The sequence below is a fragment of the Gammaproteobacteria bacterium genome, assembly GCA_017999615.1.
Taxonomy (GTDB): domain Bacteria; phylum Pseudomonadota; class Gammaproteobacteria; order JAABTG01; family JAABTG01; genus JAGNLM01.
In genome coordinates, this window is record JAGNLM010000016.1 from 1 (window position 1) to 40933 (window position 40933).

The following is a 40933-nucleotide window of genomic DNA, read 5'->3' on the forward strand; positions in this document are numbered from 1 at the left end:
GTAGGCCTCAGCGCGGCCTGCGCCCTCGCCTTCTGGATTGCCGGCATGGACCCCTTCGACGCGCTCACCCACGCGTTCTCGACCCTCTCGCTGGGTGGCTTCTCGACCCACGACGCCAGCATCGGTCACTTCCACAGTGCCCCGGTGGAGGTGGTGGCCGGAGTGTTCACGCTGATCGCCGGCGTGAACTTCGCGCTCCACTTCCTCGCCTGGCGCTCCCTCAGCGTGCGGGTCTACCTCGGCGACCCCGAGTTCCGGTTCTACGCCGCGGTCATGGGGATCCTGATTGCCCTCACCGTCGCCGTGCTCTACGGGAGCGGAACGTTCCCCTTCTGGGACGCCCTCTACCACGGCTTGTTCCAGGCACCGTCGATCATCGCCGACAATGGACTGGTCACGGCCGGCTACCCCGGCGAGTGGCCCGTCTTCCTGGTCCTCCTGCTGCTCCTCGGCAGCTTCTTCGGGGGCTGCGCGGGCTCCACCGGCGGCGCCATCAAGGCGATCCGCTTCCTGCTCCTTCACCGGCAGGGCGACCGGGAATTGAAGCTCCTGCTGCACCCGCGTGCCAGCATCGCAATCAAGCTCGGCGCCCGAGTGATCGAGCAGCGCGTCATGACCGCGGTCTGGGGTTTCTTCTTCCTGTACATCCTCGCGTTCTGCCTCTTCTCCCTCGCGCTGGTGGCCACCGGGGTGGATGGCCTCAGCGCATTCAGTTCGGTGGCAGCCTGTCTCAACAACATGGGTGTCGGCTATGGGGAGACCGCATCGAACTTCGCCACCCTGAACGACGCGGCGAAGTGGCTGCTGAGCGCCGCCATGCTCGTCGGGCGCCTGGAGGTGTTCCCGGTGCTGCTCCTCTTCCACCCCGGGTTCTGGCACCAGTAAGCCCGCCCTCCCGCACCCGTCGCGCGTGAGACGCTCCGGGTTGTGTGGGGCCAGGGGGCAGTCTCGGCCCCGCCGGAGAGTGTCCTCCGACTGCAGGATTTCCGGGCAGAGCCGATAGGGCGGTTGACATCCGCCGTCAAGTCTATACGCTATAGCATATGCTGATTATCCTCGATACCGATGTGGTGGTTGCGGCAGCCCTGAGCCCCACGGAGGCGTCCCGCTATCTGCTGCGGGAGGTGGGCCTGGGCATGCTCCCGGCAGCAGCCTCGGTGCCGCTGATGCTCGAGTACGAGGCGCTCCTCAAGGAGCCCGAGACCCTCGCCCGCACCGGGGCCAGCGCCGCCGACGTGGACGTGGTCATCGACACGCTCGCTTCCACGGTGCGCCCCGTGCCGCTCTCGGTCCTGTGGCACCCGCTGCTGCGGGACCACGACGACGACATGGTGCTCGAGGCCGCGGCGAACGCCGGGGCGACGCACCTCGTCACCTTCAATCTCAGGGACTTCGGGGACCTGCCGGCGCGGTTCGGGGTCGAGGCGTGCCTGCCCTGCGAGCTGGCGAGGAGACTGCGAGATGGGCAAGAGTAACTACGCGCTGAACGCCCCGGAGAGCATACTGGCCGCGGCGCGCCGCGCGGCGAAGCGCGACGGTGTCAGCCTGAATCAGTTCATAAACACGGCGCTCGCCGAGAAGGTCGCCGCGCTGGAGGCCGAGGAGGTCTTCACCCAGCGCGGGAGCCGTGCGGACAAGGCACGCTTCCTGGAGGTGCTCGAGCGCCTCGGCCACGAGCCGCCGCGCCCCGGGGACGAGCTCTGAGCCGCCGCGGGAGGGCGTTCGCCGGTCTCTTGTCCGGGGGTAGGTGGTGAGGAAGTCCGTCATCTCCTCGTTGCTGGCGCTCGCCGCGGTCGGCTGGCTGTTCGACTGGGGGACGCCGCTGTCCGACCGGTACACCGCCTACTACGCCGGGTGTCCGGCTGAGGTCCACCAGGGCCTGCCACCGCCGCCGCCGAGCTTTGCCGAGCCGGCCTGCGCGGGGCACTTCGGCCATGACGACTTCCGGGTCTCCCTCGCCGGCCAGTTCGTGGTGCGCCGCCCGGCCGGCTCACCCCTGAGCCCGGCCGACCGCTTCCAGTCCTGCGTCGTCTGGGACCGCAAGAACTGGTCCTGCCTGGCCGACGACGGCCGGATGTACCGCGTCGTCGACGGGGACTTCACGGCGGACCCGGCGATTCCGGAGCGCGCGTACCTCTCGAAGCCCTCCTGGTGGCTGGCACGCGCCATCTCGCTGATCGTTCGCTGAGGGGGGCCCCCGAAGATGACCTCCACCGTGCACGTCGTTTGTCCCCACTGCCAGGCGGTGAACCGGCTCCCCACGGCGCGGCTTGCCGAGCAGCCCGCCTGCGGCCAGTGCCACCGGCCGCTCTTCACGGGGCGTCCCGTGGACCTCACTGCCGCCACCTTCCGCAAGCACGTCGCCCGCAACGACATCCCGGTGCTCGTGGACTTCTGGGCTCCGTGGTGCGCTCCGTGCCGGGCGATGGCGCCGGCCTTCGTGCAGGCCGCCCAGCAGCTCGAGCCGCGCGTGCGGCTCGCCAAGGTCGACACGGAGGCCGAGCAGTCCCTCGCCATGGAGTTCGGCATTCGCAGCATTCCCACCCTGGCACTCTTCCGGGACGGCCGGGAGGTCGCCCGGCAGGCGGGGGCACTCGGTGCGGCGGACATCGTGCGCTGGCTGCGGGCAAACGGGGGATGAGAAGGGCCGCCCTCGCCCTCGGGCTCGCGTTCTGGCTCTCGAGCCCCCTCGCGGCGGGGATCCCCGCGACGCCCCTGATGACGCTCTACCGGTTCAACGCGCCGGTCGACGTGCCCTTCTACGACGTGGACGGCTTCCGCAAGGGGGAGCCCTCTTCTCCGGCCGGCACGCTGGCCCAGGGGACCTCCGTGGTCCCCTGCCTCGTGGTCCGCGACGGGCGTCCCCTGACCGACCGCCGGGGGATCCCCTACGTGGGTTTTCGCGTGGTCGTCGACTCCCGCACCGCCACGCCCGAGGCCACGGAGACGTTCCGCCGGGTCGCGGCCGAGCGGCGCGCCATGACCGTGCCCCACCATCACTGCGACGCCGGGGTGCGCCACGTGCTCGACGTGCGCAATCTCTATCCCATGGGCAAGGCGCCCCTCTTCGACACCCCGCCACCCGGCTGGAAGGGCGGGGGCCGGGACGGCTCGGCGCCCCAGGCCGGGGCGGGGGCCTGCCAGGGCCGGGGCTGCGAGCGGTGGGAGGGGGAGCGCCGAGAGCTCGACCAGATCATCCGCGCGTTCCACGATTCGCCCCGCTGCGAGGAGGCGAACCGCGCCCTGCTGGGCCGGGGCGAGGCGCTGGGCCGGGCGTGGGACCGGTTCGCGGCCGACCAGGGGCAGCGCTGGCCGCGGGCGACGCTCGAGCGTGCGGAGCAGCTCGACCACGTCATGCGGACCGCGCTCTTCGAGGGCCACCTGGACCGCGGCTGCAGCGCGTACGGCGCCTGCGAGCGAAACGTCATCGCGCTCTCCATCCGCAACCGCGCAGTGGAGTCCTGCTACGCGCGCCAGGGCTGCCGCTTCCCCGGCGACTTCCAGGGGGTCGCGACCGCGCCTTCCCAGTACAACATCTGGGACGAGCTCCTCTCCCAGATCTCTGGCCTCACCTCCTGCTATCTGCGCCCGGACCCCGCTCCCCGGGCCGAGGGGACACCGGGCAAGGAGGAGAACGGACTGCCCCTGCGGGAGCGCCTCCGGCGCATGCACGAGCAGAGCTTCGGAGACGTGGTCCGCATCCTCCTCGGCGGGGACGACGACCTGCAGGAGGTCTTCCCGGGCGCCACGCTCGGCGACCTGAAGGGGCTGCGCCACTACTACCACGCGCCGGCCATGGGCAAGTGCTTCCCAGGCCACCCCCGGGTCGAGTACGTGACCGGCGCGGTGGCGGCGAAGGGGGACACCTTCGCGCTCATCGCCAACAGCCGGGTCCACGTGGACGAGCGCGTCGAGGGCGGGTATCGCTTCCGCGAGGCCGTGGTGCGCGAAGAGGGCGGGCGCGACGTGGTGGAGGTCCTGGACCGCTACCCCGGCTTCGTCCTGGACGAGCAGCGGGTGACGCTGGCCGCCGCCTCCCGCTGCGCACCCTACGGCATCCCCAACGGGTGCCCGCTGGAGGAGGTGGGGCGCTACCGCAAGACACCGCCCTGGCTGACCTCCGGCCGCCCCATCGAGGTCACCTGCCGGATCCGGGACACCGGAGAACAGTGCAGGGACCGGGGCACGCTGCGCAACGCGAAGGTAGGCGGCACCTGCGACCTGGAGATGAGGCCGGTCACCGGCGTTCACTAGGGCTGCAGCGCGGCCCCCCCGTCAGCCCCCCCGCAGGGCCTCCACCAGCGGCATGCGGGCGGCGCGCAGCGCCGGCAGGAGGCCGCCGAGGAGTCCCATGACCAGCGCGAAGGCCAGGGCCTGACCGGCCACCCCGGGGGTGAAGACGAAGCGGAACGCCAGCTCGGAGAAGGTCTGGAAGTTGGTGGTGGAGACCCTCACCCACTGCAGGAGCGCCGCCGCGCCGAGCCCTGCCGCACCCCCCGCCAGACCGAGCATCAGGGACTCCGAGAGAAAGGCCAGCAGCACGGCCGCACGCCCGAAGCCGAGCGCCCGCAGGGTCCCGATCTCGCCGGTGCGCCCCGCCACCGCCGCGTACATCGTCACCATCGCCCCGACCGTCGCCCCGAGCGAGAAGATGACGGTGAGCGAGAGCCCGAGCACGCGCAGGAAGGTCGCCAGCATCTCCGACTGGCTCCGGTAGTAGGCCGGTTCGCGCCAGAGGTCTAGGGTGAGCCGCGGGTCCGCCTCGAGCCGCCTCTTGAGCTGGGGAAACGCCGCCGGGTCTTCCAGACGCATCAGGACTGCGGAGTACACCGGCCGGCGGAAGGCCTGCATCAGGGTGTCCACGTCGCCCCAGACCTCGGAGGCGAAACCCGTGTTCCCGGCGTCGAAGATCCCCGTCACGGTCCAGTCCCGCCCCGCGAACCGCATGCGCTCGCCGACGGCGACGCCCTCGTACTGGCGCGCGATGGCCTCGCCCACGACGACCTCGTCCGTGCCGGGCCGATGCAGGCGCCCGGCCGTGACGCGCACCCCGGGGCGTAGCGCGAGCGAGGCCGGTCCGATGCCGCGGACCACCACGTTGGTGCGGGCGCCGCTCTGCTTGGGGAGGACCACGAGCACCACGAGCTCCCGCGCCACCAGCCGCTCCCCCGTCATGCCGAAGGCGGCCTCCGGCTGGCCCTCGACGATGGCCACCTGTTCGCGGTCGAGCGCGCTCTGGACCTCGGTCTCCGAGGAGCGGCGGAGCGCAATCGCGTTGTCCGGCGAGCCCGTGTCCACCAGCGTGCGCTCGAGCCCCTCGGCCAGCATCAGCACGGCGGCGAACACGAACACCACGAGGGCCATGCCGCCGGCCGTCAGCAGCGTGGTGCCCCGGCGGGCGGCGAGGTTGCGCAGGCTGTAGAAGAGGAGCAATTCCACGCCCTACCCCACCCGCCCGAGGGCCTCGGCGATGCCCACGCGCACGGCCTGGCGCGCCGGGAGCGCGGCTGCGGCGAGCCCCACCAGGACCGCAGTCCCCAGGGCTTCGAGAACCGTGCGCGGTTCGACCGCGAAGTTCGGGAAGAGGCCGCCCACCATCGCCGCGAACCGCCCCGTGACCGGGAAGGCGAGCGCCAACCCGAGCACCCCGCCGACCAGTGTGATCAGCACCGACTCGCCCAGGATCGACAGCGCGATCCGGCCGGCCCCGAAGCCGAGCGTCTTCAGCACCGCGTACTCCGAGAGCCGCTCGCGCACCGACATCGCCATGGTGTTGCCGACGACCGCGAGGAGCGTGGCGATGACCACGAGCGCCACCACCCGGGTCGCCACCAGGATGGTCTCGCTCATGGCGACGAATCCGAGCAGGAAGGCCTGCTCGCTCTCGGTCAGCGTCTCGGCGGCGGAGCTCGCGAACAGGGAGTCGATGGCTACCGAGGCGGCAGCCGCCCCCTCGGGGCGGGCGAGGCCGATGACGTAGATGCCGACCTGATCGACGCGGCCGGGGTCCGTCTTGCGCAGCGTCTCGTTCAGGTATTCCCAGTGGAACAGGAGCAGGGTCTCGTCGGTGTTGCGGTCGCGGCCCCGGTACACCCCGCGGACAGTGACCGGCCAGTCGCCCGGGAAGACGGTGCCCTTCAGCGGGACGGTGTCGCCCACCTTCCAACCGAAGCGCTCGGAGAGCTTGCGCCCCACGATGGCGCCCCTGCGGTCGCGGAGGAACGCGGCGCGCTCCTCCTCGGACAGACGGTACTCGGGGTACAGTGCCAGGTAGCTCGCCGGCTCCATCGCCAGGTTCACGAAGAAGTTCTTGGGGTCCTGGTAGTAGCCGCCGAACCAGCTGCCGTAGGAGACGGAGGCGACGCCGTCGACCTGGCGGATGCGGTCGCGGTAATGGATGGGGAGCGGGAACAGCAGGGAGATGGCATTGCGCGTGACCAGGCGGTTGGCGGACGAAGCCGCCACGCCCGAGTACCAGGCGTCGACGACGGTCTGCAGGAGCACGAAGGCCAGGATCGCCACCGCCGTCCCCGCGACCGTCAGCACGGTGCGCAGCCGATGCCGGGCGGCGTTACGCAGAAGGATCTTCAGGAGCATCGCTCAGGACGCCCTTGTCGAGGTACTGCACCTTGCGCGCCCGGCGCCCGGCCCGCGGGTCGTGGGTGACCATCACGACGGTCTTCCCGAGCTCCGCGTTCAGGCGCGTGAGGAGGTCGAGGACCTCGCCCGCCGAGACCCGGTCCAGGTCTCCGGTCGGCTCGTCGGCGACCACGAGCAGGGGGTCGACCACGAGCGCGCGCGCGATGGCGACCCGCTGCTGCTGGCCGCCGGAGAGCTGGCGGGGGTAGTGGTCCGTGCGGTCGTCCAGCCCCACCAGGTGGAGCGCGAGCGCGGCGTGCTCGCGCCGCTCGCGGCGGGAGAGCGGGGCGAGCAGCAGGGGCAGTTCGACGTTCTCCAGCGCGCTCAGGACCGGAATCAGGTGGTAGAACTGGAACACGAAGCCGACGTGCTCGGCGCGCCAGCGGGCGAGCTCGCTCTCGCCAAGGCGAGTGATGTCGACCCCGCCCACGCGGAGGGTCCCGGCGTCAGGTTGGTCGAGCCCCGCCACCAGGTTGAGGAGCGTGCTCTTGCCCGACCCCGAGGGGCCCATGAGGGCCAGGAACTCGCCCGCGGGGATGTCCAGGTCGATTCCCGCGAGGACCGGCACCCGCTGCCCTCCCCGGCGGTAGGACTTGCTGACGCCGCGCAGCTCCACGAGGGGCGCGGTCACGGCGAGACGCCCGCCAGGGTCCTGCCCCGGCGCACCGCGGGACGCCGCTCGCGGCGCGCCGGCGGCCTCAAGGCGAGCCGTCCGCCGGGCGCACGCGCGCGCCATCGGCAAGCGCGGGCGGCGCCAGCACGACCGCGTCGCCCACCGCGAGGCCCGCGTCAACCTCCCGCAGGTCCCCGAGCGCCCGCCCGAGCCGGACCGGCGTGGAGACGGCACGGCCCTCGCGCACGACGAAGACCCGGGCCTCGCCCTCCCCACCCTCCTCCCCCAGCACGGCCGACTGGGGCACCGCGGTCAACCGCTGGCGCTCGTCCTCGCGCACCTCGCGCTCGAGGAAGGAGACCTTGGCGCTCATCTCGGGCAACACCCGCAGGTCCCGCTCCACGAAGGCCGCCTTGACCAGCACGGTCGCCTTGCTGCGGTCCGCGGTGGGGACCACCGCGTGGACGCGGCAGCGCAGACGGGCGTCGGGGAGGGCGTCGAGCTGGACCTCACAAGGTTGGCCCACCGCGACCCGGCCGATGCTGGACTCCGCCACGTCGACCTCCACCTGGATGGAGGCGGGGTCCGCGATGGTCACCACGGAGGCCCGGGCGTTCGCCGACGCCCCGAGGGGGGTGACGATGTCGCCCACGTCGGCGTTCTTGGTGAGCACCACGCCGTCGAAGGGAGCGCGGATGGCGGAGTACTCGAGCTGCACCTCGGACTCGCGCAGCGCCGCCGCCTGGCTCGCGAGGCTCGCCCTGCGGGTCTGCACGGCGGCCTCGGCGACCTTGTAGCGGGCCTCGGCGACATCGAATTCGGAGCGCGACACGAACTTGCGCTCCAGGAGCTCGCGGGTTCGCTGGAACGCGAGGCTCGCTTCCTCGCGCTCGGCCTCGGCCTGGGCGAGGTCGGCCCGGGCCACGTCCACACCCGTGCGGGCGCGGTCCCGCGCGGCGGCGAGGTCGGCGTTCTCCAGCCTGGCCACCAACTGCCCCGCGCTCACCCGGCTGCCCTCCTCCACCGTCAGCTCCACGAGCCGGCTCGTGATCTTGGCGCCAAGGGCCGCCTTGCGCTGGGGCACCACGTAGCCGCTGGCGGTCAGCACGGTGAAGGTCTGGGTCGGCCACACGGCGCTCACCCGCGCCAGCCGGACCTCGACCGCCGGGCGCAGGAGCCCCGGGCCGTAGACGAAACCGGCGCCGGCAAGCGCAAGCGCCAGCGCCAGCGCCAGGAACAGGGCGAAGACCACACCCCGCCTTCGCCGCCGGCCCGCCCCTGGCAGGCGGCGGTCGATGCGCAGCCCCGTCAGGGGAGGTGGCGCGGCCGCTTCGCGGGGGGCGTTGCGGTGTCCATCCTCAGGGGGAGTTCCTGCCGGGCGCAGAAACCCTGCGCAGCGTGATCAGGGGGACCTCCCCCGGGCAGTGGAAACGCACCGGCACCCCCGACGCCCCCGCGCCCCGGCTCGTGTAGCCCAGCATGCCGTGGTACTCCCAGGGGCCGGCGGCGGTGAAGCGGGGGGCGTGGCTGTGGGTGAAGAGCGGCCCGACCCGCGGCAGGCAGATCTGCCCCCCGTGGGTGTGCCCGCAGAGATAGAGGCGCGCCCCGTGGCCGGCGGCCTCCCGGTAGACCTCCGGGGAGTGGGCGAGGAACAGGGTGAAGGCGTTCCCGGGCACCTTGCGAAACGCCAGCGGCAGGTCATGGCAGCGATAGTAGTGCGGGTCGTCGACCCCCACCAGCCAGAGCGCGTCGCCGGCACGCCGGAGCTCCCGCGCCTCGTTCACGAGCATCGTCACGCCGGCGGCCTCGAACTCGGGCAGCATCTCGATGCAGTCGTGGTTCCCCAGCACCCCGAAGACCCCGTCCCGGGCGCGCACGTGGCCGAGCAGCTGGCGCAGGTGGCGTAGCGCCGGCGCCATCGGCCCGTACATCTCCATGCGCACGTCCCCCCCCACCAGGCAGAGGTCGACCTCGCACCCCTCGACCTGCTCGATCAGGACCTCGGTGAGCGCTGGCAGGCCGTCCAGGTGCAGGTCGGTGAGCAGCAGGACGCGGTAGCCCTCGAACGCCCCCGGCAGGTCGGGAAACTCCAGGTCCACCGGGCGGACTCTCACGGCGAGGACGTTCGCGACCCCTCGCTCGTACCAGCCGAGCAGGCGAAAGGCCCGGGCCATGACGACCCGGTAGTAGACGTAGCTCTCGAAGTTGAGCCAGGTCTGCCACCGGGCGAGCGGGGCGTGGCAGGCACGCCACTCCCGCAGGCGGGTCGTCGCCCGGACGATGCGGGGGTAGCCGGCGCCGGGCGGACGGTACAGCACGTAGTGCCAGAAGGCGGACCCTGCGAAGGAGACGGGGACGAAGAGGGCGAGCGCGAGCAGGGCCTGCCAGGGAGCGAGCTCGAGCGAGGGGTAGAGGACAGCGAGGGGCAGCGCCCCCTCGAGGAACTGGTCGAGACCCGCGCGGGGCAGACCGCTGGAATACTTCAGACGGCGCTTGAGGTAACTGGTCGCCAGATCCCCGGCCATCGCGGCGAGGCCGGCGGCCGAGCCGGCGGCGGCGCCCACACCCAGCAGTGGGCCGGCCAGGGCACCCGCCGCGACACCGGCCACGACACCGCGGGCGGTCTTGTGGGGTCCGAGGAGCGGCTGCCCGTCCCACGCCGTGGCACCCCCGTCGAGGGGCCGCCCGAAACGCTGCCCCAGCACCAAACGGGCCAGGAACGGCGTGAAGTTGACCCAGAGGAGGAACAGCACCACAGCGACGACGCCCACGGAGAGGCCTCCACGAAACGCGCTCAGGGAAAGACTAGCATCGGGGTGGCACACGGACGCGCCGAGGCAGACCGCAAGCGGCTGCGGGGCGGAACGCCTCTGCCGGGCACAAGTGTGACGGATTTCCCAGGTCTGTCGGGGCCATTGACAGGCGCCCCGGGGAGGTCGGTCAGGGCGCGTCTAACCGACTGATCGAAATGGATACACACACCCTGGCCCGGGGCTTGCACAAGGCTGCTCGGGCCCATCGAGTGGCCTGCGTCGAGCCGGCCTGACAGGCTGGCCCTGCCGCCCCGGGGAGCCCCTTCGAGGGGACCCCGACCGGCGGGCTCGGCAGACGCCCCCGGGGCAGGCGCCCCGGGGGCGCCCGGGTACCCGGGACAGGGCGGCCGACTGGCCGGGCGTCCCAAGCGGCCCGGCGGAGAACGAGACGGCGACGTCTCGCTCGGAAATCCGACCCCACAAGGCGTTACCATTCGGCATGAGCAGCTTGTTCGGTCAGGTCCTGAATCGCCGCCGGGAGCCCCGCAGTCCGGTGCGGGCACGCGTCTACATGACCCGGGGCGGCGACCGCATGCGCCGCTGCATCGCGCGGGACCTGAGCCGGGGCGGCGCCTTCATCGAGGTCGACCCCCTGGGCCTGCGGACGGGGGCGCCGATCCAGGTCGTTTTCGCCCTCGACCTGGGCGGGGTCACCAAGCTGCACCGGGTCTCCGGGATGGTCGCCCGGCTCTCCTGGGACGGCGTCGGAGTGAAGTTCTAGCTTCAGGTCTGGCGCAGGCCCTCCGAGGGCTCGATGCGCGCCGCTCGCCAGCCGGCCAGCGCCGCCGCCGAGACCGCCGCGACCAGGGTGAGCACCAGCGCCGCGGCGTAGTGCTCCGGCAGCAGCCGGCAGACCGCCTCGCCGGCCTCGACCCGGTGGGACAGCATGCGGTTGATGCTCTCCTCCACCCCGCGGTAGACCCCGCTCGCCAGCGCCCACCCGAGCACCGCCGTGAACAGCGACTGGAGCACGGGGAACCAGACGATGTCCGAGGTCCGGAAGCCCACCAGGCGCAGCACGCTCAGCTCCCGGCGCTTGCGTTCCACGTTGGCCCACAGGCTCGCGCCGAGCGAGAGGGCGAAACCGACCAGGCCGACCGCGGCGATGAGCCAGAAGACCGCCGTCAGGTTGCGGTCCATGGACTGCACGAGCTCGATGTCCTCGGCCCGGGTCCTGACCTCCACGCCCTGCGCCGCGAGCGCGTCGCGCAGCCCTGCCACCCCGTAGACGTCGCGCGCGTAGAGCCGGAAGCCCGGGAAGCTGCGGGGCCCCTCGTCGGGGGCGTCCCCCTCCCAGCCGAGCGCCTCCACGGAGCGGCCGTCGCGGAAGTCCTCGATGGCCACCATCAGCTCGATCGGTACGAAACCCCCGTCGCGGGGGAAGGCGGCCGGGCGCGCGACGGCGGTGACGGTGAGGGGCAGGTGCACCCGCTCGGTCTTGCCCTGGAAGGTGCGGGCCAGGCTGCCGTCGAGCCGTTCCCCGGCCGCCACGCCGAGCTTGCGGGCGGCGGAGTCCGAGAGCACGACCTGGCCGAGCCCCTCGGGCAGGCGGGTCTCCGCGCCGAGGAGCGGATCGCCGGGGCCTGTGGGGACCAGCTCCACCACCAGGATCCGCCCCCCCTTCTCCGCCTGCATGTCGATGCTCGCGGCGATGCTGCGGGTGCGCGGGACGAGGAAGGCCACCTCCCGCCGCCCCCGCAGGTCCTGGAACCACTCCGGTGCATAGCGCCCGCTGCCGACGCCCTGGACCTCCCGGTTGCGCGGGTCGCCGACCAGCCGGTCGACCATGCTCCCCACGATCCCCGCCTTCAGCCCGTAAAGCACCATCATCGGCGCCAGCACCGCGGCGAGCGCCAGCACGAAGTTTCCGGACATGACCCACTCGTGGCCGTAGTCCTTCAGGGCGAGCCACAGGACATCGCGCAGGCGCTTCACGCTCACCCCGTCACGACGGTCTCGGTGACCGAGCCGCCCTCCTTTTGCCGGGTGCGGTGCGAGAGCCGCCGCAGGCCCAGCTTGTCCACGTGGTTCCAATCGTGGCTCGCGACGATGACCGTGATGTGCATCTCCTCCACGAGCTCCATGAACAGCGCCATGATCTTGCGCGCCGCGATCGGGTCGAGCGGCGCCGTGGGCTCGTCGGCGATCACGATCGAGGGCCGGTGGGCCAGCGCCCGCGCGATCGCCACCCGCTGGCGCTCCCCGACCGAGAGCTTGGCCGGGAGCTTGTCCAGGTGGCGGCGGATACCGAGCGCCTCGGCGATGGACTCGACGGTGTCGTCTTCCGGCAGCCCCAGCAACCGGCGCGAGAGCCCGATGTTCTCGCGCACCGAGAGATAGGACAGCAGGCCGCCCGTCTGCATCACGTAGCCCATGCGGTGCTTGCGCAGGTCCCCGAGCTCGTTCAGCTGGCGCCTGCGCCAGATCTCGGCGATGTCGATCGGCGGCGCGCCCGGCTCCGGGCGGAAGCGGAAGGCACCGATGTCGGTGGGGCGCAGGATCATCGCCAGCAGGTCGAGGAGCGTGCTCTTGCCGCAGCCGCTCTGCCCGATGAGCGCGATCTTCTCGCCGAGCGCGATCTGCAGGCTCGGCACCACCAGCCGGAAGGCCGTCCCCGCCGACTCGCGGGTCTTCACGACCTCGCGCAGGTGATAGATGAGCACCCGATCCTGGGGGCGGGTCGGGGCGGGCTGGGCTCTGGCGGCCACGGCCCTAGGGCAACATCTCGAGGGGCACGGGGAAGACCGAGTCGCCGGTCACCGGACCGCCGCCGAGCGAGATCCACAGGTCGGTGTGGTCGTGCAGGGCCTGGTAGTACGCGATCTTGTTTTCGAGGCGGTGCAGGAATTCCAGCTGGCGTTTCGCCGGCCAGTCCTCCCAGCCCTCGAGCGAGAGGTCCATGACCTCGCCGGTGTAGGGCAGGTCCTCGATGTACTCCCGCATGTAGCCGAGGTCCGCCAGGTTGTCCGCGCCCGCCGCCTGGGTCGAGCCCCCCACCCGCGCCGGATCGCGGCTCAGGGTCGCGGCGAGGCTCTGCAGGTCGTCGATGAAGCCCCGGGGCGAGAGCAGCCCCTCCTCCGCCCGCTCGAGCACCTGCTTCAGGACCTGGTGCAGGTCCGAGAGCTGGTCGCGCGTCAACAGCACGCGCACGTCCAGGGTCGCCCGGTCGGGGTTGCGGAAGTCCCGATCGAGGAGCCACGCGTTGAATACGGTGGGCACCTGGCCTCCCTTGTCGCGCTGCAAATAGCGCATGCGCAGGGCGTAGCCGAGCTTCTCCACCTTTTCCTGCAGGGCCGCGAGCTGCGGGTCCGCAGGCGCCGCGGCCGGCGCGGCCGGGGCTGCCTGAGGGGGCGCGGGTGCCTGGGCAGGCTGGGGAGCGGCGGGGGCCGGCGCCGGGGGCGGCTGGACCGGCGCCGGGGCGGCCGCCTGCGCGGGGGCGTGCGGCTCCGGCACCTGCTCCGCGGCGGCGACCTGATGGCTGATCTGGGTGGTCAGGGTCTCGAGGACGCGCCCGTAGTCCACGACGTCGCCCGTCTTCACACCGTAGTAGAAGTCGCCGATGCCGGGGTAATCGGACAGTCGCCGGTACTGCGCGGCGGCGCTCGTGTGGTCCTTCAGCTTCTCGCCCTCGGGCGTGAGAAGGTGCAGGACCCAGAGCGACACCCCCTTGTCCAGGGCGAGCTGGCGCAGGGCGTCTGTGTCGAGGTGGGTCGAGCCGAGCGGGTCCCGGCCCGGGCGGGGTCCGGCGTCCGTGATGAGGACGACGTAGCGGCCCTGGAACCCCTCCCACTTCATCTCGTCGAGCGCCCGCTTGATCCCCGCGAAGGAGTCCTCGCGGAAGGCGCGGGTCGACACGCTGGAGGGCCTCAGGCTGTCCACGTGGGCGAAGAAGCTCTCGGCGGTCGTCCCCTGGTCCAGGTTGACGAAAGTCCTGGAGAGGTATTCCACGCCTGGCACGGCAGCCGGGTCGTCGCGGTAGGCGACCAGCCCGAGGCTGACCCGCTCGGTGAGGCCGGCCGACTTCAGTGCGTCGTAGACCTTGCGCACGACCTCCCGGGTGCGGTCGATGTACGGCCCCATGGAGAGGGTGGCGTCGATGACGAAGACGAGCCCCGCGCGGTACGCGTTCGCCTTCGGCGCCGGGGCGGCCGGCGGCGGGGCGGCCGGCAGCGGGGGCACTGCGGACGCCGGGGCGGGCACCGCGGCGGCACCCGGGACCTGCGACGCCGGGGCGCTCGAAGCCGAACGAGAGGCCAAAGCCGGAGCCGGAGCCGGCGCCTTTGCGGCAGGCTCCGGTGCGGCGGCCACCCGGGTCTCGGCCCTCGGGGTCTCCCGCAGCGGGACCGTGGTGACCTGCAGCATCAGGGCCTTCTCGCCGCCGAGGAAGACCTCCGCGTGCTCCTGGATGGGCACCAGGTAGAAGTCCTCACGCAGGTCCAGGTGCCCCCGGGGCTGGATGCCGATGACCGGCGACTCCTGGGCGATGTCCCCGCTGTCCGCCTGGCGGTAGAGGCGCTCGTAGGCTCCGAGGTCGAGCCCCGAGACCAGCGACTTGAGCGAGTCCCGGTCCCGGAACAGGAGCACCCGATCGTGGCCGACCGGGTCGCGGAACGCGACCGTGAGCGCCTGCTTCCAGTCGATGAGGTCGCTCGCCGGGATCCAGCCCCGGACCTTGCCGTGGCTGTCGCTGCCGACCTCCACCCAATCGCCCCCGTTCACCTGCCGGCGGGCATAGACGTAGAAGGCGCTGAAGGGCACCACCTCGCGGACCGCGGACGCGGCGTCCGGGTTGGCGTGCAGGCCCGCTCCGGGACGGGCGAGCGCGCGCTGGTAGAGCGTCTGCTTGCCGACCATGAGCAGCGGCTTGCGCGGCGCCGGCGCGGCGGGCGCGCTGGCCGATATCGCCAGCAGGAGGCCGAGGACAGGGATCAGGAATGCACGCGCGCTTGCCATGGGTCTCCGCTCTCCGCGAGCTACCGCCACTGCATCATCAGGCGGCGGGAGTCCTCGTCGCCCCGGGCCGCAGCCTGCTCGACCCGGCCCCGCAGGTCGGCCAGTTCCCGTTTGGCACCGGCGTCGCCAGCCCGGGCCGCCAGGTGATACCACTTGTGGGCCTGCCCCACGTCAGGCGCCTCGAGGATGCTGCTCTGCCGGGAAAAGGTCTTGGGGTCGTACATGCGCGCCAGCGCCAGGGCCGCCTGGGGGTGACCCTGGCGCGCCGCATAGAAGTGCAGCAGGTAGGCGTCCGCGAGCATGCCCACGGCCTGGAAACGCTCCGCGCGCTCGAATACCTGCTCCGGGTCGACCCTCCCTTCCCCACGCAGCTCCTCGATGATGGCGCGGGCGAGGTCGCCCCTGGCATTCTCCCCCTCCGCCGGCTCTCCCCGGGAGACGTCCCCCGCGACGACCGCCGGTTCCGTCTCCGGCGCGGCCACGGTCCGGGAGTTGGCCGAAGGCACACCCGCACCGGGCGGCGCCGAAGGGGAAAGGAAGTACCAGCCGAGCAGGGCCGCGGCCGCCAGGGCGGCGAGGACCCACAGTTCCCCCTTGCCCGCCTGACCGCAGCCCGCAGCCCGTCTCCGGCCGGATGACCGCCCGCGGTCGCTCATTCCCTCTACCCCCAATCGGCAGCTGCCCGCGAGGCGCCGCGGAAAGCGCCAAGGCACACGGGCCCGAGGGCGGCGATTGTACTACGGACGGCCGCACAGCACCGCAGGACAGCCTGGGACGCCGCGCCTCACCCAAAGACAACAACCTCGGTTTATCAGTGAGATAAAGCGCATTGTTGCAAAGTATTGTCGTACTGCTACTCTAACGTGGCGGATACCAATAACATCATCCCGGCCAGGCGGCATCGAACCGCTCGGCCCGCGGATCTGACCCCTGGGGGAGGGGCGGTCATGACCACGTTCGCTGCCGTCGTCCTCGTCTGGACCGCCGCAATCTCCGCCGTGCTGGCGTTGCTCGCGGCGGCCCACCGCCTGAGCAACAGCGACGCCACCGAGGAGTCGCCCGACGCCGGCCAGGTGAACGACAGCCCCGGCCTCTCCTGACCCGACCTCCGTGACACACCCCCAGGGCGGGACACGGACGTCCCGCCCGCTCTAGCCGTCGCGGCCCCCAGCCGCTATCTTGCAGGGGACTGGCGGCCCGAGCCGCCCCTCTGCCGCAGGAGTCGCCGCGCATGCACCGGGTCCTCGCATCGCTCCTGTTGCTCGTCTCGGCCCCGGCCATCGCCGACAACCCCTGGGGCCGCGTCCGCGACGTCCACCCCGGGATCCCCGAAGTCATCGGCGGCTACGCGGCCGGCTGTCTCGCCGGCGCTGCGAGCGTGCCCGAGGTCGGCGAGGGGTACCAGCTCATGCGCCCGAGCCGCAACCGTCACTTCGGCCATCCCCGCCTGGCCCACTTCGTGGAGCGGATGGGGGCGGAGGCGAGCCGGCGCGGGTGGGGCCGGGTGCTGGTGGGCGACCTGGCCCAGGCGCGCGGCGGCCCCATGGAGTACGGTCACCGCAGCCACCAGAGCGGGCTCGACGTGGACTTCTGGTTCCGCCTGCTCCCGCCGGGCTCGCCGCCGCTGTCCCGGGAACAGGCGGACGAGGCCCCGATGGTCTCCGTGGTCGACGAGCCGGCCGGCTCCGTCGACCCGCAGCGCTGGTCGCCGCGCTACGGGGAGCTCCTGCGGCTGGCCGCGGAGCGCCCCGAGGTGGAGCGCATCTTCGTTCACCCCATGGTGAAGCGGACCCTGTGCCAGAACGCCCGGAGTGAGCGGGAATGGCTCAGAAAGGTCCGTCCGTACTGGGGCCACGACGCGCACTTCCACGTGCGGCTGGCCTGCCCCGGGGACAGCCCCCGCTGCGTGGCGCAGGACCCGGTGCCCGAGGGGGACGGCTGCGACGAGGGTCTCGAGCGATGGGTGGAGGAGATCCGCACGGCGGCCCTGAACCCGACGCCGCGGCGGCCCTCCCCGCCCCGGGCGGCCGCGGCGATGCCTGCGGCCTGCGACGCGGTGCTCGCCGGGAGACCTGCCCCGAGCCTCGGTGTCGCGGAGCCGCGGCTCCGCCCCAGGGGTCGGTGACGCCAGGGGTAGATGACGACTAGGGGTAGATGACGACCGGGGTCCCGGGCGGCACGATCGCGGAGAGTCGAAGCACGTCCTCGTTGTTCGTGAGGGCGATGCAGCCGTCGGTCCAGTCGTAGCGCCGGGGTGGGTCCTCCCGGTCCCCGTGGATCCCCACGAAGCCGCCGAGGACCGTGTCCGACGGCGGGCAGCGCCCCGTCTCGAGCGCCGCCACGATGCGGCCGTACTCCCCGGGGGAGAGCCGGTGGTCGGCGAGGGCGCGGTGGGCGTCCTCGCTGTTGGGATAGCTCAGCCCCAGAAAGGACCGGTACTGGCTCGGCTTGACGTTGCAAACGCGGTAGACGCCCTCGGGCGTGCGCTTGTCGCCCTGCTGGACCTTGTGCCCCACGGGGTTGCGGCCCAGACGAACGGGGAAGCTCTCCGCGGGGACGCCGTGGTGCAGCAGCACGAGCTCGCGCCGCTCCTTGTACACCGCGAGGGCGAGGGGCGCGTCACGAACGCCGGTGGGGTCGCCGTACGCCTCGTCCCGGGCGTGCGACAGATGGAGCCCGCAGCCCGATAGCCCGCCGATCAGCGGCAAAACCACCAGCACACTCAGGACCCGCCAGGGCATCCGCCTCTCGCTCCTCAGGCCAACCGACCATTAGCTTAGCTGACTTATCAGCCGGTTACAATGCATTCCTCAGCAAAGGGGAAGACGCCGGGCCCGCCTGGCCGGAGAGGAGCCCCGCCTACATCGCTGGCCCCGGGGGGCCCTCGCCGCGCGCCGAGCGCACCGGACCGAAGAGATGGTCGTGCCGCTCGCGCAGGGCCTCGGCGAGCTGGTGGACGGCCATCGCGTAGTGGGTGCTGTGGTTGTAGCGGGTGATGACGTAGAAGTTCGGCAGGCCGAGCCAGTACTCGTACCCGCCGGCCGCGTCGAGCCGCAGCAGGCTGGCCTCCTCCACCCCCGCGAGCGGGCTGGCCGGGGTCACGCCCTGAACCGAAAGCTCGCCCAGGGCGTAGCGGGTCGTGTAGTCGGCCTTCAGTTGCGCCGCCTGGGGCCGGCGCGCCAGAGCCGGGACCGCGACGGCCTCCCCCATGCGCCAGCCGTGCTCCCGGAAGTAGTGGGCGACGCTGCCGATCGCGTCGGCCGACCCCCAGAGGTCACGCCGGCCGTCGCCGTCGAAGTCCACCGCGAAGCGGTGGAAGCTCGAGGGCATGAACTGCCCCAGGCCCATCGCCCCCGCGTAGGAGCCGACCGGCGCGAAGGGGTCGAGCCCCTCGTTGCGGGTCATCACCAGATAGGACTCGAGCTCCCCGGTGAAGAACTCCGAACGCCGGGGAAAATCGAAGGCCAGGGTCGCCAGCGCGTCGATCACCCGGTGCCGGCCCATGTTGCTGCCGTAGCGGGTCTCCACGCCGATGATGGCGACGACGTACTCCGGGGCGACCCCGTAGCGCAGCCGCGCGAGCTCCAGCGTGCCCTCGTGCTCCCGCCAGAACTGCACGCCGGCCCCGATGCGGTCCTCGTTGAGGAACTTCCCCCGGTAGCGCGTCCAGCTGCCCGTGGGCCTGCCGGTCGGCTGCGGCGAGGGGCGGTTGACGAAATCGAGGATCCACTGCTGACGCTCGACCCGGGAGAGGACCCGGTTCAACTCATCCCGCTGGAACCCCTCCTGACGGACCAGCCGGTCGACCATCGCCCGAGCGGCCGGGTCGTCGGCGTAGTCCCCGGCAAGGGCCTCGCCCCTCTTCGACGAGTGGGCGCGCGAGTCCAGCGAGGCGTCGCCGGGTCGGGAGGGACTCCCGCTGCAGCCGGCGAGGGCCAGAGCGAGAAGCAGGGATGAGGCGAGCGGGAAGCGGGGCATGGGCGCGCGGGCAATCTCTGGCGTGAAGCGGGTCCGGACAAGGATAACAGAGGAGCCGTGCCGCCTCCCCCACGGGACACGGGGGCCTCGGTGCGGCCTCATCAGTTATAATCTCGATCACTATTCATCCAAGAGGAACAACAATTGGCGAAAAAACAATGGGTTGAAAAGCACCGTTCGCCCCGGGCCGCCGCCGCGGGTGACCGGACCAGGCAGCATCGGGGACCATCTGCCCGCCACGTGGCGGCCCGCTCGGTCCTCGCCGTTGGCCTGCTGACGCTCGTCTCGATGCCGCTCACCCCCGGAGCGCTGGCGGCTGAGGCAACCGAGTCACGAACCCCGAAGGCCGAGGCGGCCCGGAAGGCCACTACGGTCCAGAAGGGCGTGGCCACGTACTACGCGAAGAGGTTCCACGGCCGCCTGACGGCAAGCGGCGAGCGGCTCGACCAGGGCTCGTTGACCGCAGCCCACCCCACCCTGCCCTTCGGCACGGTCGTGCGGGTGACCAATCTGCGCAACAGCCGCTCCACGGAGGTGCGGGTGGTGGACCGGGGCCCGGCGAAGGGTCCCCAGCGCAAGGGGGTGATCATCGATCTCACCCAGGCCGCCGCCCGCGAGCTGGGTTTCCGGGAGCAAGGCAAGGCCCCGGTACACCTGCAGGTCCTGGGCCGGGGCTCGCGCGACGGGGAGCCGCTGGCGCCCTGGATCGACAGCCCCGCCTGAGCGGATGGGTGTGGTGGAAGCCCCCGCGAGGGGGCTTCCACTGCGCCGGTCAGGCCGCGGCGGCCAGACCGGTCGAAGCCGGTGGCCGGCGTTCAGCTGACCTGCTGGATGCCGTCGAGGAACCAGGTCGGTTGGCGGCTCGTCGCGGGGCGGATGAAGTGCCAGACCTCCCGCACGTGCTGGCCCCGCTGCTCCGGGGCGTTCCCCTCGTCCACCTCCCGCAGGAACGCCTCGAACATCACGGATGCCTCCATCTCGTTGCCCACCTGGCGCGCCTCCATGAGGTGCGCCTCGAGGCTCAGCACCTCGGTGCGGTTCTCGCCGTGGCGGATGCCCAGCTGGTCCTGCAGCTCCGCGAACACGTCGTCCGTGGTGAGCCCGCGAAGCTCGCTGAGGTCTCCCCGGTCCCAGGCCTCCTGCAACATGTGGTAGGCGCGCTTCGCCCCGTTCAGGAAGGCCACGGTGTCGAAGCCCTCGGGGACCGCGACGGGCCCTTCCTGGGGAACGTCGGCCGCAGCACGCCAGCCTCCCGAGCGCAGCCCCTCGGCCCCGGACTGGCGCCGCACGACCGGCTCGTCGGCTCCCGTGCCCGCCGGGGTCAGTCGGCCGAAGTCCCCCCCCGACGGGGCGGCAGCGGCCGCTCGGCGCCGGAAGTGGGCGAAGAGGAAGTACGCGAGCGCCGCCAGCCCCACGAACACCGCGATGTCGAAGAGGTTCAGGTTCTCGAACGCCCCCCCGAAGAACAGGGCGCCGAGCAGACCGCCGAGGGCAAGCCCCCCCAGCATCCCCATCAGCCCGCCCCGGTTCGAGAGGGCCTGGCGCTGGGTGGCGTTCTGGGCCACGGCCCGGCTGGTGGCCGCACTCGCCGCCGGGCTCGCCGCGGAGGGCGGAGTCGAGCGCTGGTAGGGCTGACTGTAGCCGGGACGGCTGCCGAAGGACTTTCCGCCCCCCAACCGCTTCGCCTCCGCGTCCTGGACGGCGCCGAGGGTCATCACCACCGCGACGAGCGCGGTGAGCACACCTGCGAACAATCTGGACATCGATCTCCTCTCCACTTTCCCCTCCGGGCGAGCCTCCCTTCCGGGTGACGCGGCGCCGGTTGGACTACATGTGCAAACCACCGTTGACGTTGATGACCGCACCGGTGATGTAACTGCCGTACTCCGAGAGCAGGAAGTACACAGCGTGCGCGACGTCCAGGGGCTCGCCGAGCTTCTTCATGGGGACGGCGCGCAGCAGCTCCTGGCGGGTCTTCTCGTCCAGCGCGTCGGTCATGCGCGTGCGGATGAAGCCCGGGGCCACCGCGTTCACCCGGACCCCCCGCTCCCCGTACTCCTTGGCCACGCTCTTGGTGAGGCCGATGAGCCCGGCCTTGCTCGCTGCGTAGTTGGCCTGGCCGGCGTTGCCCATCACCCCCACGACGGAGGAGATGTTCACGATCGAGCCGCCGGTCTTCATCAGGTGACGCACCACCGCCCGCGTGCAAAGGAAGGCGCTCTTCAGGTTCACCTGCAGCACCCGGTCCCAGTCCTCCTCCTTCATCCGCAGCAGCAGGCGGTCGATCGTGATCCCGGCGTTGTTGACCAGGTTGTGGACCCCGCCGAAGTCCTGGACGACCCGCTCCACCGCCTCCGTCACGGCCTGCTGGCTCGTGACGTCCACGGGGTAGAAGGAGGCCCGGCGCCCCATCGCCTGCACCGCAGCGACCGCCTCGCTGCCGTCGGTGATGTCGAAGATGGCGATGTCGCCGCCCCTGGAAGCCAGGAATTCGGCGATGCTGCGCCCGATCCCCTGGGCACCCCCCGTTACGATGGTCACCGTGTCCTTCATGCGCCCCCCTGTAAGCCGCGCTCGACGATCGCGCCGACACGCCGTTCGTGTTGCCGCCATCCTAACGCCCCGGACGCCCCGGATCACGCGGGACGCTTTCCACAGGATCGACACCGGGCCGGGCCGGGCCGGGCCGGCGCCGAGCGCGGCACTCTCTGCGCGGCGGGCACAGCCCCCGGGACGAGGACCCCGGGGGTGACATGACGTCGCGGCGTGCGGTATACGTCTCCTCATGAACGGGAAACCGACTACCGGAGCCCTGGAGAACACACCCGCCGCCGTGGCCGACGCGCTCCGGGCCACCACCCTGTTCTCGGCGTTCCCGGAGGCGGACATCGAGGTGGTCACGCGCTTCTCGCAGGTGAGGGTGCTCGAGCCGGAGGAGATCCTCTTCCGCGAGGGCGAGGCCTGCAGCGCCGTCTACTGCCTCCTCAGCGGGCTCGTGAAGCTCTACGTCCTGGGTCCCAACGAGCACGAGAAGGCCATCGAGTTCGTGGAACCGGGCCGGACCTTCGCCGAGGCGGCGATGTTCTCGGGCCAGGGTTACCCGGTGAACGCCATGGCACTGGAAGACACGCGCGCCGTGGCCATCGATGCCTTTTCCCTCACGCGCCTCCTCCTCCAGCGCCCCGACCTCGCCTGGCGGATGCTGGCCGTGATGAGCCGCCGCCTGCACTTCCTGGTGGAGCAGATCCGCAGCGTGTCCCTGCGCAACGCCGAGCAACGGGTCGCGGGCTACCTGCTGGAGAATTACGACCCGGAGGACGCCACGAAGCCGGTCGCCCGCATCCCCGCGCGGCGCTCCGAGCTCGCTTCGATCCTGGGCCTCACGACCGAGACCCTCTGCCGCGTGGTGGCGAGCTTCCGGCGCCACGGCTGGATTGCCACCGTGGACCACGACATCGTCGTCGAGGAAGCCCACTCGCTGAAGGGACTCCTCAGCAAGCCCCGGCGCTGACCGCACGCGCGTCGCGCCTCCAGGCGCAGGCGGTGTGTCGCTCGGGCGGAAGCGGCGCTGCTCAGGCGGGCGCGGTGCAGACCCCTTCCCCGTAGAACATCTTCAGCTCCTCGGGCGGCAGCGCGGCCCGCGCCTGGTCGCGCAGATTGTTCACGCCGATGAAGAACTGCCGCATCATCGCGACCAGCAGGTAACGGCCCCTGGTGCTGAGCGTGAGGCGCTCGGCGTCGTCCACCTCGAACGCGCGGTTCAGCCGCATGAACGCCATCTCGAGCGGCAGGCCGCGCTCGAGGCTCACCCCGAAGTCCCGCTGGAAGGCCGCCTTGTCGAGAGAGGTCTTGAACAGCGACATCAGGAAACGGTAGCGCATCCGCTCCCCGCGGCCGAACGCCCGCCACGCGGTGACGCCGGAGGCGCCCGACCCGATGCGCCGCCCGTACTCGCCGAGCGAGAACGTGTTGACGTAGAGCCCGCCGTCGAGGAACGAGAACGATCCGGACCCGATGCCCACGTAGTCCTCGTAGTCGACGATGTACTCGTCGATCATCCCGCCACCGACGCGGGAGAAGGTCCACGCGCTCGCCGGCTCGAACGTTCCCGCGAGCATCTCGGCGATGATGCGGTAGTACCTGTGCTCACGCCCGTAGGACACGCGCCCCACGGACCGCCGGAGCGCCTCCTCCACGACCGGAGAGGCCATCAGCGGGTAGAACGTCGCCTGCTGGGCCCCGCTCGCCAGCACGAGCTCCACGTCCCTCCTCAACATTCGCTCCGTCTGCGAAGGGAAGTTGAAGATCATGTCGACGTTGAGCGATTGGAACCGCCCCTGGACGGACTGCAGGCGCTCGAAGATGTCCTCGCCGGAACCGTACTTGTCGTGCCGGTCCATCTGCTTCAGGAGCGTGTTGTCGAATGACTGCACGCCGACGCTGAAGCGGTCGACCCGCTCCACGAGGGGATCGACGATGCTCGGGGTCAGGTGATCGGGATTCGTCTCGGTAGAGACGTTGCGGATCCGGAACAACTTCTTCGCCAGGTCGATGGTCTCGCACAGCTCGTCCACCATCACGGTGGGCGTGCCGCCGCCGACGTACATCGCGGTGCAATCGAAGCCCTGGTCGGCGACGAGGCGCATCTCCTCCCGCAGCCGCTTGAAATAGGCGACGGTGCAGTTTTCCTGGAACAGAAAGCGGTTGAAGGAACAGTAGGGGCAGAGGCGCGTGCAGAAGGGGATGTGCACATAGAGCAGATACTCGCGCCCCTGCACCGGCGCCGGCAGCCGGGGCTCCTCGTAGGGCTGCAGCCTGAGGGAGCGGTCTCCGGCCCGGCGAAGCACTGCACTGAGCAGGCGTTCCGAGAGCACGTTACACCTGCCGGGCCGCAGGCGGCCTCAGGCCGCCTGGGCCGGAATCCCCTGGCCGACGCGCGCGATTCGGTTGCGCTCGTCCACGTAGACGAGGCGGGGCTTGAAGCCGGTCAGCTCGGACTCGTCCACGCCCGCGTAGGCGCAGATGATGACCACATCGCCCGCGGACGCCTTGTGCGCCGCGGCACCGTTCACCGAGATGATCCCCGAGCCGTTCTCGGCGCGGATCACGTAGGTGGTGAAGCGCTCGCCGTTCGTGACGTTGTAGATCTCGACGTGCTCGTAGTCGCGGATGCCAGCCGTGTCGAGCAGCGTTCCGTCGATGGCGCACGACCCCTCGTACTCGAGCTCCGCGTGGGTCACTCGCGCGCGGTGCAGCTTGGCCTTGAGCAGGGTCAGCGTCATCGACGGGCGGCCTTACAGTTGACTATGGCAATAAGGTATCGCGATGTCGGGGCGGTTTTCAACCGAGGACCGGCGCGGCGCCGCGCACGACACGCGCGTTGTCGATGAGCCGCGCCCGCCCGAGCCAGGCCGCGGCGAGGACCACGAGGTCCCGGTCACCGGTCTCCGGGGGCTGCAGGTCCGCTGCCCGCCGCACGCTGAAGTAGTCCGGGCGGAACCCCGCGCGGGCGAGCTCCGCGAGCCCCGCGGCCTCGATCGGCGCCGGGTCGGCCCCGCCCGGGGCGAGCCGGGCCACCGCCGTCCTCAGGGCGCGACGCAGGGCAGGCGCGCGGGCCCGCTCCTCCGGGGTGAGGTAGCCGTTGCGCGAGCTCATGGCCAGGCCGTCCGCCTCGCGCACCGTGGGCACGCCCACCACCTCGACCGGCAGCCGCAGGTCCTCCACCAGCCGGCGGATCACCAGCAGCTGCTGGAAGTCCTTCTCGCCGAAGAGCGCCACGTCCGGCGCCACGGCGTTCAGCAGGATCGTCACCACGGTCGCCACGCCCGCGAAATGCCCGGGGCGGTGGACGCCGCAGAGCAGGTCGCTCAGCACGGGCACCTCGACGCGTGTGGTCTCCCCGAGGCCCCGCGGGTAGAGGTCCGCGACCCCGGGCGACCAGACCAGTGCCGCACCCGCCGCCTGGAGGAGACCGAGGTCCGCCTCCGGGGTCCGGGGATAGGCGTCCAGGTCCTCGCCCGCCCCGAACTGCAGCGGGTTGACGAAGATGCTCACGACGACGAAACGGGCGAGCTCGCGGGCCCGTTCCACGAGCGCCCGATGCCCCGCGTGGAGGTTACCCATCGTGGGCACGAAGGCGACCCGCTGCCCGGCCTGGCGGGCCTCGGCGACGGCCGCCCGGACCTCGGCGACGGTGCGGGCCGTGCGCGAGGGGGCGTTCACGCGAGCTCGTGCTCGGGCCCCGGGAAGGTCCCGGACTTCACCGCCTCGACGTAGGCGGCCAGGGCGCCCCGCACGTCCCGGCCCTCGGTGAGGAAGTTGCGGGCGAAGCGCGGGACACGCCCCGGGGTGATCCCGAGGGCGTCGTAGAGGACCAGCACCTGGCCGTCGCACGAGGGCCCCGCGCCGATGCCGATCACGGGGATCGCGAGGGTTCCGGACACCTCGCGCGCGAGGGCCGAGGGAACGCATTCGAGCACCAGCAGGTCGGCGCCGGCCTCCTGGAGCACCCGCGCGTCCTCGAGCATCGCCCGGGCGGCCTCGGGCAGCCGTCCCTGCACCCGGTAGCCCCCCAGCTTGTGGACGGACTGGGGCGTCAGCCCGATGTGGGCGCACACGGGGACGCCCTGCTCCGAGAGCCGCCGCACCGTGTCGGCCTGGGTCCTGCCGCCCTCGAGCTTCACTGCCTGGGCCCCGCCCCCCTGCATCAGCCGGGCGCTGTTGGCGAGCGCCTGCTCGGGCGTCGTGTAACTCATGAACGGCAGATCAGCGACCAGGAACGTCCGGGGCCGCGCGCGGGCGACGGCGGCAGTGTGGTAGACCATCTCGTCCATCGTCACCGGGACGGTGGTCTCGTGCCCGCCCACGAGCATGCCGAGGGAGTCGCCCACCAGGATCAGGTCGACCCCCGCTTCGTCGAGCAGCCGCCCGAAGCTCGCGTCGTAACCCGTCAGGCAGGCGATCCGCTCGCCCGCGGCCTTCATCCGGCGCAGGCGCTCGATGGTGACCGCTGGTCGCTCGTTGTTCATCGTTGAGAGCCTCCGGGCAGCGCCGGCTGCAGCGGGGCGTGCCCGCGGACGAGGTCGGCCACCACGCCCAGGCCGGGCACTCGAAGCCCCGGCGCCACCTCGAACAGGGGCCAGAGCACGAAGGGGCGTTCGCCGATACCCGGGTGGGGCACGGTGAGGGCGGGGTCGGAGGAGCACCAGTCCCCGTAGACCAGGAGGTCCAGGTCCAGGGTCCGGGGGCCCCAGCGCTCGGCGCCCCTCACCCGCCCGTGCCGGGCCTCGATCGCCTGGAGCTCCCGCAGGAGGACACGGGGCTCGAGCCCCGTGTCGAGCACGGCCACGGCGTTCACGTAGTCCGGCTGCCCCGCGGGGCCCATGGGTGGACTGCGGTACAGCGAGGACTGGGCCACCCGCTCGGTGTGCGGAAGCTCCCCGAGCTCGGCCAGCGCGGAGCGGACCTGCGCGACCGGGTCATCGAGATTCGAGCCGAGGCCCACGTAGGCGCGCACCGGCTCACGCGGCCGGGACGGCATCGGAGCCCTCCGCGGCGCCCTGGGGCCGGCGAGTTCGGCGCCGGCGGGGGCGTCGGCGCGCTCCCCCGGAGGCCGCCGGCTTCACCATCCGCTCCCGCTCACCAGGGTCGGCCTCCTGGTACGCCGTCCACCATTCGGCGAGCGACCGGACGTCCTCGCCCGCCGCCGCCCGCAGCACCAGGAAGTCGTAGCCGGCCCGGAACCGCGGCTGCTCGATGAGCCGGGCGGGGCGACGCCCGCTCGTCTGGGCGAGGCGCGGCTGCATCGCCCAGATATCCCGCGTCACCAGGGCGAACCGGCGGGGAAAGGCCACGGTCCGGGACTGCTCCCGGAGCACGTCGTCGGCCGCCAGCTCGAGCGCCCGGGGAGCCGGCTCGCCCGCCTCGAGGTAGCCCCCCTCGGCCCGGCGCACCGGCTCCCAGAGCAGTGCCGCGAACAGGAACGCGGGCGTCACGGGCTTGCCGGCCGTGACCCGCGCGTCGGTGCTCTCCAGCGCCCGGACGATGAGCATCCGGGGGAACCCCCCCTCCTCCTGCGCCAGGCACTGGGCCACGGCCGGGAACAGGTGGTCGAACAGCCCGTAGTGACGCAGCAGCTCGAAGGACTGAACGCCGAACCCGCCCTGGAAGAGCTTCAGGACCTCCTCGTACAGCCGGCCCGGCGGGATCTCGGCGAGCAGTTCGGCCATGCGCGGCATGCAGGCTTCGACCTCGGCGTCGATCCGGAAGCCGAGCTTGGCCGCGAACCGCACCGCCCGGAGCATGCGCACCGGGTCCTCGCGCAGGCGCACCTCCGGGTCCCCGATGAGCCGGATCACCCCGGCACGCAGATCCTCGAGGCCGGAGCTGAAGTCCACCAGGGAGAAGTCCCGGATGTTGTAGTAGAGGGAGTTGATGGTGAAGTCGCGGCGGAATGCGTCCTCTTCGAAGGTGCCGTAGACGTTGTCCCGGACGATCCGCCCGTCCACCGTCTCCCGGTCCCCAACGGTGTCGTCGGAGCTCTGGGCGCGGAACGTGGCGACCTCGACGATCTCCTGTCCGAAGTGCACGTGGGCGAGCACGAAGCGCCGGCCGATGAGGCGGCAGTTGCGGAAGAGCTGCCGCACCTGCTCCGGGCGGGCGTCGGTCACGACGTCGAAGTCCTTGGGCTCCCGGCCGAGGAGCAGGTCGCGCACCCCCCCTCCGACGAGGTAGCCCTCGAATCCGGACTCCTTCAGACGGTAGAGGACGCGCAGGGCGTTCTTGCTGATCTGGGCCCGGGAAACGGTGTGCTCCGGGCGGGGAATGACGTTTGGAGTGGGAATGGTCTGGGGTCCCTATTTTCGGTCCGGATAAAAAATCTCGGAGATTCAACACTTGAGGGAACGGCTCGGATGCGTATAATACCGCGGCCGACCGCTGGGCTACGAGTGGTGTAACCGGTCGGCACCACGCTCCCTTCGTCTAGTGGCCCAGGATACCGCCCTCTCACGGCGTAGACAGGGGTTCGAATCCCCTAGGGAGCGCCAAATAATGCGAATGCCGGGCGTGAGGTTCCAGCCCCAGAGGCCCGCAAGGGTCCGAGGAGAGAGAAAGGTGCCCACGACCCGGACGGTCGTTCCTGTCTGGAGGATAGAGGGATAGCGCTCTCCGCCGCAGCACGGGCGCTCGGCCGTCGTATGCCCGCCTGGGCGGTACGGCGGCCTGCGCGCCTCGTCGGACAGGTGCCGCCCGCCTCCCGGGCGCGCGCTGGATCGTCGCGCGCCCTGCGGCTGGCGTCCTTCTGGCTCACGCTCCTCCTCGGCCTCCCCGCCTCGGCGTTCGCCTCAGGCTCCCCCTCGGAGCAGGAAGCGGTCCGGGAGCGGGTCGAAGAGATCCGCCTGCTCGGCGAGACCCGCGCGGGCGACGAGAAGGTCACCTCGAAGGATTTCCTCCCCGAGTTCTACGAGCGGCGCGACTTCCTTCCCGCCTGGACCCGGCCGGAGCTGGCCCGGCAACTGCTCGGGGCCATCCGTTCCGCCGAGGACGACGGGCTTTCCCCCTCGAGTTACCACCTCCAGGCCATCGAGCGCCTGCAGGCGGCGACCTCGGGCGGCACCCGCGGCTCGGCCGAGGAGCGGGCCAATCTGGACCTGCTGCAGACCGAAGCCCTGATCCAGCTCGCCTACGACCTCCACTTCGGGAAGGTCGATCCCGACTGGAACACCTCGCGGGGCTTCGGGGAGATGAAGCCCCTGGACGCGCTCGCCGCAGCCCTGGAGTCGGGTGACATCGCCGGACTGCTCGCCGAGAGCCGGCCGCAGCACCCCTTCTACGGCCAGCTGCGCGATGCCCTCGCGCGCTTGCGCGCCATCGCCGCGAGCGGCGGCTGGCCCGCGATTCCCGGGGGGCCGACCCTCGAGAAGGGCGTGCGCGGCGACCGTGTGGTGCGCCTGCGCGAGCGGCTCCTGGCGACCGGGGACGGCCCGGAAGGCAAGCCGGCCCAGCCCAGCGTGTTCGACGAAGCGCTGGAGCAGGCCGTGCGGGACCTGCAGGTGCGCTATGGGCTTCCGGCGGACGGCGCGGTGGGCGGTGCGACGCTGGAGGCCCTCAACGTGCCGGTGGCCGCGCGGGTGGAGCAGGTCCGGGCCAACATGGAACGCGCCCGCTGGGTCCTGCACGAGGTGAAGGGCGACTACCTGGTGGTCGACATCGCCGGGTTCCAGGCGGAGTTCGTGCGCAACGGGCAGACCGTGTGGAGGTCCCGGGTGCAGGTGGGCACGCCCTACCGCAAGACCCCGACCTTCAAGTCCGACCTGACCTACCTGGTCTTCAACCCGACCTGGACCGTCCCCCCGACCATCCTCGACAAGGACATCCTCCCGGCCATGAAGCGCCACGGACGGGAGCTCGAGAAGCGCGGGCTGAAACTGTTGGACCGCAACGGGCAGGAGGTCGACCCGGCGGCGGTGGACTGGTCCCGGTACAAGGGGACCAACTTCCCCTATCTGCTGCGTCAGGACCCTGGACCCCGGAATGCGCTCGGGCGCATCAAGTTCATGCTGCCCAACCCCCACTCGGTGTACCTGCACGACACGCCGAAGAAGAGCCTCTTCGACAAGCCGGAGCGGGCCTTCAGCTCCGGCTGCATCCGGATCGAGAACCCCATCGAGCTGGCGGGGCTGCTGCTCGACGACGGCAACCGCTGGGGCCGGGACCGCATCCAGGCCGTGATCGACGCCAAGCACACCCGGACCGTGTTTCTTCCCCGCCCTGTCCCCGTGCTGTTACTCTACTGGACTGTGTCCGTGGACGCGGGGGGGCGGATCGGGTTCAAGAAGGACATCTACGAACGTGACCGGACCGTTCTGGAAGGGCTCGCCCAGAGCTCGAGGGCCAGAACGTGGCCGGCCGTATGAGGCGCCTCCAAACCTGTGGGGAGACGACCTCCATAAAAGCGGGAGCAGACCGCCCCGACGTTGGGCGTCCGTGACCCGAGGACCGGTGCAGCGCAGCCATTCCGGGCGCGGCGCCGGACGGAAGCACACTCGGGAGGAGAACAGGCATGCAGAGCGACGACACGCTGAGGGACATCCTTGCCGGCCGCAGACGATTCCTCAGGCTTCTCGCCCTCATGGGGCTCGGGATCGGTGCGGCAGGCGGGGTGTCCTCAGCCGCCGAAGCGGCAACTCGCATCAAGAAGAAAGTGGAAAAGGCGAGGGTCGTGAAGCTCCGCCGGGCAAGCCGGCCGACGCGCGCCCCCCAGACGCAGACCCGGCTCATCGACCGCTATGACACGCCCAGCTATGCCGAGGACCGGTTCGAGTTCGTCTCGCCAGACGAGAAGACCCTTTCGCTGATCGCCCCGACGACGGGCGAGAAGGCCCTGGGTATCCCCTTCTGGTCCGAGGGAAAGTACCAGCCCGACGCCATCCGGGAAGTCGCCCACATCATGCGCGACTGGCGCACCGGCGACACCTGCCCCGTGGACACTGCGCTTCTGGACCTGCTCTACGACCTCCAGCGCCGGCTCGGCACCACGGAGCCGTTCCAGGTCGTTTCCGGGTACCGCTCTCCGGAGACCAACGCCGCGCTCGCCCGGCAGAGCCGCCGCGTTGCCCGGCAGAGCCTGCACATGGAGGGCCGGGCCATGGACATCCGGCTCGGTCGGCGCGGCGCCGGCGAGATCCAGCGCGTTGCGCTCGCCCTCGGGCGCGGTGGCGTCGGGTACTACCCCCGCATGGGCTTCGTGCACGTGGACACCGGGCCAGTCCGTCAGTGGCGCGGCTAGTCTAGTCCCCTGCCGTCGCGCCACCTGTGAGCCGGGTCGCAGTTTTCGCTGCGCCCGGCTCTCGAGTCTTCACGCCAGCTCCCCGAACCAACCCCGCCGCACCGCCCACTTGGCGACCTCGAGCAACGGCACGACCGACAGCGCGAGCGCACCCACGATCATCCAGTCGAGAGCCGTGAGGGAGTAGGTCGAGAAGGGTTCCTGCAGGACCGGCAGGTAAACCACCAGGGCGAGGAGGCCCATCTCCCACGCCACCGCCAGGTTGAGCCAGCGGTTGGCGAGCGGGCGGCGCAGCACGGAGTGCCGGTCCGAGCGGAAGCTGTACGCCTTGAAGAACTGGATCAGCACGAGCGAGACGAAGGTCATCGTCATCGCCTCCTCGACGCCGCGCCCCGATTGCAAAGCCCAGGCGAAGAGCCCGATGTTGGCGAGCGTCGACCAGACACCGCCGGCCACCATCAGGGCGACGACCGGACGGGTGAACAGCCCCGCCTGGGGGTCACGGGGACGGCGCCGCATCAGGTCCTCGGCCGGGGGGTCCACGGCGAGGGCGAGCGCGGGGAGGCCGTCGGTGGCCAGGTTGACGTAGAGGACCTGCACGGCGGTGAGGGGAAGCGGCAGTCCCACCAGGACGGCGCCGGCCATGAGCCCCACCTCGCCGATGTTCGAGGACAGCAGGTACATCAGATACTTCTTGATGTTCTCGACGATCCCCCGCCCCTCTTCCACCGCCGCGACGATGGAGGCGAAGTTGTCGTCGGTCAGGGTCATCGCGGCGGCTTCCCGGCTCACGTCCGTGCCGGTCAGGCCCATGGCCACCCCGATGTCGGCGCGCTTGAGGGCCGGGGCATCGTTGACACCGTCGCCGGTCATCGCGACCCGGTGGCCCCGGGACTGCAGGGCGGTCACCACGCGCAGCTTGTGCGCCGGGGACACCCTCGCGTAGACGTCGATCCCCTCCACCTCACGGGCCAAGTCCTCGTCGCTCATGGCGTCGAGGTCGGCCCCCGAGACGACCCGGCCGCCCTGGAGAAGGCCCAGCTCCCGGGCGATGGCGCGGGCGGTGACCGGGTGATCTCCCGTGATCATGACCACCTTGATGCCAGCACGGCGGCAGGTCTCGATGGTGTCCCGCGCCTCGGCGCGCGGCGGGTCGCTCATCCCCACCAGGCCGAGGAAGGTCATGCCCGTTTCGGCGTCCGCACGGCCCGCCCCCTGCTTGCGGGCCACGGCAAGCACGCGGAGCGCCTCGTCCGCCATCTGCCGCGCGGCGGCCAGGACCCGCTCCCGCCCCGCGGCGTCCAGGGGGACCTCGCCCGAGGCCGTGAGGACACGGGAGCACTCCGCGAGCACCACCTCCGGGGCGCCCTTCGAATGGGCCACGACCCCCTCGGGGGTCTCACTGAGCACCGTCATCCGCTTGCGCTCGGAGGTGAAGGGGACCTCGTCGGCACGCGGGTTCTCCCGCTCCAGGGCGAGGTGGTCGAGGCGAGCCTTGACGGCGGCGACGATCAGCGCACCCTCCGTGGGGTCGCCGCGCACGTGCCAGCGGCCCTCGGCGGAGCGCGCGAGGCGGGCGTCGCAGGAAAGGGCCGCCGCCTGCAGCAGCGCCTGCAGCGGCGCGCTCGCGGTGGCGTCAATGGCGGAGGGGTCGGTCTCCCCTCCCCCGGCGCGCGGGCGGAATTCCCCCTCCGGCTCGTAGCCCGAGCCGGTCACCTGGAGGTCCAGATCGGCCACCAGGATCCGCCGCACCGTCATCTCGTCCCGGGTCAGGGTTCCGGTCTTGTCGGAGCAGATGACCGAGGTGCTGCCCAGGGTCTCGACTGCCGGCAGCCGGCGGACCAGCGCGTGCCGCTGGACCATCCGCCGCACCCCGAGGGCCAGGGAGATGGTGACGACCGCGGGGAGGGCCTCCGGGACGACGGCCACGGCGAGCGCCACGCCGAAGATGAACATCTCCACCAGGGGTTGGCCGCGCAGGAGGCCGAGCGCGACGACCAGGGCGACGACCACGAGGGCGGCCTTGGCAAGCGAGCGCCCGGCCCCGTCGAGTCCTTCCTGCAGGGGCGTGCGGCGCACCTCCACCCCCTCGATCATCCCCGCGATGTGGCCGACCTCCGTCGCGGGGCCGGTCGCGACCACCACGCCAGCGCCTCGCCCGTAGGTGACGGCCGTGCCGGCGAAGGCCATGTTCCGGCGGTCCCCGAGGGCGGCCTCCTCGGGAAGCGCGGCGGTCTCCTTCTCCACCGGCAGCGACTCTCCGGTGAGCGCGGCCTCCTCGGCCTGCAGATTGACCGCCTCGAAGAGCCGCAGGTCCGCGGGGACCCGGTCACCGGATGCGAGCAAGACGACGTCGCCCGGCACGAGGTCCCGCGCCGGCACCTCCACCTCCTCCCCTGCGCGCAGGGCGCTCGCCATCGGCGCCGCCATGCGCTGGAGCGCCTCGAGCGCCCGCTCCGCCCGGTACTCCTGGATGAAGCCCAGGAGGACCGCGAACAGGACGATCACGGTGATGGCGACCGCCTCCGTGGTGTGCCCGAGCGCTGCCGAGATGGCGGTGGCCACCAGCAGGATGACGATCAGGACGTTCTGGAACTGCCCGAGCAGCAGGGCCCAGGGGCTCACCCGGCGGGGCGGCGCCAGCTCGTTGGGCCCCCCCGACGCGAGTCTGCGGGCCGCCTCCGCGGAATCGAGCCCTCGCTCCAGGGACGTGCCGAGAGACGCCACCACCTCGGCGAGGCCGAGGGCGTGGGGAGCGCCTGCGAGGATGGGGGTAGGCCCAACGCGGGACGGGCTCACCCCGGGAGAAGCGTCGGATTTCTCGTGCATCGGATTCCCTCCAGAACGGACGCGGGCGCCGCAGGGGCCGGAGACGCGAACAGCCTCGTGAGGCCGGCGGACCGGCCTGCCCCGACCGGGTCGCTGCGAGGGAGAGTGTATCGCGGAGCCGGCGGCAGCCCCCAGAGACGCGGACGCCGGCTCACGCCGGCGTCCGTTCCCTACCTGCAGTGGTTGCCTACGGCTCGAAGACGTACTTCGGCTTGAACCACTTGACCAGCAGCGGCAGCACCGTGAGCGCCGTGATGACGTCGATGACGAGCGCCTGGGCGATGTACACGCCGAGCCCCCAGGTGTTCGCGAGGTCGGTGGCCAGCAGTGGGATGAAGCTGCCGAGCAGGACCACGACCGACCCGATCACCGCCGACCCTGTGGTGTCCAGGGTGTTGCGCAGCGACCTGGCCCAATCCCTGCCCGTCGCCAGCATCTCCTCCCGTAGCCGCGACACCATGTAGATGCCGTAGTCGACCCCGAGGCCGATGGAGATGCTGAGGGTGACGATGAGGTGGAACGCGAGGTTCCCGGACCAGTTCTCCACCGCCGTGAAGTACCCCCCCAGCCCGTACTGCGCGAAGAGGGTCACGAACAGCAGCCCGATCAGCATCGCCGCGATGGGCAGCGACCGGAACATCAGCCACGCCACGATGAACACCGCTCCGGCGGTCTGCAACGGGCTCTCGAGCCAGATGTCCATGGCCACGTTGCGGGTTGCCTCGGTGGCACCGAGGAATCCGCCGACCCCCGGCCGCACGTAGTTGGGGCCCTCCACCGACAGCTCGTTGGTGTCCCCGGAGGTGTCGGAATTCCGGAAGCCGAAGTTCACCTGCTTGAAGCCGGCGTCGTTCTTGTGCTCCTCGATGTACTGCTCGATCTCCATGGTCACCTGGTGGGTCTCACGCGGGTCCATCGTATTGATGAAGCCCATCACGAGCCCCTGGTTCCAGTCCCGGGCCACGAACGAGTCCATGTCCCCCGAGCTGGTCATCGTCTCCAGCAGACCGTTGTACAACTGCACCATGTCGTCCGGGTCCCGGTCGTCGTTGGGGTCCACGGACTTCAGGAACGCCTTGGTGGGAATGTGGAAGAACTTCAGCTCCGGCTTCTCGCCCGGCTCCGCGGTCAGCAGCATGTTCACCAGCTTGATGTACTGCGTGTAGGAGCCGGTGAAGCCGATGAACGGGTGAGCGCGCATCCAGTCCTCGAGCTTCTCGACGTCCGCGAGGACCTCTGCGTTGTTGAAGATCCCTTGCGCCCCCATCGTGTCCGGGTCGTGGCAGCCCTTCGGCAGTGCGTCGGCGTCACACTCCGGCTTGAGGGGCTCCTTGCCCCGGATCGGGATGGTGACGGAGATGACACCAGGCATGACCTGATTCAGGCGCAACAGCTGCTGGATGGTCTCGGACTGCTTCTTGAAGGCCGCTCGCGAGTAGTCGATGCCCCTCTCCACGCCAGGCATCAAGTCCTCCCGGGTGCCGTCCAGGATCCGGGTGTAGTACCCCGACCAGACCATCAACCCCACGACCAGCACGATGGGCACCCACCGGGCCGGCCCCATCACGACGCGCTCGAGGAAGCCCCCGACGCGCGCCTCCCAGGCGTGCCCACCCTCCTTGGCCGCCTCCTGGGAGCAAGGGAACACCAGCATCAGCAGCGGGATGAGCGTCGTCGTCGTGATCAGGAGCGACAGCATCCCGAACATGCCGAAATAGGCGTAGTCCTTGTAGAAGGACACGTCCACCGTCGCCAACGTAGCGAAGCCCGCGGCGTCCGTCACGATGGACAGCGTCGCCGGGATGATGGTCGTCCCGATGGCCCTCTTCGCGGCCCTGTCGCACACGGGCGTAGCGGCCCGCTCCTGCATGAAGCGCCGCGTCACCTGGACCGAGTGGCCGATGCCGATGGCGAGCAGCAGCATCGGCGTGAGCACCATCATCGTGGTCAGCTTGAATTGAGAGAGCCCCATCAGCCCGAGCGTCCAGACGATGGTCGCGCCCACTCCCAGCAGCGGGAACACCGCCCCCCGCCAGTTCTGGAACTCGAGCCACAACACCGCAATGACGATGGCGATCGAGATGACGAAGAGCCACCACTTGTTCACGAGGTCCGCGAGCATCCACGCGAGGAAGTACGGCTCGCCGGCCACGAGGAGCTCGCCCCCGACCGCCTTCAGCCGCGGGTCCTCGCTGTACCGGTCCATGATCGCCCGCACCTGGCGAACCCACGGCAGGTAGATCTCCTTCACGCCGTCGTCGTAGTCGGCGATGACGAACGTGCCCTTCGCGGTGCACTTCTTGACCTCACGCTCCTCGTAGGTGCAGCGCTTGCCCTGGGGGTCCTCGAAATAGAGCAGCATCGGCCCCATGACGGGGTTCTCTTCGAGGCCCACCTTGAGGAACTCCAGCTGCTCCTTGGCCGCGGCCGGGTCGGTCGTGCTGATGCCGGACGTGGGAATGAGCCGTTTGAACACGAGCCCGTTCTCGTCGGCGCCCATGTACTTCACCTTCTGCGCCGCGAGATTGATGAAGTTGGCTACCCGCGAGTTCGGGAGGGCCACGAGCTCCCGGTGGAGCTCCTGAACCAGGTTGACGATCCCCTCCTGGTACACGTCGCCTTTCTTGACGATGATCCCGAACACCATCAGGTTGCCCATGCCGAACTTTTGCTCGCCATAGGCGTTGGTCGCAACGTAGTGGTTTCCTGCCGGCAGCAGGGTGTCGGGGTCGTTGCGGATGTCCAGGTCCTTCACGTAGTAGCCGAGGAACGCGGTGACGGCGGCCACGAACAGGATGACCAGCCAGCGCATCTTCACCACCCAGTGCGCGTATTTCTCCGGGAGCGTCTCGTCTCTTTCGGGTGCGTCGTCTTTCGCGGAGCTCATGGGATTACCCTTGTAGGAACGGACCGAGGCGTCGTGCGCGCGAGACGTCCGTGTCCCGCGCGGGCAGGGCTCCTCTCAGTACCCTGCCATCCCTCCACCACTCAGTCGAAGAGGTACTTCAGGCCGATCTGGACGCTCGAGGAGTCCTTGAACTGCCCGAACATCGAGTCACGGTCGCCCCAGTAGGTGTTCCACTCGGCCGTGCCGAGCAGCTTGTCCGTGAAGGAGTACTCCACGTCGAGCCGGTTCCACCACCCACCACCCTCCTCGTAGATGGTGATGTTGTTCCAGCGGTGCTCCTGGGAGTCGCCAAAGGGCTTGGAGAAGAACAGCGAGTAGAACTCCTTGTTCTTCCGCGCCTTCGCCATCCCGTTGGTCAAGTTCATCGTCGGGAAGTCACCGGTGTAGCGCGAGCAGTTGAACTGGAGACCGGTCTGCGTCGTGCAGGTCCCCTTGTCGTCCACGTAGTCCATGTTGCGGAACTGGATGAACTGACCGCTGATCATCATGTTGGTCAGTACCGTGATGTCCGCGCCGAGGACGTACTTGAAGATGTCGGCGTCCTCCATCTTCAGGCCGCTGGCCACGTCGCCGATCCCGAGGAGAAGCCGGTCGACCACGGGCTGCTTCGTGTCCTTCTGGTACAGGAACTCGCCCCGGAACACGATCGCACCCAGGAAATCGGTGTCCATCGCGTAGTCGAAGGACCCACCGATGTTGTGGACGCGATTCAGCTTTTCGGTGAAGCGCAGCTCAACGGGATTGCTGTTGTAGGCCCCCGCCATTCCGAAGGTGGGGTCGGCCGCACCGTAGTACTGCCCGCCAGCATTGTGAAGGAGGATGCTCGTCGGGTTGGCGGTGGGACTTGCCAGATTCGTCTCCACCTCCGAACGGCTCCGGTCGGTGGACGGGTTGGGGACGTAGACCGTCTGTCCCCCCATCGTCACCGGCATCGAGGCAGCCCGCTGAACCGCGAGCTTCTCGCCCGTCGTCGCATCGTGCCAGCTCATCTTGATGTACGGGTTCGGGTCGTAGTTGTAGAGGTAGTTGACGGAGTAACCGAACCCAGCATCGGTGGTGCTCTTCCAACGGAAACCGACGTTGGGGTTGCCGTCACTGGGGTAGTCTCGCTCGTAGACCGACCTGGCACTGCTGCCGTTAAAACCAACGCCTGAGAAACTGTTGAATGTCGCAAACGTCGCATTCGGCATCATCTCGAACGCCGACGTGGGTTTGCTGTTCGGCCGCCAGACGGTGTCGGCAAAACCCGTTCCCGTCAGCGGCATCAGGTTGGTCTCGTAGTTGTTGGCGTTTGGATCGACACCGCAGCCCATCAGGCCGCACTGGGCGATGTTGTTCAACAGCATGTAACCGGGCGCCGCGAAGGCCGGGTTATAAGCGGGATTCGACGGGTCGAGAATCTGGCCTGGGGCGCTCGCAGCGTCCCACGTACCCCTGGCAAAGCCGTCGACGGTCAGGCCGGCGAAGGGCAGCAGGCCACCAGGATTGGCTGCGCCGCCCGTGAAGGCGCCGCCCATCGCAGCGTTGGTAAAGCTCTGTGCGGTGCCGCCGAGGGTGGGCACGATACGGAGGAACCCGTTCACCGGCCCGGTGATGGCGTCGACCCCCTTCATGATGAAGGCCTCGCCGTGGTTGTCCTGGGGGTCCAGGCCCGGGATCTTGTTCTCCTCGGACTCGGAGAGGAGGAACTGCAGGCTGCTGCGGTCGGAGACGTTCTTTTCCGCCTTCAGCATCCAGACCGGGATGCGCGAGTCCTCCATGGTGTTCTGACTGAACTCGCGGTAGTCCGTGGGGTTGATGATGTCGAGGAGCTTGATGCCGTCCGCGGTGCCCCACACCACCTGCTGCTTGCCGAGGCGGAACTGCCAGTCGGCCAGCTTCGTGTCGACGTAGAGCTCGCGCAGCCAGTCCTGCTGGCTGTAGAGGTGGTGCCCCTTGTAGTTGCGGTCCAGGTTCCCCGTGGACTCGTAGATGAGCTGCAGGTCCGCCGTCCAGCTCGTCTGTTCGCCGATCGGACCGGTCAGGAACATGCGTGCCGAGTTCTCGAACTTCAGTACGTCTCCCGCATCGGAGTCGGCGTCGTCGAGCATCGTCCGCGCGAGCCCGGTCGGATGTCCGTGGTGGGTGAAGACTGCGGTCTCGTTCTTCAGGTAGCCACTGACCGAGACCTGGTCGAGGTAGCTTTCGTCGCTCTCGGCGGCAACCGCGACACACGGCAGCGCCAGTGCCAGGGCGACCGCCTGGCATACCGCAGAACGCTTGAACCTCCCACTCCCCCCCTCGTGGATAAACCCCGGGAGGCAGGGCCGAAGGCCCCCGTCCCGGGGTGCGTTTGCCTCGGCGTACGGACCGAGTTTCTTCTAGCGCTTGATCTTCTCGAGCGTCGTCTCGCTCCAGAAGTTCGGATCCATCTCCCGGTTGAACTTCACAACGCTCGCCGGGATGACGGCCCAGGTCTCGTGGCCCGTGTTCAGGTCCTTGCCGTACCAGTAGTCCCACTTCTGGGCGCGGGGGTCACTCTGCTTCAGGCTGCTCCAGGCCCGGTCGATGATCTTCGTCATCTTGCCGTCTTTGAAGTACTCGGTGCGGTAGTCCGCGAAGGTCTTCGTGTCGATGTAGCTGACGCGCTCGTCGTAGTACCAGTTCTTGAACTTGGTCTTGCTCTTCACCTTGTAGACTTCCTTGCCCTTCACGTCGCAGGCGGGCTTCGGAAGGTTCTGCATGTACTTGTTCTTCTCGCTGTCCTGCAGCTCCATGACCTTCAGGCAGTCCTTGAAGGTCTCCTTACCCATCAGCTCGTGGGTCTCGTGGAAGGGCTTGCGCAGGTACACGTCCTCGAAGGTGAAGTCCGTGCCGCCCCAGGCGTCGTCGAAGGCGGGCTCGGCGAAGCGGCGGATCTTGCGCAGGGCCGGCAGCCAGATCGAATAGGACTGGCTCTTGGAGTCGTCCACGTAGTCGACGATCAGCATTCCGGTGCCGTTCAGCTTGCCCGAGCGGAAGATGGCGATGTCCTTCGCCTTGGTGCTGCCGTCGCTGTAGTTGTTGTTCAGGTGCCGCTCCACGGTATTCGTGGTCGGCGCCTCGCCGGCGGACTTGTTGACCAACACCGTGATGGTGTCACCGTCCTCGACGATGGAGTAGTTCTTCAGCGCGTAGAAGTGATTGACGAAGTACACCTGCTCGATGATCTGGTCCGCGCTCGGTGCGCCCTTGGGCAGCGGCAGGTCCGTCGGGACCCCTGCGAGGGCCGGTGTGGCCGTGAGGGCCGACAGGGCCACTAGGCCCAGCTTGCGTAGCATCATGGTTCTCTCTCCCAACTCGTGATCGTGGGGGCGAGGACGCTGGGCCCGTCATTGACAGTCGGGGACGTTTGTGGCCCGGGATCCGCCCCCCGGCTATAGGAACGCCGCACCCGGGAGACAACGATTTTGTGAAAGGATTGATCGAACCAACTGAATTACATATGTATCTGCGAAAGAATATTCTTATATGCCGTTATATCCCGAAGAACGCGGACACGGGGGCAGCGGGGGTGCCGCAACGCGGGGGGGCGCGCAGGAAGCTGACGGTGAGCTCCATCGCCGCGGCGCGACGCGCGCGGCGATGGAGTGACGCTACATGTACAGGCAGATGTCGGACTCGCCGGCGAAGTCCAGGAAGCTCGCGGCGCCGCCGAACTCGACGCCATCGATAAGGTCCTTCGGGTCCACGTCCAGGAGGTCGAGGGTCATCTGGCACGCAATCATCTTGACGCCGGACTCGACGCAGAGGTCCCGCAGCTCCTCGAGACTCGCCACACCCTTGCTCCGCAGCCTGCGCTTCAGGAGGGCCGTGAACAGGGTCTCCATGCCCGGCAGCGCCGCGGCGACGACCGGAAACCAGCGGTGCATGCCGAAGGGCAGCCGCAGGGCCGGATTGCCAAGCGGGGAGACCTTCAGGCCGAGGTCGCGGCGCAGCAACTGCAGGCCATGGAACATGAAGAAGATCCGGGCCTCGTAGCCTAGGGCCACGGCCGTGGAGGCAAGGATGAACGGGGGGTAGGCCGAGTCGAGGGTCCCCTGCGACGCGATGATGGCCAGCTTCTTCGCGTGCGGCATCGTCGGACCCGGGGTGGGCGCTGCGCCCCGGCTCAGGCCTTCTTGAGCAGGAATATGAACTTGCCTTCCTCCACGCCAGACTCGAGCAGGGGATTCCCGGTCTGCTTGGCGAAGGCCTCGAAGTCCTTGACCGACCCGGGGTCGGTCGCGACCACGCGCAGCACGCGGCCGCTCTGCAGGGTCGATAACGCCTTCTTGGCGCGCAGGACCGGTAGGGGGCAGTTGAGCCCCGAGGCGTCGAGCTCCTGGTCGAAAACGGCCATCGGTGGTCTCCTGTGGGCGGCCGGAAGGGGTACATCGGCCCAGTTTCCCTAT

At 70.3% G+C, this 40933-nt stretch carries 38 protein-coding genes and 1 tRNA gene; 14 read left to right on the forward strand and 25 right to left on the reverse strand.

The genetic code is table 11. The features are described from left to right. The 6 genes from KA217_10735 to KA217_10760 form a co-directional block, all read left to right on the forward strand. A partial coding sequence (locus KA217_10735) for a potassium transporter (protein MBP7712916.1) occupies positions 1–885 on the forward strand: 885 nt, incomplete at its 5' end. A gap of 158 nt (positions 886–1043) precedes the next feature. Continuing rightward, positions 1044–1475 (forward strand): PIN domain-containing protein, encoded by a 432-nt coding sequence (locus KA217_10740; protein ID MBP7712917.1) that lies wholly within the window; start codon positions 1044–1046, stop codon positions 1473–1475. Further along, entirely contained in the window at positions 1462–1704 is a 243-nt protein-coding gene (locus tag KA217_10745) for a hypothetical protein (protein MBP7712918.1), read from the forward strand. Before KA217_10740 ends, KA217_10745 begins: the two co-directional genes overlap by 14 nt. A gap of 46 nt (positions 1705–1750) precedes the next feature. Next, entirely contained in the window at positions 1751–2188 is a 438-nt protein-coding gene (locus KA217_10750; protein ID MBP7712919.1) for a hypothetical protein, read from the forward strand. A gap of 15 nt (positions 2189–2203) precedes the next feature. Beyond that, the gene (gene trxC, locus KA217_10755) at positions 2204–2641 is read left to right on the forward strand and encodes a thioredoxin TrxC (GenBank protein ID MBP7712920.1); all 438 of its coding nucleotides are present in this window, start codon (positions 2204–2206) and stop codon (positions 2639–2641) included. Then, positions 2638–4254, forward strand: a complete 1617-nt coding sequence (locus tag KA217_10760) for a hypothetical protein (protein ID MBP7712921.1) — start codon at positions 2638–2640, stop codon at positions 4252–4254. Before trxC ends, KA217_10760 begins: the two co-directional genes overlap by 4 nt. 21 nt (positions 4255–4275) lie before the next feature. Here KA217_10760 and KA217_10765 read toward each other — a convergent pair whose 3' ends face one another. Genes KA217_10765 through KA217_10785 form a run of 5 tightly spaced genes read right to left on the reverse strand, consistent with a single transcriptional unit; the run spans position 4276 to position 10023 of the window. After that, positions 4276–5439 carry an ABC transporter permease gene (locus KA217_10765; protein ID MBP7712922.1) on the reverse strand — a complete coding sequence of 388 codons (1164 nt, stop codon included), beginning with the start codon at positions 5437–5439 and terminating at the stop codon, positions 4276–4278. A gap of 3 nt (positions 5440–5442) precedes the next feature. After that, the gene (locus KA217_10770) at positions 5443–6597 is read right to left on the reverse strand and encodes an FtsX-like permease family protein (protein MBP7712923.1); all 1155 of its coding nucleotides are present in this window, start codon (positions 6595–6597) and stop codon (positions 5443–5445) included. Next, on the reverse strand, positions 6572–7375 hold the full coding sequence (locus KA217_10775; protein MBP7712924.1) for an ABC transporter ATP-binding protein: 804 nt from the start codon (positions 7373–7375) through the stop codon (positions 6572–6574). The genes KA217_10770 and KA217_10775 overlap by 26 nt, the downstream gene beginning before the upstream one ends. Then, complete coding sequence (locus KA217_10780) at positions 7338–8564, reverse strand: efflux RND transporter periplasmic adaptor subunit (protein ID MBP7712925.1); 1227 nt, start codon at positions 8562–8564, stop codon at positions 7338–7340. Before KA217_10780 ends, KA217_10775 begins: the two co-directional genes overlap by 38 nt. Positions 8565–8610: 46 nt before the next feature. Then, the gene (locus tag KA217_10785) at positions 8611–10023 is read right to left on the reverse strand and encodes a CDP-archaeol synthase (GenBank protein ID MBP7712926.1); all 1413 of its coding nucleotides are present in this window, start codon (positions 10021–10023) and stop codon (positions 8611–8613) included. Between the two features lie 481 nt (positions 10024–10504). Between KA217_10785 and KA217_10790 the strand changes: the two genes are divergently transcribed. Continuing rightward, entirely contained in the window at positions 10505–10786 is a 282-nt protein-coding gene (locus tag KA217_10790) for a PilZ domain-containing protein (protein MBP7712927.1), read from the forward strand. A gap of 2 nt (positions 10787–10788) precedes the next feature. Here the strand turns inward: KA217_10790 and KA217_10795 are convergent, their stop codons facing one another. The 4 genes from KA217_10795 to KA217_10810 form a co-directional block, all read right to left on the reverse strand. After that, positions 10789–11940, reverse strand: coding sequence for an ABC transporter permease (locus KA217_10795; GenBank protein MBP7712928.1), 1152 nt, complete (start codon positions 11938–11940; stop codon positions 10789–10791). A gap of 62 nt (positions 11941–12002) precedes the next feature. Further along, positions 12003–12773 (reverse strand): ABC transporter ATP-binding protein, encoded by a 771-nt coding sequence (locus tag KA217_10800; protein ID MBP7712929.1) that lies wholly within the window; start codon positions 12771–12773, stop codon positions 12003–12005. A 4-nt stretch (positions 12774–12777) separates the two neighbouring features. Beyond that, on the reverse strand, positions 12778–15018 hold the full coding sequence (locus KA217_10805; protein MBP7712930.1) for a VWA domain-containing protein: 2241 nt from the start codon (positions 15016–15018) through the stop codon (positions 12778–12780). Between the two features lie 20 nt (positions 15019–15038). Continuing rightward, complete coding sequence (locus tag KA217_10810) at positions 15039–15674, reverse strand: hypothetical protein (GenBank protein ID MBP7712931.1); 636 nt, start codon at positions 15672–15674, stop codon at positions 15039–15041. Between the two features lie 291 nt (positions 15675–15965). Here KA217_10810 and KA217_10815 point away from each other — a divergent pair, with 291 nt between their 5' ends. Next, positions 15966–16118, forward strand: coding sequence for a hypothetical protein (locus KA217_10815; GenBank protein ID MBP7712932.1), 153 nt, complete (start codon positions 15966–15968; stop codon positions 16116–16118). Positions 16119–16249: 131 nt separating this feature from the next. Then, positions 16250–17143 (forward strand): penicillin-insensitive murein endopeptidase, encoded by an 894-nt coding sequence (mepA, locus tag KA217_10820; GenBank protein ID MBP7712933.1) that lies wholly within the window; start codon positions 16250–16252, stop codon positions 17141–17143. Between the two features lie 19 nt (positions 17144–17162). Here mepA and KA217_10825 read toward each other — a convergent pair whose 3' ends face one another. Together KA217_10825 and mltB are read right to left on the reverse strand one after the other, a co-directional pair. Next, a complete protein-coding gene (locus tag KA217_10825) occupies positions 17163–17759 on the reverse strand; it encodes a L,D-transpeptidase (GenBank protein ID MBP7712934.1) in 597 nt (198 codons plus the stop codon). A 118-nt stretch (positions 17760–17877) separates the two neighbouring features. Continuing rightward, positions 17878–18996 carry a lytic murein transglycosylase B gene (gene mltB, locus KA217_10830; protein MBP7712935.1) on the reverse strand — a complete coding sequence of 373 codons (1119 nt, stop codon included), beginning with the start codon at positions 18994–18996 and terminating at the stop codon, positions 17878–17880. Positions 18997–19284: 288 nt separating this feature from the next. On the opposite strand from mltB, the gene KA217_10835 reads away from it, so the two are divergent. After that, the gene (locus KA217_10835) at positions 19285–19719 is read left to right on the forward strand and encodes a septal ring lytic transglycosylase RlpA family protein (protein MBP7712936.1); all 435 of its coding nucleotides are present in this window, start codon (positions 19285–19287) and stop codon (positions 19717–19719) included. A gap of 92 nt (positions 19720–19811) precedes the next feature. Here KA217_10835 and KA217_10840 read toward each other — a convergent pair whose 3' ends face one another. Both KA217_10840 and fabG read right to left on the reverse strand, forming a co-directional pair. Next, the gene (locus KA217_10840) at positions 19812–20759 is read right to left on the reverse strand and encodes a Tim44 domain-containing protein (protein MBP7712937.1); all 948 of its coding nucleotides are present in this window, start codon (positions 20757–20759) and stop codon (positions 19812–19814) included. 64 nt (positions 20760–20823) lie between these two features. Next, positions 20824–21549: a 3-oxoacyl-[acyl-carrier-protein] reductase gene (gene fabG / locus KA217_10845; protein MBP7712938.1), complete on the reverse strand. Its 726-nt coding sequence runs from the start codon at positions 21547–21549 to the stop codon at positions 20824–20826. Positions 21550–21781: 232 nt separating this feature from the next. Between fabG and KA217_10850 the strand changes: the two genes are divergently transcribed. Further along, positions 21782–22507, forward strand: a complete 726-nt coding sequence (locus KA217_10850; protein MBP7712939.1) for a Crp/Fnr family transcriptional regulator — start codon at positions 21782–21784, stop codon at positions 22505–22507. Positions 22508–22568: 61 nt separating this feature from the next. On the opposite strand, the gene KA217_10855 is transcribed toward KA217_10850, so the two are convergent. From KA217_10855 to pcnB, 6 genes are read right to left on the reverse strand one after another with little or no spacing between them, the layout of a single operon-like run. Then, positions 22569–23870, reverse strand: a complete 1302-nt coding sequence (locus tag KA217_10855) for a coproporphyrinogen III oxidase family protein (GenBank protein MBP7712940.1) — start codon at positions 23868–23870, stop codon at positions 22569–22571. A 27-nt stretch (positions 23871–23897) separates the two neighbouring features. After that, positions 23898–24278 (reverse strand): aspartate 1-decarboxylase, encoded by a 381-nt coding sequence (locus KA217_10860; GenBank protein ID MBP7712941.1) that lies wholly within the window; start codon positions 24276–24278, stop codon positions 23898–23900. A 58-nt stretch (positions 24279–24336) separates the two neighbouring features. Beyond that, positions 24337–25218 carry a pantoate--beta-alanine ligase gene (locus tag KA217_10865; protein ID MBP7712942.1) on the reverse strand — a complete coding sequence of 294 codons (882 nt, stop codon included), beginning with the start codon at positions 25216–25218 and terminating at the stop codon, positions 24337–24339. Continuing rightward, positions 25215–26024 carry a 3-methyl-2-oxobutanoate hydroxymethyltransferase gene (panB, locus tag KA217_10870; GenBank protein ID MBP7712943.1) on the reverse strand — a complete coding sequence of 270 codons (810 nt, stop codon included), beginning with the start codon at positions 26022–26024 and terminating at the stop codon, positions 25215–25217. The genes KA217_10865 and panB overlap by 4 nt, the downstream gene beginning before the upstream one ends. Continuing rightward, positions 26021–26536, reverse strand: a complete 516-nt coding sequence (folK, locus tag KA217_10875; protein ID MBP7712944.1) for a 2-amino-4-hydroxy-6-hydroxymethyldihydropteridine diphosphokinase — start codon at positions 26534–26536, stop codon at positions 26021–26023. Before folK ends, panB begins: the two co-directional genes overlap by 4 nt. Then, positions 26517–27839 (reverse strand): polynucleotide adenylyltransferase PcnB, encoded by a 1323-nt coding sequence (gene pcnB, locus KA217_10880; GenBank protein MBP7712945.1) that lies wholly within the window; start codon positions 27837–27839, stop codon positions 26517–26519. Before pcnB ends, folK begins: the two co-directional genes overlap by 20 nt. Before the next feature lie 128 nt (positions 27840–27967). Between pcnB and KA217_10885 the strand changes: the two genes are divergently transcribed. From KA217_10885 to KA217_10895, 3 genes are all read left to right on the forward strand, one after another. Continuing rightward, positions 27968–28043 (forward strand) — tRNA-Glu (locus KA217_10885). Between the two features lie 150 nt (positions 28044–28193). Beyond that, on the forward strand, positions 28194–29912 hold the full coding sequence (locus tag KA217_10890) for a L,D-transpeptidase family protein (GenBank protein MBP7712946.1): 1719 nt from the start codon (positions 28194–28196) through the stop codon (positions 29910–29912). Positions 29913–30127: 215 nt separating this feature from the next. Beyond that, entirely contained in the window at positions 30128–30784 is a 657-nt protein-coding gene (locus KA217_10895; protein MBP7712947.1) for a DUF882 domain-containing protein, read from the forward strand. Positions 30785–30853: 69 nt separating this feature from the next. Here KA217_10895 and KA217_10900 read toward each other — a convergent pair whose 3' ends face one another. From KA217_10900 to KA217_10925, 6 genes are all read right to left on the reverse strand, one after another. Continuing rightward, entirely contained in the window at positions 30854–33613 is a 2760-nt protein-coding gene (locus KA217_10900; GenBank protein MBP7712948.1) for an HAD-IC family P-type ATPase, read from the reverse strand. 187 nt (positions 33614–33800) lie between these two features. Beyond that, positions 33801–36500, reverse strand: coding sequence for an MMPL family transporter (locus tag KA217_10905; protein ID MBP7712949.1), 2700 nt, complete (start codon positions 36498–36500; stop codon positions 33801–33803). A 101-nt stretch (positions 36501–36601) separates the two neighbouring features. Then, a complete protein-coding gene (locus KA217_10910) occupies positions 36602–38809 on the reverse strand; it encodes an RNA polymerase-associated protein rapA (GenBank protein MBP7712950.1) in 2208 nt (735 codons plus the stop codon). Between the two features lie 72 nt (positions 38810–38881). Beyond that, positions 38882–39823 carry an outer membrane lipoprotein-sorting protein gene (locus KA217_10915; GenBank protein ID MBP7712951.1) on the reverse strand — a complete coding sequence of 314 codons (942 nt, stop codon included), beginning with the start codon at positions 39821–39823 and terminating at the stop codon, positions 38882–38884. 312 nt (positions 39824–40135) lie between these two features. Beyond that, a complete protein-coding gene (locus KA217_10920) occupies positions 40136–40618 on the reverse strand; it encodes a DsrE/DsrF/DrsH-like family protein (GenBank protein MBP7712952.1) in 483 nt (160 codons plus the stop codon). 32 nt (positions 40619–40650) lie between these two features. After that, complete coding sequence (locus KA217_10925) at positions 40651–40881, reverse strand: sulfurtransferase TusA family protein (protein ID MBP7712953.1); 231 nt, start codon at positions 40879–40881, stop codon at positions 40651–40653. Between the last annotated feature and the right edge of the window lie 52 nt (positions 40882–40933).

Coding starts and splice junctions, on each gene's coding strand:
- KA217_10740 (MBP7712917.1), top strand. CDS start 1,044: ATGCTGATTATCCTCGATACCGATGTGGTGGTTGCGGCAGCCCTGAGC.
- KA217_10745 (MBP7712918.1), top strand. CDS start 1,462: ATGGGCAAGAGTAACTACGCGCTGAACGCCCCGGAGAGCATACTGGCC.
- trxC (MBP7712920.1), top strand. CDS start 2,204: ATGACCTCCACCGTGCACGTCGTTTGTCCCCACTGCCAGGCGGTGAAC.
- KA217_10760 (MBP7712921.1), top strand. CDS start 2,638: ATGAGAAGGGCCGCCCTCGCCCTCGGGCTCGCGTTCTGGCTCTCGAGC.
- KA217_10770 (MBP7712923.1), bottom strand. CDS start 6,597: ATGCTCCTGAAGATCCTTCTGCGTAACGCCGCCCGGCATCGGCTGCGC.
- KA217_10775 (MBP7712924.1), bottom strand. CDS start 7,375: ATGGCGCGCGCGTGCGCCCGGCGGACGGCTCGCCTTGAGGCCGCCGGC.
- KA217_10790 (MBP7712927.1), top strand. CDS start 10,505: ATGAGCAGCTTGTTCGGTCAGGTCCTGAATCGCCGCCGGGAGCCCCGC.
- KA217_10795 (MBP7712928.1), bottom strand. CDS start 11,940: ATGTCCGGAAACTTCGTGCTGGCGCTCGCCGCGGTGCTGGCGCCGATG.
- KA217_10805 (MBP7712930.1), bottom strand. CDS start 15,018: ATGGCAAGCGCGCGTGCATTCCTGATCCCTGTCCTCGGCCTCCTGCTG.
- KA217_10810 (MBP7712931.1), bottom strand. CDS start 15,674: ATGAGCGACCGCGGGCGGTCATCCGGCCGGAGACGGGCTGCGGGCTGC.
- KA217_10815 (MBP7712932.1), top strand. CDS start 15,966: ATGACCACGTTCGCTGCCGTCGTCCTCGTCTGGACCGCCGCAATCTCC.
- mepA (MBP7712933.1), top strand. CDS start 16,250: ATGCACCGGGTCCTCGCATCGCTCCTGTTGCTCGTCTCGGCCCCGGCC.
- KA217_10825 (MBP7712934.1), bottom strand. CDS start 17,759: ATGCCCTGGCGGGTCCTGAGTGTGCTGGTGGTTTTGCCGCTGATCGGC.
- mltB (MBP7712935.1), bottom strand. CDS start 18,996: ATGCCCCGCTTCCCGCTCGCCTCATCCCTGCTTCTCGCTCTGGCCCTC.
- KA217_10835 (MBP7712936.1), top strand. CDS start 19,285: ATGCCGCTCACCCCCGGAGCGCTGGCGGCTGAGGCAACCGAGTCACGA.
- KA217_10840 (MBP7712937.1), bottom strand. CDS start 20,759: ATGTCCAGATTGTTCGCAGGTGTGCTCACCGCGCTCGTCGCGGTGGTG.
- fabG (MBP7712938.1), bottom strand. CDS start 21,549: ATGAAGGACACGGTGACCATCGTAACGGGGGGTGCCCAGGGGATCGGG.
- KA217_10850 (MBP7712939.1), top strand. CDS start 21,782: ATGAACGGGAAACCGACTACCGGAGCCCTGGAGAACACACCCGCCGCC.
- KA217_10860 (MBP7712941.1), bottom strand. CDS start 24,278: ATGACGCTGACCCTGCTCAAGGCCAAGCTGCACCGCGCGCGAGTGACC.
- panB (MBP7712943.1), bottom strand. CDS start 26,024: ATGAACAACGAGCGACCAGCGGTCACCATCGAGCGCCTGCGCCGGATG.
- folK (MBP7712944.1), bottom strand. CDS start 26,536: ATGCCGTCCCGGCCGCGTGAGCCGGTGCGCGCCTACGTGGGCCTCGGC.
- KA217_10890 (MBP7712946.1), top strand. CDS start 28,194: ATGCCCGCCTGGGCGGTACGGCGGCCTGCGCGCCTCGTCGGACAGGTG.
- KA217_10895 (MBP7712947.1), top strand. CDS start 30,128: ATGGGGCTCGGGATCGGTGCGGCAGGCGGGGTGTCCTCAGCCGCCGAA.
- KA217_10900 (MBP7712948.1), bottom strand. CDS start 33,613: ATGCACGAGAAATCCGACGCTTCTCCCGGGGTGAGCCCGTCCCGCGTT.
- KA217_10905 (MBP7712949.1), bottom strand. CDS start 36,500: ATGAGCTCCGCGAAAGACGACGCACCCGAAAGAGACGAGACGCTCCCG.
- KA217_10915 (MBP7712951.1), bottom strand. CDS start 39,823: ATGATGCTACGCAAGCTGGGCCTAGTGGCCCTGTCGGCCCTCACGGCC.
- KA217_10920 (MBP7712952.1), bottom strand. CDS start 40,618: ATGCCGCACGCGAAGAAGCTGGCCATCATCGCGTCGCAGGGGACCCTC.
- KA217_10925 (MBP7712953.1), bottom strand. CDS start 40,881: ATGGCCGTTTTCGACCAGGAGCTCGACGCCTCGGGGCTCAACTGCCCC.